The following is a 56,915-nucleotide window of genomic DNA, read 5'->3' on the forward strand; positions in this document are numbered from 1 at the left end:
ACATCCAGTTCGGTCCAGGCACGCTGAACCGGATGGCTGATATCGGCTGACAGCCCCTCGATAGTGGTGATTTTTTTACCGGCCAGGGCGCCGACCGGCGTGATGCAACTGCGCTGGGGCGAGCCGTCGATATGCACGGTGCAGGCGCCACATAGGCCCATACCGCAACCGAACTTGGTGCCGGTCATGTTCATGAGGTCTCGAATGACCCATAACAGCGGCATATCGGCGGGCGCATCCACCTCCAGTTCGCGTTCATTGACCTGTAGCTTCATCGTTGACTCCCAGTCTGCGAAGAGAAGATCCGTGGCGACATTGAAGACACCGATGGCGACGGATACCGGCGCGCTCAAACCGGATCGATGATCGGCAATCACTCACCGGCTTTGTCGCCAATGGGGATCGAGAGGGAGCTTACAAGGCAGTTGCTCCGGCTATAAAGCCAGCAGATTTGAATGGTCTGTGCAGGGCGCAATAACAATATCGGCCGATTCTGGAGGGGGCGGTGAGGCGCTCGACTATCGGCGCGGTAGCCTCGGCCCGAGGCTACCGGCTTGGTATCTATTGAGCTTTTGCATAGCGTCGGTCGGACTTGCCGGCCTTGAGGATTGCCCCTGGCACCGGGTGACCGACCAGCGTTGGCAGGGTGGCCGCCGCCGCCAGCAGTTTGTCCAGGTCGACACCGGTGTCCAGGCCCATGCGTTGGAACATGTGCACCAGATCCTCGCTGCAAATATTACCGCTGGCGCCAGGCGCATAGGGGCAGCCGCCCAGCCCTCCGAGCGAGGCATCGAAACGATCAATACCGGCGTCCAGTGCCGCCAGGGCATTGGCCAGTCCCATGCCTCGGGTGTTGTGAAAGTGTAGGGTAAACGGGGTCTGCGGCCAGCGCGCCAGGGCTTCACGGCAGATGCGCGCGACCTGCGCCGGATCGGCCATGCCAGTGGTGTCACACAAGGTCACGCCCTGCACGCCAATGTCCAGCAAGCGTTGGATCAGCCCGTGGACCCGCGCTTCGGCGACCTGGCCCTCGAACGGGCAGCCGAAGGCGGTCGACAACGAGGCATTGATGAACACGCCGCTACCCTGGCTGACGGCAATGATCTGGCGGAACTGCTCGAGCGATTGTTCGGCAGTCATGCGTAGGTTGGCCACGCCGTGGCTGTCGCTGGCCGACATCACCAGGTTGATCTCGTCAACCTCGCAGGCCAATGCCCGCTCACAGCCCTTCACATTGGGCACCAGCACGCTGTATTCCACCCCTGGCACGCGACGGATGCCGCGCATCACCGCTTCGGCATCGCGCAGGCTGGGAATCGCCTTGGGCGAGGTGAAGGAGGTGACTTCGATCTTCGCCAGGCCGGTTTGTGCCAGGCGATCGATCAGGGCGATCTTGTCTTCGCTGGGGATGAACTGGGCTTCGCTCTGGAAGCCGTCGCGGGTGACGACTTCCTGGATGTACAGGCGTTTGCTCATGGGGCGGTTCTCCGGGTAACGGTGAGGAGCGCAAGCTGTTTTGCAGGCGCGTCCTTGTTCAGATGATGCCGCGCTCGCGCAGGCCGCGGACCTGTTCGCCGCTCAGGCCCAGACCGGCCAGCAGGTCGTCGGTGTGCTCGCCCAATTGCGGGCCGCCAGCGCCGAGACGCCCTGGGGTGCGGCTGAGTTTGGGCAGTACACCCGGCACTTTCAGCGCGCCGGCGCTGGTCTGCACGGTCTCGATCATCTGGCGCGCGAGGTAGTGTGGGTCCTTGACGATATCGGCGGCGGTGTAGGGAAAGCCGGCCGGCACCAACGCCTGATTCAGTGCTTCCAGGACCTGGTCCCGGTCGCGTTGCCGGGTCCACTCGGCGATGGCCGCATCGATGCGCTCGGCGTGTTCGCCGCGTCCATCGTTATGCGCCAGGCGCGGGTCCTCGGCCAGATCCGGGCGGCCGATCAGGTGCATCAATCGTTTGTAGATACTGTCGCCATTGCCGGCAATCAGTACAAAATGCCCGTCGTTGCAGGGGTAGGAGTTGGACGGCGTGATACCCGGCAGGGCGCTGCCGGCGGGCTCGCGAATGTATCCGCAGGCGTCGTACTCCGGCACCAGGCTTTCCATCATCGCAAACACCGATTCGTACAGCGCCACGTCAATGAACTGGCCCATGCCGCTGTTCTGGCGCTCCTGCAAAGCGAGAAGCACGCCGATGACCCCATACAGGGAAGACAACGAATCGCCCAGGCTGATGCCGACCCGTACCGGTGCCTGACCCGGATAACCGGTGAGGTGACGCAGGCCGCCCATGGCCTCGCCGATGACACCGAAGCCGGGGCGGTCGCGATAGGGACCGGTCTGCCCGTAGCCGGAGATGCGCAGCATGATCAGGCGCGGGTTGATCTTCGACAGCGTGTCCCAGCCCAGTCCCCAACTTTCCAGGGTGCCGGGGCGAAAGTTCTCGACCAGTACATCGGCTTCGGCCACCAGCCGGCGAACAATCTCCTGACCTTCCGCTGCTTTCAGGTTGAGGGTCAACGACTGCTTGTTGCGTGACTGCACATGCCACCAGAGCGAGGTGCCGTCCTTGAGCTTGCGCCACTTGCGCAGCGGGTCACCAACACCCGGCGGCTCGATCTTGATCACCTGGGCACCAAACTCACCGAGCATCTTGCTGGCGAACGGGCCGGCGATCAGTTGGCCCATCTCCAGGACCTTCAGGCCTTGCAGCGCCATGCTGCTTGCGTGTTGTTCTGTCATGTCTGCACCTTTGGGTCGTGCGCTGTTCTTTGTCAGGCAGGATGGCTCAGGCCCATGGACTGAACAATTGATCAATGACCAAGCCAGGCTTCGTATCCTGCGAAGTACCACCTGTGAGAACCTTGAAACTGTTCTTCATCGTGCTGCACGTCGTGATACACGACTGACAGGAGGCCGCGCCTATGCGTCGTATCGATTTCGTCACCCTCAAGCTGTTTGTCGCCATCGCCGATGAGCGCAGCCTGACCAAGGCCGCCGAGCGCGAGCACCTGGCCCTGGCGGCGGTGAGCAAACGGGTCAGCGACCTGGAAAACCAGCTGGGAATCGCCTTGCTCTACCGCCAGCCCAAGGGCGTCGAACTGACGCCGGCCGGGCATGCGCTGCTGCATCACGCGCGCAATATGATGGACAACCTTGCGCAGATGAATGCCGACCTCAGCGAGTTCAGCGAGGGGGTCAAGGGGCATGTGCGCATTCATGCCAACACCTCGGCGGTGATCGAATTCTTGCCCGAGGACCTCAGTGCTTTTACCCGGTTGCACCCGCAGGTCAAAATCGATCTGGAAGAGCGGGTCAGCAGCGAAGCCATCCGTGCGGTGCACGAAGGGCTTACCGATATCGGCATCTTCGCCGGCCATGTGCCCGCCGACGAGCTGCAGGTGTTCAACTACCGCCACGATCGGTTGGTGCTGGTCACTCCACGCGCGCATCCGCTGGCCGAACGCAGCCGCATCAGCCTGCACGAAGCGGTCAGCTACGACTTCATCGGGTTGCAGCAGGACGCCTCGTTGCACGGCCTGTTGCAACAGGCAGCGCGTCATTTGGGCACGCCATTGCGCCTGCGTATCCAGGTGCGCAGCTTCGAAGCCATTTGCCGGATGATCCACACCGGCATGGGGATCGGCATCCTGCCGGAGCTTGCCGTGCGGACCTATCTGCCGGCGCTCGATGTGCAGGTCATTGCGCTGGACGATCCCTGGGCGCGTCGCGAGTTGAAGATTGCCGTGCGCAGCCTGGAAGCGCTGTCGATGACGGCACGCCAGATGCTCGAACACCTGATGAGCAGCGAACAACGGGAGGTTTCCATGGTCGAGCCTTCGTGAAAGCCGAAGGCAGCATTGTTCAAATATGAATTTCAGTGGCGTAGGGACGGGGGGTAGAGTCCAAACGGACTGAGGGGGATACGTCCCCAACGCTCGAACAAAAACAATAGGAGCTCACCATGAAGTATCCATCCGTGCGTCGTGGCCTGACCGGGGTGCTTGCCAGCTTTGCCCTGGTCGGTGCGTTGTCTGTCCAGGCCGCCGAGCCGATTCTGATCAAGTTCTCCCACATCACCGCCGACAGCACGCCCAAGGGGCAGGGCGCCCTGATGTTCAAGAAGTTGGTGGAGGAGCGCCTGCCGGGTAAAGTCGAAGTGCAGGTCTACTCCAATTCGTCGTTGTACGGCGATGGCAAGGAGATGGAAGCGTTGCTGCTGGGTGAGGTGCAGATGTTGGCGCCGGCACCCTCGAAACTGGAGCAGTACACCAAGCAATTGCAGTTGTTCGACTTGATGTTCCTGTTCGACGACGTGGCGGCAGCGCAGCGCTTTCAACAGTCGGACAAAGGCAAGGCGCTGCTCAGGTCAATGGAAGGCAAGGGCATCACCGGGCTGGCCTACTGGCTCAACGGTATGCGCCAGTTGACCGCGAACAAGCCGCTGGTCAAGCCAAGTGATGCCCGCGGGCAGAAGTTCCGCGTGCAGCCCTCTGACCTGCAGGCCGCGCAATACAGCGCATTGCGCGCAGTGCCGCGCAAGATGGCGTTCGCCGAGATCTATCAGGGCCTGCAGACGGGGGTGGTGAATGCTCAGGACAACCCCTGGTCGAACATCTATTCCCAGAAATACTATGAAGTGCAGAAGTACATGACCGAGTCCAACCATGCCATCGGCAACTACCTGCTGATCGCCAACACCAAATTCTGGAATGGTTTGCCGGCAGATGTACGCGATGAGCTGGAGCAGATCATCGATGAGGTCACTGTCGAAGTGAACAAGCAGGCCGAGGTGCTCAATCAGAAGGCCAAGCAGGGCATCATCGATTCGGGCAAGAGCGAGATCATCAGCCTGACCCCACAGCAACGTGATGCCTGGCGCAACGCCGTGCGTCCTGCCTGGAAAGCCTTCGAAACGCAGATCGGTACCGAACTGATCGAAGCGGCCCAGGCGGCCAACCAATCCAACTGAAGTTCCCCAGCCACGGTCGCCCGTTCGGGGTGGCCGAAGGCGTCTCTCGAAGTTTGCCTTGCTGCTGGTTCTGATGGTGATCACTGACATCCCGGCCATCTCCCTGGGGCTGCCGAACGGGTTGGGTATGAGCTGACGGGGGGCGGGTCAGTAGATGCTATTCTTCGCAAAAAAGTGGAGCAGGCCGGGCAGTCATGACACCAGAAAACACATTTCGTGTTCAAACGCCTCTGCCGGAGGACCTTCGGGTCTTCCTGACCGTCATTCGCAAATCCAGCTTTGCCGGTGCCGCGGATGAGCTTGGGCTCTCGCCGGCCTTCGTGAGCAAACGGATTCGCGTGCTCGAGCAGACATTGCGCACGCGGCTTTTGCATCGCACCACTCGACGCATTGCGCTGACTGAAGCGGGAGAAAAAACCCAGCGCTGGGCGATTCGCTTTCTCGACGACATGGATGATTTCGTTGGCGAGCTCACCGAGATTCGCCAAGCCCCTCGTGGCCTGCTGCACATTTGCAGCAGCTTCGGTTTTGGGCGCAATCATGTTGCCCCTGCGATTGCAGAGTTGTCATCGATCTACCCGGAACTGGAGGTGCGGCTGGATGTGTTCGATCGCGTGGTAGACATCGTTGCCGAAGGCTTTGATCTGGAGATCCGCGTGGGTGACGACTTGCCGGGCCATCACATCAGCCGCAAGCTGCTCAGTAACCACCGAGTGCTCTGTGCCACACCGGATTACCTGGAGCGGAGAGGGGTCCCGATCACTCTCAAGGATCTTGCTCATCATGATTGTCTGGTCCTGAAGGAGCGGAACAATCCATTCGGTGTGTGGCATTTGAATCAGGCCCACCGCGATGAGGTTGTACGGGTCAGCAGCAGATTGTCATCCAACAGCGGAGAAATCGTACTGCAATGGGCCTTGGCTGGGCGCGGGGTGCTTCTGCGGTCGTTGTGGGATGTTCAGCCACTGTTGGATCAAGGCAAGCTGGTCCGCGTGTTGCCCGATTACACCCAAAGCGCGAACGTCTGGGCGGTGTATCCGACCAGACTGGCGGATTCGGCCAAACTTCGCGTGTGCGTGGAGTTTCTGGAGAGCTATTTGAAAAGGCTGCGGCTACCGGAGACGGCCCGCGCCTGACGGCAGTTCTGTCCGACCCCGCAGGCCCGCAGGATGCAGGCCCTTGTTCGCTCGAGGCTCAGGCAAGCCAGGGGTTCAAACGATGGTGCAGTGCCTCGAAGTCGCGGATTCGTGACGTGTGCTCAAGCGTTGTACCAATCGCATCGAGACCTTCCAGCAGCGCTTTTTTACGCAAGGGGTCCATCTCGAACCCAATCATCTTTCCGCTCTGAAGGTGAATCTGCTGGGCATGCAGATCGATCGTGATCTGCGAGTTTTCAGGTGACCCAACGAGATGGCTGATCTCCTGCTGTTCCGACTCCTTCAACTGAATGAGCAGAACACCATTGCGCTGGCAGTTGTCGTAGAAAATACCAGCGAAACTCGTGCCGATCAGTGCGCGTATACCCAATTGCTTCAGCCCCCAGACCGCGTGCTCGCGGCTGGAACCACAACCGAAATTAGGTCCGGTGATCAGGAAACTGGCGTGATCCCAAGGGGCCTGATTGAGAATGAACGCCGGATTGGGGACGCCATCGGCCAGGAAACGCAAGTCAAAGAAGACCCCGCGGTCCAGCCCATTGCGATCGATGCCCTTGAGGAACTGCTTGGGCATGATGACGTCGGTGTCCACATTCGCGGCGGGCAGCGGTGCGGCGATACCGCGAACGATGGTGAATGGCTGCATTTCAGCTCTCCATGGACAGTTGACGAACGTCGGTGAGGTGTCCGCAAATCGCTGCGGCGGCGACCATCGCCGGGCTCATGAGGTGAGTTCTTGCTCCGGCGCCCTGACGGCCCTCGAAATTTCGGTTGGTACTGGAGGCACAGCGATCACCCGGCGACAGCACATCATCATTCATCGCCAGGCACATCGAGCAGCCGGACTGGCGCCATTCGAAGCCGGCATCCTTGAAGATCTGCGCCAGCCCCTCCGCTTGCGCCTGATCACGTACCCGTGTGGAGCCCGGTACGATCATCGCGCGCACGCTCGCCGCTACTTTGCGACCCCGAACGATGCGCGCGACATCGCGCAGATCCTCGATGCGTGCGTTGGTACAGGAGCCGATAAAGGCGTGACTGATCGGCACCCCGGCCAGTCGGGTTCCCGGCTCAAGGCCCATGTAGCGCAGTGCACGCTGCAGGTCCTGCCTGCGGATCAGGTCGCTCTCCAGGCGCGGATCCGGTACGCACTCACCAATCGGCGCGGCCTGGTCAGGGCTGGTTCCCCAAGTCACCATCGGCTCCAACGCGCTGGCATCGAGTTCGACTTCCTTGTCGAAATGCGCTCCAGGGTCGGAATAAAGCGTTTTCCATTTCTCGACAGCCTGCTCCCATAGCGCCCCTTTCGGGGCTCGCGGTTTGTCTTTGAGGTAGGCGTACACCTTTTCGTCCGGCGCCATGAAAGCCCCACGGGCACCGGCCTCTACGGCCATGTTGCAGATGGTCATGCGCGCTTCGACGCTGAGGGACTCAATGGTGGGGCCGGAGAATTCGATGGCGTAGCCCGTCGCACCGGATGCACCGATGTCGCGGATCAAGGCCATGATGATGTCTTTGGAGGTGACGCCTGCGCCCATCCGCCCGTGCACATTCACGCGCAGGGTCTTCAGACGTTTATAGACCAACGTCTGTGTGGCGAGCAGGTGTTCAATTTCCGAAGTGCCGATACCAAAACCAAAGGCGCCCAGCGCGCCATAGGTCGTTGTGTGGCTATCACCTGCGGCCACGACCATCCCGGGAAGAATGAAGCCTTGCTCAGGGGCAACCACGTGCTCAATGCCTTGTCGCTTGTCCAGGACATCGAACAACTCGATTCCGAAGTCTCGACAGTTCTGCTCGAAGTAAGAAACCTGAAGCGCGCCACCCGCATCCGGCATGGCCGCGACGCGATCAGGCGCGGTCGGGTTGACGTGATCGACCACGCACAACGTTGATGACGGGCGCCATACCGTTCTGTTCGCCTCTCTCAAGCCGCTGAAGGCCTGGGGGCTGGTGTATTCGTTGGCGACCTGGCGGTCGATGTAGAGCAACACATGGCCATGGTCGTCCAGCGTACAGACGGTGTGGGCATCTATATGCTTCTGGTAGAGCGTTCTGGGGCCTTTCATGACGGTTCTCGCGAGTGATCGGAAGGCGCGCCGGGAGGGCCTCACGATGCGCCGCGCTCAATGAGCAGTCATGCCAGCATAGGGAATGCGATTGCAGGTTCAATGGCTGAAAAGTCAATCATCGATTCACGATTCGTGTTTAATCCGCGCAGCGGTCAGCGATTCGGATAGCGCCCGGCCCACCGCGGTTGCTATCCGGTGCTGACAGGAAAAGACCGGCCCGGCCCCTTCAATCCAGATCCTCAGCCCGATGCCGCTCCGGCACTTGGCTCGCTTCATCACCCCACGTGCGGTTCACTCGTTGCCCCCGGATCACTGCCGGTCGATTGGCGATCTCCTCGGCCCAGCGTTGCACATGGGTATATTCGTGGGCAGCCAGGAACTCGGCAGCCGAGTACACGTTGTCGCGCACCAATTGACCATACCAGGGCCAGACCGCGATATCGGCGATGGTGTAGCTGTCTGCGGCCAGGTATTGGCTTTCGCCAAGACGGCGATTCAGGACGTCGAGCTGGCGTTTGGTTTCCATGGTGAAACGATTGATGGGGTATTCAAGTTTATCGGGCGCGTAAGCGTAGAAATGACCGAAGCCTCCACCCAGATAGGGGGCTGCGCCCATCTGCCAGAACAGCCAGTTCAGGGTTTCGGTGCGTCCGGCCGGGTCGGTGGGCAGGAAGGCGCCGAATTTTTCTGCCAGGTACAGCAGGATCGAACCGGACTCGAAAACCCGGATTGCAGGCTGTACGCTGCGATCAAGCAACGCCGGGATCTTCGAGTTCGGGTTGATCTGGACAAAGCCACTGGAGAACTGGTCGCCCTCGTTAATGCGAATCAGCCAGGCGTCATATTCGGCGCCGGTGTGCCCCAGCGCCAACAGCTCTTCCAGCAGGATGGTCACCTTCACGCCATTGGGCGTGGCCAGTGAATAGAGCTGCAGCGGATGTTCGCCCACTGGCAATACTTTTTCATGGGTCGGCCCGGCGATAGGGCGATTGATGTTGGCGAACTGGCCGCCAGACGGGGCGTTGTATTTCCAGACTCTGGGCGGTACATAGGGCGCTTTGCTCATGGGAGGGGCCTCATTGCCGACTTGCAGTGACCGCGTGAACCGCGGAAAAAAGCTCTGGCCCAAGCCTGCCATAGGAGGGTCAGCGTCAGCAAATCACCCCGCCTGCACGTACTGCATTAGGCTTACCCGCTAACGCTCTTCAGTCATGATCCGATCCACTTCGCCTGAAGCCTTGAGCTTCGCGAAAGCTTGTTGAGCCCGGGTGACGATTTCGTCTGGGGTGCTCAGGCTAAACGCCATGTGAACTCGGTGGGGTTGTTCATCCAGGGAAAAGACCTCCTCCAGAGTGGTGAAATCCACTTGGGCATCTTTGCTCATCAGGCGCGCAGTATTCTCGGGCATCGGCAGCAACTGAATCTGCTGATTCAACAGTTTCTGAAAGTTATCGTGGTTGTCCGCCGATACCACCAGCCGGGTAAAGCCTTTCTGCTGCAGGTAAACCTGCTTGGCGTCATTGCGCACCACGCCTATGGTGTACTGCTTGGCGTCTTCAAGGTTGTCAACGGCGATGCCGCCACGTCCACGCAGCTTGTAGAGCTTGGTCGTCGCCCGATGGATTTCACCCACCCACTTGAACATCTGCTCACGGGCCGGGGTGCGATCGAGCGGGAAGATCATCACATTGGGTTCATGCAGCGCTTTTTCGTAAGCGCGTGCCCATGGGTACAGCAACATGCGGTAATCGCTGATCCCTGCGCCTCTCAAGGTTTCGTCGGCTATTCGAGTGCCCGGGCCGACGAGCGCGCCTTCACGCAGGTAGGCGTATAACGAGTCTTCGGTCACGACTTCGATCGCCTCGGCGTGACTTTTCACGCTGATCAGGGCCAGGAGCAAGCAGGAGCAGAGCTTCAGACGGTAGTGCATACAGACCTCGCAGCACACGGTGGTTTTATAAAGCGACGCAATTGCGCCCCTGGCGTTTGGCCCGGTACAACGCCTGGTCGGCGCGTTGCAGCAGTTGATCGAAGTGATCCATGGTTTTGGTGTCCAGCTCGGCGACGCCGATGCTCAGGGTGACAAAAGGGGAAACCGCTGAGCCGCCATGGGGCAGTGCAAGTTCAGCCAGGCTTTCACGAAACCGCTGGGCTGCCTCGCATGCCTGGCTGGCGTTGATATTGGGCAATACCACGACAAACTCCTCACCCCCCAGGCGAGCAGTCAGTTCGCCGGAGCGGCCGAAGACACTGCGCAGGGTCCCGGCGATCTGTTTCAAGCACTCGTCCCCTTTGATATGGCCGTAGGTGTCGTTGTAGATCTTGAAGAAATCCACATCGCACATCAGCACGGCCAGCGGGGTGTTGTGGCGGATCGCACGGCGGAATTCGACATCCTTCAGTTCATCGAAGTAACGACGGTTGGCCAAGCCCGTCAAGGCATCGTGACGCGACAGCGCTTCGAGGGCCTGGTTGGCGGCCTTGAGTTCCGAAGTGCGCGCCTCGACCAGTTCGGCCAACTGGTCGCGACTGGCTGCAAGGGCCAGTTCGTCCGAGTGCTGGCGCTCCAGATGGGCGTGGAGGTTGTCTTGCAGTGCATTGACTTTGGATTCGAGCAGGCTCAACTCGTCCTGGCGCCGGACCGAACGTTGCAGCTTGAGGTGGGAGTTGAGTGTTTGTGGTGAGAGTTTCCCCAGATGCCGGGCGATATGGACAACGTGCACGGTCACCAGGCGGTTGAACATGGTCATGACCAGGCCGGCCAGCAGCAACGACTGGATCACCTGCGTGATGACGATGCTGCGGGCTTCGTCCCAGAGGCGTTCCCAAAGCAGGTTGTTATCGCCCTCGATGGTCAGTTCACCGACCTTTTCGTTGGCGCCGATGTAGGGCTGCGCGACGAGCTGGCGATGCAGCACCGGCGCCACGCTGGATGCATTGCTGGCATATCGATTGAACTCGATGATTTCTGGCGCCTGTCCGGGTCGCAGGATATTGAGTGCCACGCGTCCCACCGGCGCCGCATTCGCAACGCTGGTGATCTGCTTGTCCAACGATTCACGGTCCATTTCCCAAATGGCATGGGCCAGGGTGTTCTGGAACACCTGGTCGATCAGGACCAGCTCGGAATTCATCTGCGCCAGATTGTTTTCCCAGGCCTGCCAGGTACGCAGCGTGACCATCGCCAAGGTAAAGCACAGGCAGAACACCAGCGTGGCCAACACCAGACGCCGTCCCAGCGAGCTGAACGTCCTGGTTTTTGGCGGATGGATGGGGACAGTCCGAAAATCGTCGGCCATGTCATAACCACTTGCGCATGATGGCGTCGTAAACGCCATTACGGCGGATGGTCTCCAGGCCTGAGCGGAATTTCTCGACCGTCGCGGCCGGCGTCTTGCGACTGAACGCCATGCTCAAGCCATCCTGACTGCTCAATTCGGGAAGCGGCAGCGAGCGGATCAACACTTTATCCGGGTCTTCACCATTCTGGCGGGTCAGGTACAGCGCGTTGAGCTCGTTGGAAATCCATAGCTCCACGTGATCGACCTTGAGCTTGCGGTAGTTGTGTTCGTACTTGTTGCTCGACTGCAGGTCTTTACCAATGCGGAAACCCTTCGACACCAGGTATTGCTCACCCACGTCCTGATTGACGGTGGCAATCTGGTGACCGTGCGCATCGTCCAGCGAGTTGAGTTTTACCGGGCGCTCAGCCAGCGAATACATGTACCACTGGGTTGGGGCGATGGCCCCGACCCACTGGAAAAGTGATTCACGCGCAGGCGTTCGAACGATTGAATAAATCAACACGTTACTTTCATTGAGCGCCAGTTCGTAGGCCCGCGCCCAAGGCATGGGCTGGATGGACGCCTCTACGCCGACCTCCTTGAGCACCGCCTGGACCACCTCGGTGCTCATACCGGTCACTCGCCCGTTCTGCGTCATGTTATAGGGCGGCAGTTCTTCCGTAACGATGCGCAGCGCAGTCTCTGCGGCGGCGTTTGGCACGGCTGTGCTTGCAGCCAGGAACACCAGGACGCAGCTCATCAGCAGACGGTTAAACGGCAAAATCATCGAGAGTTACCCTATGCAACCAGCAGTGCCGGCGCGGCCTGGGGGCCGTTGACTTAATGTGTTATCGGCTGGGCCTATACGCGCTTGAGTGTCATCCGTCGAAACCGGGGGGCATTGAACCTGGGGCGGTCGGGCCAGACCCTGTGAAAAACTTGAGTGTGGCCTCTCTTGTTCCAGCTGTCGATTCGGCGACATTTAATGAACCCGGGTTTGTTCGGCCGTGTCAGTCGTTTGTCAGGAACGACAAATGATGGAGCCGCTGATGCGACCACTGTATTTCACCAGCCTGTCCTTCGCCGCGTTGCTGTGCGCGGCTTGCTCAAGCCAACCGCCCGCGACCTGGGGCTACATGGATGCCAAGGAACGGGCCAATCTGCCGCCCGACCAGGCATATCCCGAGTTGTTCGAAGCCGTGCAGAACAACCAACTGTTCACCGACCAGAAGCATTTCGTCGACGCACTGCCCACCCGCGACCCCTCGAAAATCCGTGCCGAATACCTGGCTCGTCGCGACAACAGCGACTTCGATCTCGAAACCTTCGTGAAGGACAACTTCATCGAGTCCGGCGCAGCGCAAAGCCCGGCACCGAAACCGGGCGCGCCCATTCAAGAGCACATCGACAGCCTTTGGCCCGTGTTAAGCCGTACCTATCGCCAAGTGCCGCCCTACAGCAGCCTGTTGCCCTTGCCACAACCCTATGTCGTTCCAGGCGGACGCTTTCGCGAGATGTACTATTGGGACTCCTACTTCACCATGCTCGGGCTTGAACAAAGCGGGGATCAGGCCCAGGTGCGCCAGATGACCGATAACTTTGCCTATATGATCGACACGTACGGGCACATTCCCAATGGCAATCGCACCTACTACCTGAGCCGCTCACAACCGCCATTCTTCGCTTACATGGTGCAGTTGCAGGCGCACATCGAAGGTGACCAGGCGTTTGGGCGTTACCTTCCACAACTGCAGAAGGAATACGCCTATTGGATGCAGGGCGCTGAGGGGCTCAAGCCGGGTGCCGCCGCGCAACATGTGGTCAAGCTCGCCGATGGCAGCGTGCTCAATCGCTATTGGGATGCCCGTTCGACGCCGCGACAGGAATCCTGGTTGCAAGATGTCAAAACCGCCGAACAGGCCTCGAACAGACCCAGGCAAGAGGTCTGGCGTGATCTGCGTGCCGGGGCGGAGAGTGGTTGGGACTTCAGTTCGCGCTGGCTTGGCGACGGCCAGAACCTGGCAACCATACGCACCACGTCCATTGTGCCCGTGGACCTGAACAGCCTGCTCTATCACCTGGAGCGCACCATCGCCAAGGCGTGTGAAGCCGTGCAAAACACGCCATGCGTCCAGGCCTATGGTCAGCGCGCGGACCGGCGGCAGCGTGCCATTGAGCAGCATTTGTGGAATGCCGATGCAGGGTTCTACGTGGACTACGACTGGCAGCAGCACCGTCAACGCCCGCAACTGACAGCCGCCACGCTGTTTCCTCTTTACACCGGCCTTGCCTCCGCGGACCACGCCAATCGCACGGCCGAGGCAGTCCGTGATGGTCTGCTGCGCCCTGGCGGCATTGCCACCACGCAGGTCAGCAATGGCCAGCAGTGGGACGAACCCAACGGTTGGGCACCGCTGCAGTGGGTGGCGGTTGAGGGGCTGGATCGCTATGGGCACACCGCGCTGGCGCAGCAGATTGGTACTCGCTTCCTGCAACAGGTACACAATCTTTACCGCAAGGAAGACAAGCTGGTAGAGAAGTACGACGTATCCGGGCGGGGAGATGGCGGGGGAGGTGGCGAATATGAGTTGCAGGACGGTTTCGGCTGGACGAATGGCGTGACGCTGAAACTGTTGAGCAAATATGGCGCACGTTCCTCCGCAACGACTGTGGGTGAATGAGCTGGCGTTAAGAGCAAGGGACAAACCTGGGCAGGACTTATCAGTTCCTGCCCAGGTGCCCGGCGTTGTTATCCGAGAATGGCGTTGAAGAGCAACAGGGTGAGCAGGGAGGTGAACCAGCCGATCGTGGTCGGAACCGACCAGGTCAGCATCTGGTGCTTGGCGTTGGTGACTCCGAGCATGCGGTTGACCACCCAGAAATAGCTGTCGTTGAAGTAGCCAAAGACCATCGAGCCAATGGCCGCCGCCTGGGCGGCGAAGACCATGTTCACGTCGGGAATCGAGGCCAGGATCGGCGCGGAAATCGAGGCGCCGGTGATCATTGCCACGGTGCCGCTGCCCTGGATCAGACGCACCAGGGACGCGATCACGAAGGGGATCAACACCGCCGGCAGCGGCAAGGTGGCGACCCATTCGCCCATGTACTGACCCGCACCGCTGTCGCGCAGCACGGCACCCAACGCGCCACCGGCGCCGGTGACCAGCAGGATGATGCCGGCGCTTTCCACGCCTTTCTCCATGTGCGCGATGACTTCCTCACGCGGACGCCGCGGCACCAGGCCATACAGTGCCGCCACCACCCCGAGGCCGACAGCGATCACCGGGTTGCCGACGAAAGCGATGGTCTGACCGAACAGGCTCTGCGTAAGGGTGCTGTCACCGTTGAGTTTGCTGAGGGCGACGACCAGGGTGTTGGCGAAGATCAGCAGGATGGGCAGCACGATCGGCAGCATTGACAGCCACAGCGGCGGCAGTTCGGCCTCGCGGGCATCGGCGCGTTCGAGCACTTCACGATAGGCGGTGGCGGGTTCGACCGGAGTCTGGCCGCTTTGCGCGATCATCGCCTCGATGCGTGGGCCCATGAAGCGGGCGTAGGCCACCAGCACGAAGGTGCCGGGAATGGTGAATACCACGCCCCAGAAAATCATCAACCCCACGTCGATATTGAAAATCCCGGCAATCCCCAGTGGCCCTGGCGTCGGTGGAACCGCATGGTGGGTCAGCATCAGGCCGCTGGCCAGGGCAATACCCAGGGTTAGCATCGATTTGCCGCTGTTGCGCGCCAGCGCCCGGACCAACGGGTTGAGGATGACGAACGCCGAGTCGCAGAAGATCGGCACCGAGACGATGTAGCCGGTCACCATCATCGCCCACTCTTCGCGTTTGTTGCCCAGCCAGCGCACGAAGGTATAGGCCATCCGCTCAGCGGCGCCGGAGACTTCCAGCAGGCGGCCCATCATCACACCGAAACCGATGACCAGGCCGATGGTCGACAGCGTGGCACCGAAGCCGGTGGTGATGGATTTGACCAGCGCGTCGGGCGCCATGCCGCCACCCAGGCCGGCGATCGAGGCGGCGATGATCAGCGCCAGCAGGGCGTGAATGCGGGTCTTGAGAACCAGCACGATGAGGATGACGATGGCCAGGACCAGGCTCACCATCAGCTGTGGGCCGGCGATAGAAGTTGCGTCCATTGGGTAATCACTCTTGTTGTTATTGGATGGAACGACGGCACCGCACGGCGCCGCCTGGGTCAGTGATTCATGCTGAGCTGGTGCGCCCTTACCACGCTGTCGAAGTCGGCATCACCGCGAAAGCCCAATTGCAGCGGCCGCTGGATGTCGAAGTTGCCGGGCCAGCTGCAGACGATGCGCTGGATCCGCTCGTCCGGCTCAAAGCTGACCCGCGCGCGCGCCGCCTCGCCACCGACACGGGCGAGACTGTCGAGCATTTCGCTGACCCGCACGCTGATGCCGGGCAGGTTGAGGGTCCGCCGCAGGCCAAGCGCCTGGCCGTCCAGGCGCGCGGCATGGACCAGATTGTCGACCACGGTCTGCGGCGAAGACAGCCACATGCGGGTATCCAGTGGTACCGGACAGTTGCTCATCTCGCCGGCCAGGGGCTCGCGCAAGATGCCGCTGGCAAATGACGAGGCCGCTGCGTTGGGTTTGCCGGGGCGAACGGAAATGGTTGGCAGGCGACACACCCGGCCATCGATGAAGCCCTTGCGCGAGTAGTCATTGATCAGCAGTTCGGCCATGGCCTTCTGCGCGCCATAAGACGATTGCGGCAGCGGTGCGAGTTCTTCGGGTACCTGCTCGGGCATCGGCCCACCAAATACCGCCAGTGAACTGGCGAACACGAAACGCGGCGCCTGGGCCTGTTGGCGGCAGGCTTCGAGCAGGGCGCGGGTCGCATCGAAATTGACCCGCATGCCCAGGTCGAAGTCGGCTTCGGCCTGGCCACTGACAATCGCGGCCAAGTGATAGACCAGGCAGGTCTCTGGGCCGATCAGCGATTTGATAAAGGCCGGGTCGCAGATGTCGCCTGTGTGCGACACCACCCGAGGGTCATTGATGGGGCAGGGCGCCAAGTCGACCGAGACGAGGCTGGCACCGGGGGGCAGCAAGTCACTCGCAGTGGGCGCCAGCAGCGCTTCGATCAGGCGGGCGCCGAGAAAGCCAGCGCCGCCAGTTACCAGGATCTTCATGTATTGCACTCCGCTTAAGGAGAATATTCGGGGCAGGGTGCCGAACGCCCCGTATTCTTGTTATTTGACGAACCAGGTGACAAGCAATTGTCATGTTGTATGATGAATTTAACGTGGACGCAACCGTTGCGTGTTTTCTTCTTGCCCACAGCGGGTGGCAAGGCAGCGCGACGATTGCCGGGAGAATTTGAGTGGACAGTCTGAACGACGTTACCCCCAAGCTGGCCGAACGGCTGGCCAAACGCCTGAGTGCAGCGGTCCATGACGGCCAGTTGGCCGCCGGGAACCGCCTGCCCACCGAGCAGGCATTGTGCGAGCAGTACGGTGTCAGCCGCACGGTGGTGCGCGAAGCGATTTCGATGCTCAAGCGCGAAGGCATGCTCACTTCGCGCCAGGGCAGCGGCACCTTCGTCGTGCCCAATCCCAGTGTCGCGCTGCGCCTGTCTCCACCCCAGGGCAACTTCGAGGCGGTGGTGGAGATCCTCGAATTGCGCAGCGCGCTGGAGATCAAGGCCGCCGAACTGGCTGCAGCGCGGCGCACCAATGCGCAATTGCGGGCGATGCAAAACGCCTTGGCCGAGCTTGACGAAGCGGTCGAGCGGGGTGAAGACGGCGTGCGCGAAGACCTCGCCTTCCACCGTTCGGTGGTGGCCGCCACCGGTAACCAGCACTTTCTCGAAACCATCGATTTTCTGCACCAGCTGCTGCAACAGGCGATCAGAGTGACCCGTCGCAACGAGGCGCGTAACGCCCAGTACATGTGTCAGGTCGATCAGGAGCACCACGCGCTGCTCGCCGCTATCGCCGCAGGTGACAGTGAGGCGGCACGTACCGCGGCCTCCTCGCATCTGCGCAACGCCGAAGTCCGCCTGCGCGAAGCGCGAAGCGAGGCCGACGCGTCCGGATAACAACCACAAGAGGATTCACCCGTGACAGCAATATCCAGTATTGGTGTGGTCGGCCTGGGCTCCATGGGCCTGGGCATGGCGCGCGCGCTTTTGCGCGCTGGTCTGCCCGTATGGGGCTACGACATCCGCGAGGATGTGCGCCAGGCCTTCATCGCCGAAGGTGGCCAGCCGGTCAGTGCCCTGAGTGACAGCGCCGCGCTCAGCGACCTGCTCTTCATCGTGGTGGTCAACGCCGCGCAAACCGAGCAACTGCTGTTCGGCGAGCAGGGTATTGCCGCGCGGTTGCGTCCGGGTTCCGTGGTCATTGCCTGTGCAACCATCTCGGCGGCGGCTGCGCGGCGCATCAGTGGGCGCTTGGCCGAGCATCAAGTGCTGATGCTCGATGCGCCGATTTCAGGCGGGGCGGTGCGCGCCGAAGCGGGCGAGTTGACCATCATGGCCTCGGGGCCGGAGGCCGCCTTCGAACGGGCGCAAACGGCACTTGCCGCCGTCGCCGCCAAGGTCTACCGGCTGGGTGAAGAGGCCGGGCAAGGTTCGCAGATCAAGCTGGTCAACCAGTTGCTCGCCGGGGTCCACATTGCCGCGGCGGCCGAAGCCATGGCCTATGGCATTCGTCAGGGCTGCGATCCCGAGGCGCTCTACGAGGTGATCAGTCACAGCGCCGGTAATTCCTGGATGTTCGAAAACCGCGTGCCGCATCTGCTGGCGGGTGATTATCGACCGCGCTCGGCGGTGGATATTTTCGTCAAGGATCTGGGCCTGGTGCTCGACAGCGCCCAGGAGGCGGTCTTCCCGCTGCCGCTGACCGCTAGCGCCCACCAGATGTTCAAGCAAGCGTCGGCTTCCGGGCTGGGGCGCGAGGATGATATCGCCGTGGTGAAGATATTCCCCGGCATCAACTTGCCTGCCGCCGCCAACGAGGAGATTTGACCATGCCCCTGATCGGATGCATCGCCGATGACTTCACCGGAGCGACCGACCTTGCCAGCATGCTCGTGCGCGGCGGTGCTCGCACTGTGCAGACCATTGGTGTCCCACACGGGCCCTTGGCGGTGGGCGACGCCGACGCCCTGGTGGTGGCGCTCAAGTCGCGCAACCTGGCGCCCGATGAAGCCGTCGCTCAGTCGCTGCAGGCGCTGGAGTGGTTGCGCCAGCAGGGCTGCCGACAGTTCTACTTCAAGTATTGCTCGACGTTCGACTCCACCGCTGAGGGCAACATCGGCCCGGTCAGCGATGCGTTGCTTCAAGCCCTGGGCAGCGACTTCACCGTGGCCTGTCCGGCCTTTCCGGAAAACCGCCGCAGCGTGTTCAACGGCTACCTGTTCGCCAATGACGTGCTGCTCAACGAAAGCGGGATGCAGGACCATCCACTCACGCCTATGCGCGACGCCAACCTGCTGCGCGTGTTGCAGCCGCAGACACGCCACCCGGTCGGCCTGATCGACTACCGGACCCTGCGCGCTGGCGTCGAGGCGACCCGTCAGCGGATCGCCGCGTTGCGCGCCGAGGGCGTGGGCATCGCCATCAGCGACGCCATTGATAATGAAGATTTGCAGGTGCTCGGCGCGGCCTGTGCCGATCTGCCGTTGGTCACGGCCGGGTCGGGGCTGGCGCTGGGCATGGCCCAGGATTGGCAGGCCAGAGGGCTGTTGCAGGCCAACGGCGAAGCCAGTCGGCTGGAGGCGGGGTGGGGGCGCCAGGCGATTCTCAGCGGTAGCTGTTCGCGAGCGACCCTCGGCCAGATCGAGCAGGCGGCAGCGGTCTATCCTGCTTTCCGTCTTGAGGCCGCCGAGCTGATGGCCCGCGGTGACGCACTGGTGGCCGAGGCCCTGGCCTGGGCTGCCGGCCACCCGGGGCCGGTGCTGATCTATGCCAGCAGTCCAGCCGACGAGGTACGCCGGGTGCAACAACAGTTCGGCGCGCAGCAGGTCGGTGAACGCATTGAATCGGCCCTGGCGGCGATTGCCCGTGCGCTGGTCGAACAGCAGGGCGTGGGCCAATTGCTGGTGGCCGGTGGCGAAACTTCCGGCGCAGTGGTCGGCGCGCTGGGCATCGAAGGTTTGCGCATCGGGCCGAGCATCGACCCCGGCGTGCCCTGGACCCAGACGCTCGGCCAATCCGGTCGGCCGCTGACGCTGGCGCTCAAGTCCGGTAACTTCGGTAGCGCCGATTTCATGATCAAGGCCTGGGAGATGCTGGCATGACAGAAAGCCAATTGCGCGAAGAGATCGTCGAGATCGGCCGTTCCCTCTACCTGCGTGGGCTCAGCCCTGGCTCCTCCGGGAATATCAGCGTGCGTCTGGACGATGGCTGGCTGCTGACACCGACCAACGCCTGTCTCGGTCGTCTGGACCCGGCCGACATCGCCAAGCTCGACTGGCAAGGTAACCACCTGGCCGGCAAACCCGCCTCCAAGGAAGCATTCCTGCACCGTGCCGTCTATGAAGGCCGTGAAGATTCCGGTGCCATCGTGCACTTGCATTGCACGCACTCGGCGGCGGTCTCGTGCCTGGATTGCCTGGACGCGACGTCTTGCCTGCCACCGCTGACACCCTATTTCGTCATGCGTGTGGGGCGCTTGCCGCTGATTCCGTACCACCGGCCCGGTGATCCGCGGCTGGGTGAGGCGATTCGCGGGCTGGTCGGACAGCACAGTTCGGTGTTGCTGGCCAATCACGGGCCGGTCGTTTCGGGCAAGAGCCTGGAGGCGGCCACTTATGCCATCGAAGAACTCGAAGAAACCGCCAAGCTCTACCTGTTGCTGCGCCAGCAGCCGGTACGGGCGCTGGACGACGAACAAATCGAAGAACTGCGCCAGACCTTCGGCGCCCAATGGTGACTGCAATGCCACGTTTCGCTGCCAACCTCAGCATGATGTTCAACGACGCACCTTTCCTGGATCGCTTCGGCCGAGCCGCCAAGGCCGGCTTCAAGGGCGTGGAATACCTGTTCCCTTATGAGTTCGCACCGGCCGAACTGGCCGGACGTTTGGCCGAGCACGGGCTTAGCCAAGTGCTGTTCAACCTGCCACCGGGGGATTTTGCCGCAGGCGAGCGCGGCATCGCGGCGTTGCCGGGGCGCGAGGCGGAATTTCGTGAAAGTGTCGACCGGGCCATCGAATACGCCCACGCCCTGGGCTGCCCCAAACTGCACGCAATGGCCGGACTGGTGAGTGACGAGAGCCAGCGCCCGCGCATGCGCGAGGTCTATCTGGAAAACCTGCGTTACGCCGCACGACGTTTGGCCGAGCACAAACTGACACTGTTGATCGAGCCGATCAACAGCCGCTCGATTCCGGGTTACTTCATCAATCGCCAGGCCGAGGGCCATGCGATCCTGGCCGAACTGGGCGAGCCGAATCTGCGTGTGCAACTGGACCTGTTCCATGCACAAATCATGGAAGGCGATCTGATTGCCGGTTTCCAGCGCTTCCAGGCCGGTGTCGGGCATATCCAGATTGCCGGCGTGCCGGATCGGCACGAACCGGACCTGGGAGAAGTGAACTACCCATACCTGTTCAAACTGCTCGACGAGGCCGGCTACGATGGCTGGATCGGCTGCGAGTACAACCCCCGCGGCCTGACCGAGGATGGCCTGGGCTGGTTTGCGCCTTGGCGCTGAGCTGAGAGGGGTAGGGCGTCCAGGCAGGGCGTGAGGGCATGCGATGAATACACCCTCTCGCCCCAGACGCCGGATAAGTCCCCTACGTACTCAGCAGAACGGCCTGGTCGTCATCTACCGGCAAGACAATATCGGGCTCGCCGGGTGTCAGGATGACCTTGCGGCAATCTTCCTGTTTTTTGTCGAATAGCTTGTAGCCCTCGGCGGCCTGTTCCAGGGACAAGCGATGGCTGATGATGACTTCAGGGCTAAGGCGACCGGTCTCGATATGGCCAAGCAGCTCGGGAAGGTATCGCTGCACGTGGGTCTGGCCCATTTTGAAGGTCAGGCCTTTGTCGAATGCGTCGCCGAACAGAAAGCCGTGGATGAAACCGGCATACACGCCCGGTACGCTTACGACCCCACCGCGCCTGACCGCCGCAATGCATTGGCGTAACGCCTTGCCGCTGCTGCCTTCGAGTTTAAGCGTAGCCAGCACTGTTTCGGTGGTGCTGCCTTTGGCTTCAAAACCCACGGCATCCACCACACCGTCCACGCCCCGCATGCCCTTGGTCTGGCGAATGATCGTGTCCGCCGGGTCGTCGTCTTCATCAAAATTGATGGGAATAACGCCATAGGTTTTCTGTGCATAGGCCAGACGGTAGGGGTGATGATCGACCATGAAGATCTGGTCGGCGCCCAACATCCGCGCGCAGGCGGCGCTCAGTAAACCGACCGGCCCGGCGCCATAGATGGCAATACTCGAGCCGTTGCCGATCCCGGCGTTGGTCACCGCTTGAAAGGCGGTTGGCAAGATGTCCGAGAGGAACAGCACCTTCTCGTCCGAGAGGGTTCCCGGCACTTTGAAAGGCCCGGTGTTGGCCTTTGGTACCCTTACATACTCAGCTTGTCCGCCAGGGATACCGCCGTACAAATGACTGAAACCGAACAGAGCTGCCCCGGGCGGGATTGCCTTCTTGTTCAGAATCGCGCCACGACCCGTGTTGGTCGTTTCGCAAGCGGCGAACAAATCCATCTGACAGAAGAAACAGCTGCCGCAGGCGATAACGAAAGGCACAACCACTCGATCGCCGGGTTGAACGGCGGTCACCGCTGAACCGGCTTCTTCAACGATTCCCATGAACTCATGGCCGAAGATGTCGCCATGTTCGACAGCGGGAATTTTTCCGCGATAAAGGTGCAGATCGGAACCACAAATCGCCGTTGCCGTGACACGCAGAATGATGTCGTCACTGTCCTCCAGGACCGGGTCGGGGACCGTGTCGACTTTCACACTGTGTGCACCGTGGTAAGTGAGTGCTCTCATGACTTCCTGCCTCTGGGTCGCGTGGTGATATAGGGCAGAGGCGGGAGGCTGGATGGAAGTTCAGAGCATTAGCGCGGGCACGTGACTGGCGGTCATCATCTACTCATGCACCGTCACCCGATTGCGCCCGGTTTTTTTGGACGTATACAACGCCTGGTCGGCCCGGGCGATCAGTTCGGCGTGGCCGGTCGAGGGCTGGCTCAGGTCTGCCACTCCAAGGCTGATGGTGAAACGGATGCTCTGGTCGTTGTACAGCACCTGCAGTTCTTCGACGGCCTTGCGCAGGCGCTCGGCGAACATCCGGGCACCGGTCTGGTCGGTGTCCGACAGCACCACGCCAAACTCCTCGCCGCCATAACGCCCGGCCACGTCGGAGTCGCGTACGTGTTCGTGCAGAAGCCTGGCGACCTGCTCGATGACCTTGTCCCCGGCCTGGTGGCCATAGGTGTCGTTGACCCGTTTGAAGTGGTCGATATCGAGCATCACCAGGCTCAAGGCATTGCCATAGCGCTGATGCCGCGCATAGGCAGCTTTCAGGTTCGCCTCCCAATGACCGCGGTTGTACAGCCCGGTCAGTCGATCGGTACTGGAGAGCTGCTGCAATTGCGCATTGGCGGCCTGTAGTTGATGCCGGTTGGTGGCGACGTCGGTGACGTCATAGATCACCAGGCAGATGTGACTGATCGTGTTGTCGGGCGAGCGCAGCGGTAACAGCGTGGTGTTCTGGTACATGAACTCTTCCTGGCCGGTGATCGGCTGGTAGCTCTTGAACCGCACCAGATAGGGACGCTGCTCCCAGACAGTGAACGCTGGGGTGCCCAGGGCAGCGACGCTTTCTACCTTGCGGCTGAACCACTGGCGATCGATTTCCGGGAACAGGCTGAAAAAATGCTGGTCGTGGGCGTCCTTTGGCTGCACCCCGGAGCGGTTCTCCATGAACGTGTTCCAGACCTGCACGCGGTAGTCGCGGTCCAGCACCACCACACCGACATCGATGCTCTGAACAATGGCCAGCAACCAGTGAAACTCGTTCAGATCAATGGAATCAGGCATGGCTCAGGTCATCAGGTAGGTGAGTTTTTGGGTCAGCCGCTCGATCGAGTCTTCCGTGAACAGTAACAATAGATCGAAACGAATATCGTGCCCTTCCAGGCTGTAGCTGATTTCCACCGCCAGGGTCTTTTTCCAGTGCTTGCGGTTGACTTGAATCAGCTCCTCGATGGCCGCGTGCTGGCCGAGAATCTGCGGATGCCCCTGAGAAAACACCACGTCGATCTGTTCGGCAATGCTGCTCAGGCAAGCGCCGATCAGAACACTGGAGAGGTCCAGCAGCATTTCCAGGTCCGAATAGTCGCTGCTTTGGCGTTGCATCAGTTGCGCTATGTCAGCAATTTCCGACTCGTGAAATATCAGCAGGGCTTCGCCGGCAATACCGCTGCCAATAAAGCCCTGGCAGATGGCGGTGAGTTGTTCAGAGCTACCGGCATCGTTCAGCGCCATGTGCAGCTCACCCACCTCAAGGATGTTCACGTTCGGTACCGGTAACTGCACAAACACACCCAGCACCTTGGCGATCAGGGCGGCGGCCTGGCCGATGGCAACGTTGACCGTCTCGCGAAACGCATCGTGAAAACTGATGGCCGTGTTCGTTGCCGGACGATTTTGCGGCGGCGTCTGGCCGGGTTTCGTCAGAAGGCCCAACTGGCTGAGCGTCTGGCGCAGTTCGTTTTCGTCGAAAGGTTTTTTCAGGAATGCCAATGCGCCCAGCTCAAGCACGCGGCGTACCGCCTGTTCCTGTACGTCACCGGAGATCACGATGACTTGCGTCTTCAAGCCTTCGGTGCGCAAGGCGCTCAACACCTGGTAACCATCCATCTCCGGCATGGTCAGGTCCAGCAGCACCACCTGGCCCAGCCCCTGGCGTATGGCGTCCATGGCCTGGCGACCATTGCTGGCCTCGGTGACCGAGACCGGCCAGTCCGCCGGCAGCGCCCGTAGCACCTGCTTACGGGCCATGTTGGAGTCGTCACATACCACTAAGGGAATCACTGACACTGGGGCGCCCATTTGAATTGAACGGCAGCCGAGGCCTTCAGGCAGGCCACGCATTGCATTGAACAAAAAACTGGACCAATAAGTCAGGCTAGTCAAATGCACTTCATCCATTTCGGGAGTCTGTCCAATGCGCAACTACACGGTGAATTACCTGTTCAACGACGCGCCTCGCACTCACGCGTTCGAGCTCAAGCAGCTTCAACTGCCCGTCCATGAAGCCGCGATGCACCTGCTCCAGCTGCATTTTGGAGATGCAGAGAACGGCCTGATCATGCCCACCGCGGATGCGACGCCTGCGCAGATCCTGGAGCAGGCCGAGCGGGTAGGGCTGACGCAAATCAGGGTTGTCGATCAACACATAATTGATTAATCAAAATAATCAGTTCTTTTAGTTTTTTGCTCGTGATCTGTGTTGCACCGTCCATGAAAAACATCCGCGCCGGGGTTCCGCCTTTGGTGGTCCGAACCGGATATTATCGGTATTTCCGGCTGTTTATGGGCTCTTAGCCTCGCGTCGGGATGTTTGTAAATTAAGAAACCTAGTGGTTTCCTTTCTGTTGTTTTTTGGCATACTCACCCAGCGAGTCGACACCAGATGTCTGCTTGAAATGGTATTTAGTGCTGTCTAATAACAATATAACCAGCAGGAACCCACGCCATGCACAGTCCCGATCACCACGCTACGCCAGTCGGCGCCGAACAACTCACTGCCACCCTCGCACGGATGAAACAGGCCCACTTGGTTGACGGACCGGCCAGCCTGGAGCTGCGCCGCGACCGCCTCGATCGGGCCATTGCGCTACTGCTGGACAATCGTGACGCCATCGTCGCAGCGGTGTCGGCGGACTTCGGCAATCGTAGCCGCGAGCAGACGCTGCTTTCCGATATCGGCGGTTCGGTGGCAAGCCTCAAGCATTGCCGTGAGCATCTGGCCGAGTGGATGCAAGCGCAATCGCATCCGTCACCCTTCCCCGGCAGCGAGGCGCGGGTCGAGTACCAGCCGTTGGGCGTGGTGGGCGTGATCAGCCCCTGGAATTTTCCCATCGTACTGGCGTTCGGGCCTCTGGCGAGCATCTTCGCCGCCGGTAACCGGGCCATGCTCAAACCCTCGGAACTGACCCCACGCACCTCGGCATTGATGGGCGAATTGATCGCCCGATATTTTGACGAGAATGAACTCACCACGGTGCTGGGCGATGCCGAAGTCGGCGCGCTGTTCAGTGCCCAGCCGTTCGATCACCTGATCTTTACCGGTGGTACGGCGGTGGCTCGGCACATCATGCGTGCAGCCTCGGACAATCTGGTGCCGGTGACCCTGGAGCTGGGGGGCAAGTCGCCCGTGCTGGTGTCCCGTAGCGCCGATCTGGCGACGGTGGTGCAGCGGGTCATGACCGTGAAGACCTTCAACGCCGGGCAAATCTGCCTGGCCCCGGATTACGTGCTGCTGCCGAAAGAATGCCTGGAAGACTTCGTCGCCGAGGCGGTGCGCTTCGTCGGTGCCATGTATCCCTCCTTGCACAGCAACCCGGACTACACCTCCATCATCAACCCACGCAATTTCGACCGCCTGCAGGGTTATCTGGCCGATGCTCGCGCCAAAGGGGCGCGGCTGATCGAGATCAACCCGGCGCAGGAAGACCTGGGCGATCGCCAGACCCGCAAGATCGCTCCGACGCTAGTGCTGGATGCCACTGAACAGATGCAGGTGCTGCGCGAGGAAATCTTCGGCCCGCTGTTGCCGATCAAGACCTATCGCGATTTCGCCACGGCGATTGACTACGTCAACGGTCAACCTCGGCCCCTTGCCGCTTATTACTTCGGCGAGGACGCCGGTGAGCGCCAGCAGGTGCTGGAGCGCACGACTTCGGGCGGTGTGGTGATCAATGATGTCATGAGCCATGTGGTGTTCGAGGCGCTGCCGTTTGGCGGGGTCGGTCACTCGGGGATGGGGGCGTATCACGGTGTCTACGGTTTCCGTACGTTCAGCCATGCCAAGGCGGTGGTGGTGCAGAGCCCGCTCGGTGAGTCCAACCTGGCAATGCGCGCGCCTTACGGCGCAATGATCCACGGTCTGCTGGATCAATTGCTGACTGCCCACTGAGTCTTCAGGAGTTTGATCATGAACGTGTTGTCGACTCTCAAGGCCAAGCTGCTGCGTGCCTTTGCCAAGCGCATGAAAGCCAAGTTCACCTATGACGCGGCGCAGTATCCGTTGCGCCTGTTCGAGGAGAAGCTCATCCCCACGGCGTGGGGCCCGGCACGGGCCTTGTTCTATTGGCCCCAGGCGCCGTCCAGCGAACCTTTGCCCGTGTACCTGAACCTGCATGGCGGCGGTTTTGTGGCCGGGGTGCCGGAGCATGACGACAGCTATTGCCGGCGGTTGGCCCACAACCTGGGTTGCCTGGTGGTCAATCTGGATTATGTCCTGGCCCCCGAGTTTCCCTTTCCCGCCGGCTTGCGACAGAGCTTCGCGGTGCTTGAGTGGCTGGCCGAACAGGCCGCGGCCCTGGGTATCGACCCACAACGCATCGCAGTCGGTGGGCACAGCGCCGGCGGTAACCTGGCCACCGGCGTGGCCAATCTGGCGCGGGAGCACCAACGGCTGCGGGTGGTGCATCAGGTCATCGACTATGCGGCCGTGGACTTAGCCGCGGATCCGGAACTCAAGCGCTCGACCTCTGACAAACCCTTGCTCGGCCCGGGCCTGATGCGCTTCTTCAATCGCTGTTACCTGAGCGATCCGGCGCATGCCCGCGACCCTCTGGCATCGCCGTTACTGGCGACGGTCGAGCAATTGCAGGGCATGCCCCCCGCGACGGTGATCACTGCCGAGTACGATATCCTGCTCGCCGAGGGGCAGGCCTACGCGCAGAAACTGCGTCAGGCCGGTGTGGCGGTGACCGAGAGAATGTTCACCGGGTGCGATCATATGTTCACTCACCTGGGACCGGATGCTTCGGCACAGCAGGCGTGGCAGCTTATCGAAGACTCCCTGCGCAAGGCGTTTGCGAGCAGGCTGCGTTAAGCTGGGCACCTTTGTGAAACCACCATCAGGACATGCGCACCATGCCGTTCAACAGGACCCGTAATGCCTGAAACCGTAATGCCTGAAACCACTGCGCTGCCCACCCGGCGCGGTCGTCCGCCGGTGCGCAGCCGTCAGGAGCAGATGACCTCGCTGTTGGATGCGGCGGCGCAGGCGCTTGGCAGCGGCAATTTTGCCAACGTCACCATGGATGCTATCGCCCGCGCCGCCGGGATCTCCAAGAAGACCCTGTACCTGTTGGTGCCGAGCAAGGAAGCGTTGCTCTCGCAACTGGTGGCCAGGGACTTGTCCACCCTTGAACTGCTGTTGGAAAGCGGTATTGATTGCGCCGAGGACCTGCTCAGCGAGTTGCGCATGTACCTGACGTTATGGGCGCGCCTGACCCTGTCGCCGTTGGCGCTGGGGCTCTACCTGTTGGCTGCCCAGGGACGCGAAACGGCGTCGGGCCTTGCCAGGATCTGGTATCAGGAAGGTGCCGGGCGCTGCCTGAGCTTGTTGCGCGGCTGGCTGGGCAAGGCCGCCGGCAAGGGATTGTTGGCACACGAAGATGTCGAGTCAGCGGTGGAGCTGATCGACTCGCTGTTGATTTCCCAGCCGCTCAAGCTGTTCACCCTGGGGGTCCAACAGGCCTGGTCCGACGAGCAGATCGAGCAGCGGGTCGAGGTGACCTTGGGCCTGTTCGGCCGCTGCTTTATCCATCGATCATCTACGCCATAAGGCGCGCCTATTCGCTGGCCGAGCGTCGCGACAGGCGATAGGACAACTGAGCACGGGTCAGACCCAGACGGCGGGCCGCTTCAGAGACGTTGCCTTTCACTTCGCCCAGGCAGTGGTCAATGATGGTGTCCTCGATCTCTTGCAACGACAGCCGGCTCGGGTCCTTGCCGCCGAACAGCTCCAGACTCGCACCACTGCCGGTACTGGCTGCGGCGCTCGTTGCATGGCGGGCCGGCGGCGGGTCGTTGGGGCTCGCAGCCAGTTGGCCACGGGTGCCGATGGAGAACATGGGCTGGGCCAGGCGTTCACCGCTGGTAAACAAGTGCGCCAGGTCGATTGCGCCGCCGTCCGGGGCGCTGATCACGCCGCGCTCCACCAGGTTCTGTAGCTCGCGGATATTGCCCGGGAAGTCATAGGCCAGCAGCGTATCGGCCGTGCGCGGCGTGAAGCCGCTGATCTGCCGACCATGGCGCTGGGTGAAGCGATGCAGGAAGTGGGTCATCAGCAGCGGGATGTCTTCCTTGCGTTCGCGCAGCGGCGGCAGATGGATCGGAAATACATTCAAGCGAAAGAACAGATCTTCACGAAACTCGCCACGTTGCGCGGCGGCGCGGAGGTCGACGTTGGTCGCAGCGACCACCCGTACATCGACTTTCAACGTGCGGCTGCCACCGACTCGCTCGACTTCGCCCTCCTGCAAGGCGCGCAGCAGCTTGCCCTGGGCCACCAGGCTGAGGGTGGCGATCTCGTCAAGGAACAGGGTGCCGCCATCGGCACGCTCGAAGCGCCCGGCGCGCGATTGAGTGGCTCCGGTGTAGGCACCGCGCTCGACGCCGAACAGCTCCGACTCCATCAGGTTTTCCGGGATGGCAGCGCAGTTTATGGCGACGAAGGGTTCATCGTGGCGCGGGCTGATGCGGTGCAGCATCCGCGCAAACATTTCCTTGCCGACGCCGGACTCGCCAGTGAACAGCACCGTTGCCTGGGTCGGCGCGACCCGTCGCAACATGTGGCAGGCGGCGTTGAAGGCCGAGGAAATCCCCACCATGTCGCTGTCTTGTGCGGGAGTCGGATCAACCAGCAAACTGGTCGGCAGGGCGCCTTTATCGCTGCGGCTATGGGCTGTCACGCTGCGTCCGCCGGTGCTGACGAAAGGTTCGGCGTTCAGGTCGGCCAGGTCCGCTTCGGCGTCGTCCCATTCCTCCGCGGGTTTTCCAATCAGCCGGCAAATGCTGGAACCGGTGGAACGGCATTCGACCTCGCGGTAGAGAATCAGCCGGCCGACCATCGCCGAGGTGTACCCGGTGGCATAGCCGGTCTGCATCCAGCAGGCCGGTTCGGTGCCGATGCCGTATTGGGCGATGTGCTCGTCGTCCTCGCTGGAGTGATGCCAGAGGAATTCGCCGTAATAGGTGCCCAGGTTCATGTCGAATTCGAAATGCACCGGCTCGACCTTCACCGCGCCTTCGATCGCATGAATGATCGGACCGGCGGCGAACAGCGCCAGGATGTCGGCCTCGGGGAAGCGCTCCTTGATCAGGGCGGCGTCCCGGGCGCCGCAATGGTAGCCGGTGCGCAACATGATGCCTCGGGCGCGGGCCAGGCCCATGCTTTCAATCAGTTCTCGGCGTAGCGCGCCGATGCCGCTGTTGTGGATCAGCAGCATGCGCGCGCCGTTCAACCAGATGCGGCCGTCGCCCGGACTGAACATCAGGCATTCAGTCAGGTCCTGCAGGGTAGGCGGCGCCCCTGGTGGCAACTGCTCGCTGGCACCCCGCACGGGTTTGTTTGGCGTTGCGCGAGAGAGTTCGGCCAGGGAAATCAGCTTGTTCGCCATCACAAATCCTTAAACGGGATAATCATAATCCGCATAGTGCAGCATGAAATTGCTGAAATCATCACTTTTTTCACACGCCTGAATCCCCCCTCAAGATACCCACATGCCTCTGTTTGCGCTGGATGCCGCGTGCTTGAGCGGTTGCCTTGCGATTACTCAGAGATGGCATATCGCTTGCTACAACTAGTTACCGAGATTAACTAATTCGGCAATAACAATATGGCTTGGCTGTCGCCGCCTTCGAGCAGGCAGTACAAGCAAGAATCGGGAAGCCCGTATGAAGTTGACCAACAAGAGGATAGTCGTGACCGGGGTTTCCTCGGGCATCGGCGCCGAAACCGCGAGGATCCTGCGTGCCCACGGGGCCATCGTCATCGGCATGGATCGCAATGAGCCCAACCTGAGCCTGGACGATTTCATCCAGGCTGATCTCAGCCACCCGGATGTCATCGATGCGGCCGTGCAGCAGTTGCCGCAGGCGCTCGACGGCCTGTGCAACATTGCAGGAGTCCCCGGTACCGCCGATCCGCAAGCGGTTGCCCAGGTCAATTACCTAGGGGTGCGCCATCTCTGTGGGGCAGTGCTACCGCGCATTGTTGCCGGAGGCAGCATCGTCAACGTCGCCTCGATTCTGGGTGCGCAATGGCCGCAGCGCCTGGACCTGCACAAGGCCCTGGCCGATACCCAAAGCTTTGCCCATGGCCAGGCCTGGCTGGCCGAGCATCCGGTGCCTCGGCAGAGCTGCTACCAGTATTTCAAAGAGGCCTTGATCGTCTGGAATTACCAGCAGTCCCAACCCTGGTTCCTGCAGACCTCTGTGCGCATGAACTGCGTGGCGCCGGGCCCGGTGTTCACGCCCATCCTGGGTGATTTCGTCAGCATGCTCGGTCAAGAGCGCGTCGAGGCTGACGCTCATCGTATGAAGCGCCCGGCCTACGCCGATGAAGTGGCGGCTGCCATCGCCTTTCTGTGTGCCGACGAATCGCGCTGGATCAATGGCGTCAATCTGCCGGTCGATGGTGGCCTGGCGTCCACCTACATCTGAACGAGGAGCCCTGGGCGAGTGACCACCGGCCGACTACGAGCGAACGGCCAGTTCAAAAAACATGCTTCCAACAACAAGAACAATGAGGAACACCATGCACAACTCTCGATGCTATCCAGGCTTCAAGCGTTCAGCCCTGGCACTCTCGGTCTGCCTGGCCGGCTGGGCCTCCCAGCCCCAGGCTGCGCAAATAGACTTGGGCGACAGTCAATGGCGCCTGCGCTGGGATAACACCCTCAAATACAGCCAGGCGTGGCGTCTGCAAGGGGCCGACGACAATCTGGTCAACGCGCCGACGGCGGGGGGCCTGTACCCCTCGATCCAGAGTCAGGGCGACAAGAATTTCAGCAGCGGCCTGGTCTCCAACCGCCTGGACCTGTTCAGTGAGATGGACCTGAGCCGGGAAAACTATGGCCTGCGCCTCAGCGGCGCGGCCTGGTACGACGATATCTACAACAAGAACACCGACAGCAGCGAGCAACGGCACTTTCTCGACGATACCCGCGAACTGCACGGGCGCGACGCCGAATTGCTTGATGCCTTCGTGTTTGTGCGGGGTGATGTCGGCGAGTCGAGCCAGGGCACCGTGCGGCTGGGCCGGCATAGCCTGATTTATGGCGAAAGCCTGTTCTACGGGGGCAACGGCATTGCCAATGCCCAGGGGCCGAGCGATATCGTCAAGCTGCTCAGCGTACCCGGCACCCAGTTCAAGGAAATCCTGCGTCCGGTCAATCAGGTGTCCGGGCAGTTGCAGATCAACCCGCAGTTGTCTGTGGGTGCCTACTATCAGTTCGAATGGGAGCGTTCCAACTTGCCGGGGGCGGGCAGCTACCTGAGTGACAACGATGGTATCGGCGAAGGTTCCGGCGACTGGACCCAGGTGTTTGGCAACACCACCGTGCATGCCTCCGATATCGAGGCCAGGAACTCCGGCCAAGGCGGCATGCAACTGCGCTACAAGCCCGAAGGCACCGAACTGGAACTGGGCTTCTACGCTGCCAAGTATCACGACAAGGCGCCGAGTGCGCTCTATGCCTATCTGGACGGTGCAGCGGCCGCGGCCACCGGGCTGCCGATCCTGGGGTCCTATCGCCAGGTTTACGCCGAAGACATCAAAACCCTCGGCGCCAGCTTCTCCACGGCTTATGGCCCGTTCAATTTCGCCGGCGAAACCTCGGTGCGCTGGGACGCACCGCTGGTGAGCAACCTGCAGGTGGTGACACCTGTCATGGCGGCGGACAACAACGGCGACGCGCTCTACGCCAAGGGCAAGACCGCCCACGTCAACCTCTCGACCATCTATCTGCTGTCGCCCGGCCCGTTGTGGGATGGGGGTTCGGTGCTCGCCGAACTGGCCTGGAACCGCACCCTCAGCGTCACCGACAACCGCGCGGCATTGGACGCCAACACCACCCGGGACGCCACGGCGCTGCGCGTGCTGGCCGAACCGGCTTATTTCCAGGTGGCCGACGGTCTCGACCTGAGCGTACCGATGGGTTTTGGCGTGGTCCTCGATGGGCGCTCCTCAGCGGTCAGCAAGGCCGGGTTCGGCAATACCCACGCCGGCGACTGGAGTGTCGGCGTCAAAGCCACTTACCTGCAACGCTGGGACTTCGGCATCAACTACGTGAACTTCTTCGGCAAGAAGGAGGCAGGGCTGCGCGAGGACGGCAACTTCAGCTACGGGCAATCGCTGGCCGACCGTGACTTTGTCTCCATGTACGTGAAAACCACATTCTAATAAGAGGTTTCATTCGTTATGCACAGTAACCTTTCCTTGCGTATTTCGGCCTTGGCCATTGCCTTGCTCAGTGCCGGCCTGGTGCACGCGGCCGTTTCCCCGGAGCAGGCCGCACGCCTGAACTCGGACCTCACCCCCCTTGGCGCCGAGCGCGCCGGCAACAAAGACGGCAGCATTCCGGAATGGACAGGTGGCTACACCACAGCACCGGCCGGCTACAAGAATGGCGATAAACGCGCTGATCCGTTCGCCGCCGACAAGCCGCTGTACTCGGTCAGCGCGTCCAACATGGCGCAGTACGCCGACCAATTGGCCGAAGGCACCAAAGCCCTGTTGCAGAAGTATCCCGCTTACCGTCTGGACGTCTATCCCACCCGGCGCAGTGCCGCAGCGCCTCAGTGGGTGTATGACAACACCCTGAAAAACGCTACCCGCGCGAACCTTGAGGTGGCCACCGAAAAGGTCAGCGGCGCCTATGGCGGGATCCCATTTCCATTGCCGCAAAACGGCGCCGAGGTGCTGTGGAACTACCGCCTGTCCTGGCAGGGGGGAGACACCTTCTATTCGCCTTTTGATACCTGGCTGATGACCGCAGGCGGCAAGAAAATCCAGGCCACCCGCGCGCGCTTCTGGTACCAGCAACCCTACTACTTCAAAGACGGCAGCCTGGAAACCTTCGCGGGCAAGTTTCTGATCGGCAAACTGGCCACGGAACAACCGTCCTCCAAGGCCGGCGAGGGCCTGATGACCCACTGGGACATGGACCCCGGCAAACGTGCCGCCTGGCAGTACCTGGTCGGCCAGCGCCGGGTGCGTCGTGCGCCGAACGTTGCCTACGATACGCCGGACTTCGTCACCTCGGGCGTCGGTTTCTTCGACGAGGCTTTCATGATCTTCGGTCCGACCGACCGCCACGACCTCAAGTTGGTTGGCAAGAAAGAGTTGCTGGTGCCCTACAACAACAACCGCGCGGCAGCAGCGAGCAGCGACGAGTTGCTCAAGCCAGGCTTCCTCAACCCGGATCTGGTGCGGTGGGAGAAGCATCGGGTGTGGGTCGTGAGCGCGACACTCAAGGATGGCAAACGTCATGTGGTGCCCAAGCGCACCTATTACGTGGACGAGGACTCCTGGCAAGTGCTGCTGCTCGACGGCTATGACGCCCAAGGCAAGTTGGGGCGGCATAACTATTCGCTGACGTTGTTGGCGCCTGAAATGCCCGCGCTGACCGCTCAGATGATGTGGGGCAGCTACAACCTGGAGACCGGCGCCTACTTCCTGAACTCCTCGGCCAACGACCTGGATGTGCAGTACCAGAGCTATCCGCGTCCGCCGTCCGCGTTCTTCACCCCTGACGCCATGGCCAGCGACAGTATGCGCTAAGCGATTGTGCAAGGCGCCGGAGCCCAGGCATCGGCGCGTTGTGCGATCAGCGGTTGGATAATTCTTATGCGGCGGTTGGAGCGGACATGATCGGTAATTTTTCACTCATGCGGGCGCTACCGGTGGCCTTGCTGCTGGCTGCGTTATCAGTGTCAGGCTGGGCGACGGCCAGCCCGGGCATAGCACTACTCAACCAGCCGGCCTTGCAAAGTGCCAAGGCACCCCGTGCGGTGCTGCTGGCGGTAACCCGGGCGGGCGATCGGCTGGTGGCGGTCGGCGAACGCGGCATCGTGCTGCTCTCTGATGACTCCGGCCAGAGCTGGCGCCAGGCCCGTGTGCCGGTCAGCGTCAGCCTGACGGCGGTGCAGTTCGTGGATGCCGAACGGGGCTGGGCTGTCGGTCATCTGGGCGTGATTCTTCACAGCACCGACGGTGGCGAAACCTGGGTCAAGCAACTCGATGGTGTCGCAGCGGCGCACCTGGCGCTGGTTTCGGCTCAACAAGGCAGCGACGCCAAGCGGCTCAAGGATGCCGAGTGGCTGGTCGCCGATGGCCCGGACAAGCCGTTTCTCGACCTGTATTTCAGCGACCGTCGCAACGGTTATGTGGTCGGCGCCTATGGCCTGATTCTGCGTACCGCTGACGGTGGCGACAGTTGGCAGCCGTGGATGCAGCAGGTGGATAACCCCGAGGGCCTCAACCTGTACGGCATTCGCCCGGCGGGCGGTGCGCTGTTCATCGTCGGCGAACGCGGTCTGCTGCTGCGTTCGACTGACAACGGGAGCCGCTTCGAGGCCCTCGATTCACCCTATGACGGCAGTTTTTTCGGTGTGCAGGGCAGCTCGGCCGGAGAGTTGTTGGCCTTCGGTCTGCGCGGCAATGCTTATTGGTCGGGCGACCAGGGTGTGAGTTGGCGGCGGATCGAGACGGGGCTGGAAGTGGCTTTGTCGGCTGGCACTCGCTCGCCTGATGGCGCGTTGATCCTGGCCAGCCAGGCCGGCGATCTGCTGCTCAGCCTCGATCGAGGCCGCAGCTTGCGGCACTTGAAAGGACCGACCGGCACCTCGATCGCCGGCCTGGTGGCCGCCCCGGACGGCAGCTTGATTGGTGTCGGCCTCAGTGGCGTGACCCGCCTCAAGCATGACCTTTACTCGGCGCAACGTTGAAACACTTGCCAGAGCCCTATGCGGCCGTATTCGGAGTCCGATGTGAACGACCATAATCCCGCCCTCGAACAGCAAGTGGTAATCGCCCGTCTGGAGGATTTCGATCCGCGTTCCGGAAACATGGGCGAGCGGGCGATCTTCAATCATCGCCCCTGGGTGATTCTGCTCTGCCTGCTGGCCACCCTGGTGCTGGGTTACCAGGCCAGCAAGATCGGTCTCAATGCCAGTTTCGAAAAAACCATTCCGACGTCGCACCCTTACGTCGCCAATTTCCTTGAGCGACGCAGCGAATTGAGCGGCCTGGGTAACTCTGTGCGCATTGCCGTGGCGGTCAAGGACGGCAACATCTTCGACAAGGATTACCTCGACGTTCTCGCCAGGCTCAACGACGAGATCTATTTGCTGCCGGGTGTCGACAAGCCTTATATGAAGTCGCTCTGGACGCCGACCACGCGCTGGACGGCCGTGACAGAGGAGGGGCTTGACGGCGGCACGGTGATCCCGGACACCTATGACGGTTCCGCCGCCAGCCTGGAGCAGGTGCGCACCAACGTTGCCCGCTCCGGCGAGATCGGCCAACTGGTGGCGGGCAACTTCCAGTCCAGCGTGATATTCGTACCGCTGCTGGAAATCAATCCCGTGACCGGCAAGGCGCTGGATGCCGGTGAGTTCTCCCGGCAACTGGAAGCGTTGCGCGACAAATACCAGAGCGATCGAATCCAGATTCACATCACCGGGTTCACCAAGATCATCGGCGACCTGATTGCCGGACTGGTCCAGGTCATGCTGTTTTTCGTGGTTGCCGTGCTGGTGACGGTTGTGGTGCTCTACTGGTACACCCGTTGTGCCCGCAGCACCGCGCTGGTGGTGCTCTGCTCCCTGGTGGCGGTGCTCTGGCAGGTCGGGCTGCTCGCCAGCCTTGGTTACGACCTGGACCCCTATTCGGCGCTGGTGCCTTTTCTGGTGTTCGCCATCGGCATGAGCCACGGCGCGCAGAAGATGAACGGCATCATGCAGGACATCGGTCGTGGCACGCACCGGGTGGTCGCCGCGCGTTATACCTTCCGCCGCTTGTTTGCCGCCGGCATGACCGCGTTGCTTTGTGATGCGGTGGGGTTCGCGGTGCTGATGGTGATCAAGATCCGCGTGATCCAGGACCTGGCGATTACCGCCAGCATCGGAGTGGCGGTGCTGATCTTCACCAACCTGATCCTGCTGCCGATTCTGCTCAGCTATATCGGTGTCGGCGCCAAGGCGGCCGAGCGCAGCTTGCGGGCCGAAACCGCTGAGTTGAAAGCAAACGTCAAGCATCCGCTCTGGAGTTTCCTCGACCTGTTCACCCGGCGCTCCTGGGCTTACGGCGCTTGCCTGGTGGGCCTGGCGCTGGCGGTCGGCGGTTTCGCCGTCAGCCTGCACCTGAAAATCGGCGATCTGGACCCGGGCGCTCCGGAGCTGCGTCCAGACTCGCGTTACAACCGCGATGCGGCTTTCATGACGCAGAACTACGCGGCCAGTTCAGACATTTTCGTGGTCATGGTCAAAACCCCGGAAGACCAGTGCACCCGCTATCCGACCCTGGCGGCGGTGGATGCTTTGGCCTGGCAACTGGAGCAATTGCCGGGCGTCGAGTCGACCAACTCCATGGCCGCCCTGAGCAAGATCGCCGCCGCCGGGTATAACGAGGGCAACTTCAAATGGTACGAGTTGATTCCCAATGACGGGGCCCTCGGCGCGGTACAGACCCGTGCGCCGCGTGAACTGTTCAACCAGGGCTGTTCGCTGCTCTCGCTTTACGTCTACCTGGCCGACCACAAGGCTGACACTCTGGAGCGGGTGGTGCAGACCAGCGAAGCCTTTATCGCCCAGCAGCAACTGCCGGACGTGAAGTTTATGCTCGCTGCGGGGAGCGCCGGCATCGAGGCGGCGACTAACATTGTGGTGAAGAAGGCCATGCGCGAGATGCTGTTCTGGGTCTACGGTGCCGTGATCCTGCTTTGCTGGGTGACCTTCCGTTCCTGGCGCGCGGTACTCGCCGCGGTGCTGCCGCTGATGCTCACCTCGATCCTCTGCGAGGCGCTGATGGTGGGTCTGGGCATGGGCGTGAAGGTGGCGACTTTGCCGGTGATCGCCCTCGGGGTGGGCATTGGGGTCGACTACGCGCTGTATGTGCTGAGCGTGATCCTGACCCACATGCGCGCCGGCGCCACGCTGTCCGAGGCCTATTACCGCGCGCTGCTGTTCACCGGCAAGGTGGTTCTGCTGACCGGCGTCACCCTGGCTATCGCCGTGGCGACCTGGGCTTTCTCGCCGATCAAGTTCCAGGCCGACATGGGCATCCTGCTGGCCTTCATGTTCCTGGTGAACATGCTCGGCGCGCTGATCCTGTTGCCTGCACTGGCGTACTTCCTGTTGCCACAAAGGCTGTTCGCAAAAAAGCCTGAGGCCGCCGGCGTGTTGCAGCCGGTCGGGGAGGGCTGACTGACGGTCCGCTGGCAACCGAAGGGCCAGACCAGGCAGGCCAATGCGGCTTGCCTGGTCTGGCCATTTCCACGATCCGATGGAGACAAGTCAAAACGGTTTTTCTGCCGTTTATCTGGCGTCAAAACATAATCTTTCACGCCGTATTTAGCCTTCAGCCAACTCGCCGATACCCTCAATAAGGTCCGATCGATTTGTGGGTTCGCCGAGGGTACGTCATGTTTAATTCAACGCTGAAAAGTGAATTGATGGCTAGGACAGCCGAATTGGCAACGTACAAAGGATTGGTGGGTGCTCTGGAGCGGTCGATGGCCGTTGTGGAGTTCAGCCCAGATGGCAAGGTACTGCGCACCAATGAGAATTTCTTGCATACGATGGGGCATCGGGCAGATCAACTGGCCGGTATGTCTCATCGGGATTTCTGCACGCCCGCGCTGGTCAGCAGCGCCGAGTATCGTCAGTTCTGGGACCGCCTGCGGTCCGGTCAATTCGTGTCCGGCACTTTTCAGCGAGTCAATGGCAAGGGTGGGAATGTCTGGCTGGAGGCCAGCTATAACCCGGTAGTGGACGAACAAGGCCGCGTTGTAAAAGTGGTCAAATATGCACTCGACGTCACCGCGCGGGTAGCAAACGAGGCGCAAACCCAAGGCAAGCTGGCCGCACTCGATCGCGCTATGGCGGTGATCGAATTCGATCTGAACGGCAACATCCTGACCGCTAACGACAACTTCCTCAGTGTCATGAATTACTCGCTGGCGGAACTCAAAGGCAAGCACCACCGGCTGTTCTGCGAGCAGGAGCTGGTGAGCAGCTCCGAATACAGCGATTTCTGGCGTCGCCTCAATAGCGGTGAATTTTTCAGTGGTCAATTCAAACGTCTGGGCAAGCACGGCAAGGTTGTCTGGTTGGAGGCCAGTTACAACCCGGTCTACGATGCCGAAGGCAAGCTGAGCAAAATCATCAAGTTCGCCAGTGACATCAGCGAACGAGTCGAGAAATTCGAAGAGGATTCGCGCGGCGCTTCCCGTGCCTACCACATCTCTGCCGAGACCGAGAAAGTCGCTGAACAGGGCTCGCAAGTGATTCAGCAGACGGCCAAGGAAATGCGCCAGATCGCTGACAATATCGGGGCCTCTGCACGATTGGTCGGCCAGTTGGGCGCGCGTTCTGAAGAGATCACGGCCATCGTCAATACCATTCGCGGCATCGCCGACCAGACCAACCTGCTTGCCCTTAACGCGGCCATCGAAGCGGCGCGGGCCGGCGATCAAGGGAGAGGGTTTGCGGTGGTCGCCGATGAAGTCCGGCAACTGGCCGGGCGCACCAGCCGTTCGACGGCCGAGATTGCCGAGATGATCGGCCTGATTCTGTCTGAAACCCGTGACGCCGTCGCCAGCATGACGGTGACCCAGGAGGGCGCCCTGCGTGGCGTAACCCTGGCCGATCAGGCCGGATCGGTTATTCTGCAGATCAGAACCGGTACCAGTGACGCACTCGAAGCGGTGAGCATGTTTGCCTCCAAACTCGATGAGTCCGAGGTCATCCCGAAAACGGCCATCGGCTGGGTAGGTTGATGCGTATGGGCGGCCCGAACCTCCTCACCAGCCTTTGACGCCGCTCATATCAGGCAACTTGTGAGCGATGCCCTTGTGGCAATCGATGCAGGTTGCCTCGCCATTGGCCAGTGAGGTCGAGTGCATGCTCGAGGCGCGCTTGCTTTGCCGGGTGAAGTCCATGAATTCGAAGTTGTGACAATTGCGGCATTCTCGCGAGTCGTTGGCCTTGAGTCGGGCCCATTCGTGCTCGGCCAGTTCACGTCGCAGGGCGAGGAATTTGTCGCGGGTGTCGATGGTACCGAAAATCTTGCCCCAGACCTCCTTGGAGGCCTGCATCTTGCGCGCGATCTTATGGGTCCACTCGTGTGGCACGTGACAGTCCGGACAACTGGCGCGTACGCCGGAGCGGTTGGTGTAGTGGATCGTGTCCTTGAGCTCGACAAACACGTTGTCACGCATTTCATGGCAGGACACGCAGAACGTCTCGGTATTGGTCGCCTCCAGTGCAGTGTTGAAGCCGCCCCAGAAAACGATACCGGCGATAAAGCCCCCAAGCGTCAGGAAACCCAGGCTGTAATACAGGCTCGGACGACGCAGGACGCCCCAGTAGTCCTTGAGCAAGGCGAACAGTGCTTTCATGTTGCCTCCTCAAGGTTTCTTCGTGGCGTTGGCGTTGTCTTGCAGCAGTTTGTCGATTGTCTCGAAATTGTTTCCCACCAAAGGCTTCACGTCCGCCTGCGGTACATGGCACTGGTTGCAGAAGTACCGACGTGGTGAGACGGCCGCCAGCGCTTGGCCATCGCGGTCCATGTAGTGGGTGATGCTGATCATCGTTGCCTGGGTCCGTGCGCTGTTGGCACGGCTGTGACAGGACAGGCACTTGTTGCCGTTCGCGTCGACCTGATAGCCACGGATGGTGTGGGGAATGGTCGGCGGCTGATCCGGGTAATTACGCTCGCGTTTGAGGTCTTTGTTTTCTTCATCGGTAATGGGCGGGGCGGGCATGTTCTGGGATAGAGTGCCGCCGGGGCGACGCCCATCCGGAGCTGGCGCGTCGAGCGGGTAGTTGATTTCAGCCGCGATCACCACGCCAATCGCGGCAAGCAGAAACAAGGGCAGCATTCGAAAAAGCATCAGGGTTCTCCTCAGGCCACGCTGACCAACTCGATGCGTATCGCGCACTTTTTGTAGTCGGTTTGCTTGGAGATCGGGTCGGTGGCATCGAGCGTGACCTTGTTGATCAGCTTGTTGGCGTCGAAAAACGGCACGAATACCAATCCTTGAGGCGGCTTGTTGCGCCCGCGGGTTTCGATGCGCGCACGGATCTCACCGCGTCGGCTGATCAGCTTCACTTCACTGCCGCGCCGTGCTTTCAAGGCCTTGGCATCCTCGGGATGCATGTACACCAGCGCATCCGGCACGGCTTTGTAGAGTTCTTCGACTCGCTGGGTCATGCTGCCCGTGTGCCAGTGTTCAAGAACGCGCCCGGTGCTCAGCCAGAACGGGTAGTCCGCATCCGGTGCCTCGGCCGGCGGTTCGTAGGGGAGGGCGAAAATGATCGCCTTCTTGTCCGGATAGCCATAGAACTGCACCTCGCTGCCTTTCTCCACATAGGGGTCCAGCCCCTCGCGATAACGCCAGCGGGTTTCCTTGCCATCCACCACCGGCCAGCGCAGGCCCCGTTCACTGTGGTAACGGTCAAATGCGGCAAGGTCATGTCCATGGCCGCGACCGAATTGGGCGTACTCCTCGAACAGCCCCTTCTGCGGGTAAAACCCAAAGGCCTTGGCTTCATCGTTTTTGTAGCCGGCTTCCAACTGCTCGACGGGGAACTGGTCCACCTGGCCATTTTTGAACAGCACCTCGAAGAGGGTCTTGCCCTTGAGCTCAGGTGCCTTGGCGAGCAATTCGGCGGGCCAGGTTTCATCGGTGGTGAAGCGCTTGGAAAATTCCATCAACTGCCACAGGTCCGACCGGGCGTCTCCCGGTGCCGTCACCAACTGATGCCAGAATTGCGTGCGTCGTTCAGCGTTACCGAAGGCGCCTTCCTTCTCCACCCACATGGCGCTGGGCAGAATCAGGTCGGCGGCCTGGGCGGAAACGGTGGGGTAGACGTCGGAGACAATCATGAAATTGTCCGGGTTGCGCCAACCCGGCAGGACTTCCTGCATGATGTTCGGTCCGGCCTGCATGTTGTTGCTGGCCTGGGTCCAGCACACGTTGAGCACACCGTCCTTGAGCATGCGGCTCTGTTCCACCGCGTGGAAGCCGGGCTTTTCCTGGATGGTGCCGGCGGGCAGCTTCCAGATTTTCTCGGCGGTGACGCGATGCTTGGGATTGGTGACCACCAGGTCGGCCGGTAGTCGGTGGGAAAAAGTCCCCACTTCACGTGCCGTGCCACAGGCCGACGGTTGACCGGTCAACGAGAACGGGCTATTGCCCGGCTCACTGATCTTGCCGGTAAGCAGGTGGATGTTGTAGATCAGGTTGTTGGCCCAGACGCCACGCGTGTGCTGGTTGAACCCCATGGTCCAGAACGACACGACCTTACGCTTGGGGTCGGCATACAACTGTGCCAGGCTTTTCAGTCGCTCAGGGGCAACCCCCGTCTCCCTGGCGGTTCGCTCCAGCGTGTAAGGCTTGACGAAGGCGGCGTACGCCTCGAAGTCAATATCCGTCCAGGTGTTGGCCTTGCCGGCATTCTTCGCGCTGGTTTCCCGTGGGTCGTCAGGACGCAGGCCGTAGCCGATGTCGTCGGCACCCCGGGCAAAGCGAGTGTGCTTGCTGATGAAATCCTGGTTCACCGCGCCGCTTTCAATGATGTGGTTGGCGATGTAGTTAAGAATCAGCAGGTCGGTTTGCGGCTTGAACACCATGGGGATGTCGGCCAACTCGAAACTGCGATGTTCGAAGGTGGACAGCACCGCCACTTTCACATGGGGCTGGCTCAGGCGGCGATCGGTGACCCGGCTCCAGAGCACCGGGTGCATCTCGGCCATGTTCGAGCCCCAGAGCACGAAGGCATCGGTGGCTTCGATGTCGTCATAACAACCCATGGGTTCATCGGCGCCAAAGGTGCGCATGAAACCCATCACCGCCGAGGCCATGCAATGGCGGGCGTTGGGGTCGATGTTGTTGGTGCGAAAGCCGGCCTTCATCAGTTTGTTGGCGGCGTAGCCTTCCCAGACCGTCCACTGTCCGGAGCCGAACATACCGACCGATTCCGGCCCCTTGCTTTTCAGGGCCTGCTTGAACTTCAGCTCCATGATGTCGAAGGCTTGCTCCCAACTGACCGGCTGGAATTCGCCCTGCTTGTCGTACTGACCGTTCTTCATGCGCAACAGCGGCTGGGTCAGGCGATCGACGCCATACATGATCTTTGAAAGAAAATAGCCTTTCACGCAGTTGAGCCCACGATTGACTTCGGCCTTCACGTCGCCATGGGTGGCGACCACCCGGTTATCCCGGGTCGCGACCATCACGCTGCACCCGGTGCCACAGAACCGGCAAGGCGCCTTGTTCCAGTCCAGGATGACCATGTCCGCTTCGGTCACCAGGTTGCTGGCAGAGGTTACGATCGGCAGGCCCGCAGCGGCGGCTGCAATGGCGGCGGCCTGGGTCTTGACGAATGCACGGCGGGTCATGCTCATTCGATGTCTCCTTCGGGCTCGAGGAGTTCGTGATAGATCAACGCCGCGTTGAGTACGCCGGGCAGGTTGTTGATCTGGTCGATGCGTTGCAGGATCTGGTCTTCATGCACGGCTTCAAGCACTACCACCAGTTTTCCGGCGGCACTTTCCTGATGCAGCTCCAGGCCATCGAGCAGGCGCAGGTTGGCCTTGACCGTGTCGAACATCTCCGGTCGGGCAAGTACGACAAGACTGGCGATATGCAGGGTTTCGTCCATGAACGGGCTCCAATAGCCTCAAGAAAAAGCCACCGGTCAGTGGGGTGGGCCAGGAGGGCCATACAGCATCTGGAAAAACCAGACGAGGAAACCGTAGCCGCCGACGATGGCGACCGACAGCAGCGGAAAGAGGAACACGACAAGGAAGAGGAACAGCCGGGTTTCCTTGCGGCGTTCAGGTTTGCGTTCTTCAACCAACGACATTGGGGCTTCTCCAGCCGAACCTGCGTTGATACTAGATCACGATTGCTGGACTGGCCTGTGTGCCCGATTTGCTTTCGACCAACGGTCCCACCAAGGGCCAGTAAATGACTCTGACGATTGACCCGGACGGCGCGATGATGGGGAACATTTCTGAACTTTCACTGGGCAAATACTTCCACTACTCAGAGAGTCATACCACTGCCTGGCGCAACGCGAGGTACCCAACACGTGCATGTTTGAAGCAGAGCCAGAATATGAAAGTAACGCCCCCTAAATCCCGGACCTCCTTGCGCCGGGCGGTGACAGGACCGATGCTGTTTCTTTTCATTCTTGGCGATGTACTCGGCGCCGGTGTTTATGCGCTCGCCGGCACGATCGCGGGGGAGGTGGGCGGCGCGATCTGGATGCCGTTGCTGGTAGCATTATTCTTCGCAATGCTGACGGCCGGTTCGTATGCGGAGCTGGTCACCAAATACCCCCATGCGGGAGCGGCGTCGGTGTATGCCGAGAAGGCATTCAAGTCACCGCTTATTTCGTTTTTGGTCGGGTTCTGCATGCTGGCTGCGGCTGTCACAAGCGCTGCCGGTCTTTCGCTGGCTTTCGCGGGTGATTATCTGGGCGCATTTGTTCAGGTCTCACCGCACGTCGCGGCCCTGGTGTTTCTGGTGGTCATAGCGCTCTTGAATGCCAGGGGAATAAAAGAGTCTCTGGGGGCGAATCTGGTGATGACGCTCATAGAACTGTCAGGCCTGATTCTGGTCGTTGTGGCTGCCGCCTGGTTTTTCCGTTCCGGTGATGCTCACCTGGAAGCCGCGTTGCAATTCAAGCCGGGGGTCAGTCCGATGCTGGCGGTGTTGGGGGCGGCATTGCTGGCCTTCTATTCGTTTGTCGGCTTTGAAACATCCGCCAATCTGGCTGAGGAAATACGTGATGTTCGAAAGGTCTATCCGCGCGCCTTATTTGCGGCATTGTTGACCGCCGGGGTCGTCTACATGGCCGTTGGTGTCGCAGCCTCTTCAGTGCTGCCGATGGAGCAACTGGTCGCAACGTCGGCCCCGTTGCTGGAAGTCGTCCGGGCATCGGGATTGAACATTCCACCTCGCGTGTTTGCCTTTATCGCGCTCATCGCCGTGGCCAACGGAGCGTTGCTGACTCTGATCATGGCCAGTCGACTCGCCTATGGAATGGCGTGTCTGGGGCTGTTGCCGGAGGCCTTGGCGCAGGTACTGCCCAACAGACGTACGCCTTGGGTCGCTATCATCGCCACGACCCTTGTATCTATTGCGTTGACACTGACCGGCACCCTTGCTGCATTGGCCCAGACAGTTGTTCTGCTGTTGCTTTTCGTATTCCTCAGCACAAATCTGGCGGTATTGGTGTTAAGGCGTGACACGGTTGAGGAAGCGCATTTTCGGGTGCCAACCTGGGTGCCCGTTCTGGCTATCGTTTCGTGTTTGATATTGCTCAGTCAGCAAAGCCTGGAAACCTGGCTTCGCGGTGCAGCCTTGATGGTTGTCGGAATATTGCTTTACGCCTGCACGCGTATCGCGATGCCCGTGGCGATAAAGCCTGGCTAGCGGGCTGGAGGAGTCCCGTCGGTAATCATGGACTCAAACGTCCTCCAGAAAGCTCGGACTGTGCCGATTCAAACGGTGTCGACTACAGTTCCTTGCATGTGCAGGGGATGCCCCGTTAAGCAACGGAATACTGATCATGACCCAAGACTCCTCCGACCCAGCCTTCAAATCCCTCGGTTGCGCCGAATGCCGCAACCATGAGGCGCTGGGGTTCGACTTCACAATGGCCTTTCAACCCATCTTCAATGTACGAACGCGCACCGCGTTCGCTTATGAGGCGTTGGTGCGGGGCGTCAATGGCGAATCGGCAGGCTACATTCTTGGACTGGTCAATGACGGTAACCGCTACCGGTTCGACCAGGCGTGTCGCGTGAAGGCGATCGAGGAAGCCGCCCGGCTGGGCATTCTGGACATTGCCGATTGCCTGCTCAGCATCAATTTCCTGCCCAATGCCGTGTACAGGCCCGAGACCTGTATCCGGGCAACCCTGGAAGCCGCACGTAATACAAACTTCCCGCCAAACCGACTCATGTTCGAAGTGACGGAAGGCGAGAAAGTGGTAGATCCTGAGCACCTCAAGTCGATTTTCGTGGAGTACGAGCGCCAGGGTTTCACCACCGCCATTGACGATTTCGGCTCCGGTTACTCAGGACTCAATCTGCTGGCCATGTTTCAGCCGCAAGTGCTGAAGATTGATATGGCGTTGACCCGCACGATTGATCAAGACACCGTCAAGCAAGCGATTGTCGAGGGTATCGTCCTGGTCGCCAAACGCCTGGGCATTACCGTCATAGCCGAGGGCATTGAGACGCGAGGGGAAAGCGCCGCGCTTCTGGAGCTGGGTATCGATCTGATGCAGGGATACCTGTTCGCAAGACCTGAGGTCGGTCGCCTCCCGCCTGGCAGTTTTGACTGAGGCGTACGGGCCGTTCAAGGCGTTTTCCAAAGACAGCTTTTTTGTTCGCTGGGTGAGATGGCAGAGGCTTTTCACGGTTTTTGTCGGCCGTGGTTGATCCAGCGGGAAGCACCCAATATATAAAAAGCTCCTCCCGCGATAATAAAGAGCGCGAGCATGTAGAAAATGCTGTGGGGCGGTTGCGTGGCCAGGACCACGCCGCAGAGCAACGGCCCGGCCGCGGCCCCCAGGTTGCCGAGGTTCTGCGCGGCGTAGTACATGCCGCGCAGATGGTTGGGCGCGATGTTGTCGATGAACATGTATTCCGCGGGGAATACGATTATTTCCCCGACAGTGAATACAGCCATGGACATCACCCAGAACATCACCGAGTTGGACAGGGCGAAACCGGCCAGGCCCATGAGGAACATTCCCAGCCCGGCCACTAGCCAAAGATTCAGATGCCGATGGGATATTTTCTTGCCGATGGAATATTGCAAGCTGATCACCATCAGCGCATTGGTCGTGACGATAGCGCTGATGATTCGGTAGGTGTTCTCCGGCGTGGTTGTAACCACCAGATACTGCGAGAGATAGGCGGTGAACTGGCCGAAGACCACGGCGCTGAGCAGGCCGCCTAGTGTGAAACATACCAGCCGGTAATCCTGGAGCAGAACCTTGCCCACCGCCAGGAAAGGCGCAGGCGTCTGGCCTGCGTCGACGGGGGCGGAATGTCTGTCGCCCCAAACGAAGTAAATGAGAAAGAAGCCGGCACCGAGCCCGGCAGACAATAGAAAGGGCAAGCTGATCCCTAGCTTGGCAATTCCCGCCCCGAGAAACGGTCCGACGGCATAGCCGATGTTGGTCAACGTGTATTTGATCGAGAACACTTCGCTGCGTTCGGCGGCGGGGAGCAAGCTGCCAAATCCCGCTTTGACCGCTATATCGATGACGGCATATGCCAGATTGATCAGCACCAGGCAGATGAAAAAAAGCCAGAGTTCGCGCGTCACGACTGCCCCAAGGAACCCCAGGCTGAACAACCCACTGAACCCCAGAATGAGTCGGTAGCTGGATAGCCTGTCAACCAGGAAACCGCCATAGAGGCTCAATAGCGATCCAATGATCAGTGTGCTGCCGATGACCACTCCGATATCCGCCACACCCATGGCGAAGTTTTCGGACAGATAGATAACCAGATAGGGCAGCGTGATCGCTCGGCTCAACGTCAGTATCGAAGACGCGCAAAGCAGCAGGTTGACGGTCGTGGGGTAGTTTCTAAGGGTAGCGAGCATCCTTGCCTCTTTGTTCAATCGATCATTGCCAGGGGCGCAGCGTGGCGCAATACGCTCGCGGCAAGTTTACTGAGGAATCCAGTTCTGATTTATGATGGATTTTCCATTGCAGGTTGAACTCAATTCATCAATAACAGGACGCCTAATGTTTTCCTCCGAGCGATTGAAGGGGATCGATGTCTTTGTCTGCGTCGCCGAATCCGGCAGCTTCAAGGTCGCCGCAGAGCGGATGAGCCTCACGGGCTCGGCCATCAGCAAAAGCGTCGCCCGTCTGGAGAGCCGCCTTGGCGCTCGATTGTTCGATCGCACCACCCGGCGGGTATCGCTGACGGACGCTGGGACGGCGTTCTATCGCACCTGCACGGGGGTGCTTGCAGACCTTGAAGAGGCCGAGCTGTCTCTGCGTGCTGAAGACGCCGAGCCACAGGGCAGGGTCCGGCTTGACCTTCCGGCAGCCTTTGGTCGTTCGCAAGTGATGCCCATCATCTTGCGGTGTATCCAGGACTATCCGCGGCTGGTGCCGCACATCTCGTTCACGGATCGTTTCATCGACCCTCTCCAGGAAGGCGTGGATATCGTCGTCACCATTGGCGGCTCACAGGTTTGGCCTGACGCGCTGGGGCATCGTTACCTGGGTCGTGAATGGCATGTCTTCTGTGCTTCACCCATGTACTTGGCCAAGCATGGCATCCCCATGACCGATCGCGATCTGGAACATCACCAGTGCATCGCCTATGGCTGGCCGGACGGCAAGCTCAGTCCGTGGAATTTTGCCGGTGAGCGTCCCGGCGAGACGGTAAGAAAGCAGGTGTCGCCAGCGTTGGTCGTGGGGGACGGTGAAGGGCTGGTTGCTGCGGTATCGGCCGGGTGCGGGATTGCACAGTTACCTTCATGGTTGATCCAGCGGCAGCTTGAGGAGGGCACGTTGATTGAGGTGCTTGCCCATCTGGCAACCGACGGAATGGTGATCAACCTTGCCTGGCAGAAAAGCCGTGAGAAGCTTCCCAAGGTCAGTGCCTTGCTGGAAGCACTTGCGGCCAATTTGTGTCAGCCGGTAGAAGGCAATCCTCGCAAAGCCGTGGACGTCTAACCCAGCGGATCATGGCAGCAGACACACAGCTTGTTGCCGTCGAGGTCTCGAAAATAGGCGCCGTAATAGTCGGGGTGGTAATGGGGCCTCAATCCAGGCGCTCCCTCACACGTTCCTCCCAGGGCCAGCGCCATTGCGTGGCTGCGTGCGACAAGCTCCCGGCTGGGTGCCAGCAGCGCCACCATCTGACCGTTACCGGGCGCGCTTGGGTTGCCGTCAAATGGTTTTCCAATCACGAAGATCGGCCGAGGCGAGCCCTCGCAAACCCAACCGGCCCAGCCTTTAGTGGCGTCGCAGAACTTCAACGTAAGGCCCAGCCCGGCCATTATCTTTGAATGGAAAGCGAACGCGCGGTCGAAATCGCCTATGCCTAGGAAAACGTGAGAGATCATGCTGGCTATCCTTGCGGTCAGGGAATCGAATGAGTCTGGCGCGAAACGATGATCAGTGAAAGATGCATCACCGGGTGCGCCTGGCGATGTTCTCCTCGTGTCGGGCGCGGTCGGTCGATTCACTGGATGTCAGGATGATACGAACGGCCACAACCACGCCGACAAGAACACCGGCTAGCCCTGAGGTTTCCCAAAGTGTGGGCAGCCGCTGATGAAACATCAGGCCCAGTATCGTCGCGAAGAGCGACTCCAGGGATATCAGTTGCCCGCTAAGCACCATGGGCAGGCGACGGGACGCGGCATTCCACGCCCAGGCCCCGACGACCGATGACATCAGCGCGATAAGAGCCCCCAGGCATACAACGGCCCAGCCACGGAAACACTGAAGCCCAGACTTGGCAGTTTCAGAAGATCAAGCACCAGTACGGCGGGTAAGGCGATCAAGGTGCCCAGCCCGGCGCCTGCCATCATCAAGCCGGTCCAGGCCCCTGATGCGTTGACGGCAAGTTTTTCCAGGCCCCTTTGATTCAACGCGGCGAATACGAGCCAGAGGATCACTGCGCTGATTGAAAAGAACAGCCCCTTGCGCCAGGCACTGTCGCCAGTTGGGAGGTGATTGAGACTGCCGACGTTCAACAGCAACAGCCCGCCTGTCATCAACGCCAGTGGTATCACGAGCTTGCGCCATTCGAGGGTTCTGCTCGTGGCGTTGCCGAGCACGGCCTGCAGAAGCGGCACCATGCCAATAAGTGCAGGGGTCAGTACCGGCCCTCCGTAAATCACTCCGGCGGCAATGCAAGTGCTATAGCCGAGGTACCCGATAATTCCCAGGCTTGCGCCAAGAAGCTGCTGTTCGCGGCTCAGGCGTCGAAGTCGAGCTCGATAGAACACCATGACGCCCATACCCAGCGTCCCGGCGATCAGAAACCGAACGATCATCAAGTCGTAGATCGAATAGGCACCGGTGACGTAGGGCGCTACGAAATTCAAGGCCCAACTCAGAGTGGCGACGACGGCGAGGGCCACGCCTGCGGTGGTGTTTGAGTCATTCCTGAGCATCGGTCTATCCATGAGATATTCAGCTCATGTTGCGCAGCGTCAGGGCTATGCTACAAACGAGTTCTCGGCCACGGATGCATTACCGGTGATTATGAATACGCTTGGAAAGTCTTTACCGCCGCTCGCCAGTTTATTGCCTTTTGAAGCGGCGGCGCGGCTGGAGAGTTTTTCGAAGGCCGCCGAGGAGCTGCACATTACCCAAGCGGCGATCAGTCGGCAGATACGGGGACTTGAAGAGAATCTTGGGCTAAAGCTCTTCAGTCGGCGCAACCGCGCAGTGTTTCTCACCCAGGAAGGACGCGAGCTAGGGCGTGTGGTGAGCAGCGCCTTGCGCAGTATCAGCGATGTCGCCGAGACCCTTCGCCAGGCGCCTGGCAAGAACCGTGTCGTTCTGCTGTGCCAATTGTGCGAGGCGTTCTACTGGCTGATGCCGCGCCTTTCGTCATTCCACCAGCAATACCCGGAGATCGAAATCCAGGTGGCCACTTCAACCCGGCCGCTGACTGAATTCAATGAGCATTTTGACGTGGCCTTGCAAAGCACCGGGCGCCCCAGTGGTGCGCATGTTCTGGTCTTTACCGCTAGCGATGAGGTGTTTCCGGTGTGCAGTCCGCAATACCTCAATGTCCAAGCGCCCATGCAGGTCAGTGAGCTTGCTCGCCACACGCTTTTGCACTATCGCACTACGCCGCCTCACTGGATGCAGTGGGAGGGTTGGCTAAAAGCGTTTGGACAGATACCGGCTGTTGATCTTCAAGGCACTGTATTTGACAGCTACCCCTTGATGCTTCAGGCGGCGGTGGAGGGGCACGGAATTGCACTGGGATGGCGCCGCACCGCCGCAAGGCTGATTGAGCGTGGGGCTTTGGTGAGGCCTTGCGCGCAAAGTGTTCCCTTGCCTGAAGCGATATCGGTTTTCAGAAATTCGCACGCAGCAGATCGCGCTGAAGTGAGCGCACTGATCGAGTGGCTTGAGGGGGAGTTGGCAAGTGAGGGCTGACGGCTGTCACCCTGGCGGATTTGCGTGAATCCACTAGAACCTGGCTTGCTTGCACAGGTCATCTGAAAGAAATCAGGTGTGGATTAGTATTTATGCAAAGTGTCTGTGTTTACACAGTGGGTCATTCGACCCGAACCCTCGAACAGTTCGTGGAGATCGTCAGCGGTTTTGGTGTCGATACCATTGTCGATATCAGGACCGTCCCGCGATCACGGACAAATCCTCAATACAATCTGGATACGCTTGCACACCGACTGGCCGAATTCGATATCGGGCATCAACAGATTCCGGAGCTTGGCGGATTACGAAAAAAATCAAAGACCGTTGCCGATGAGGTCAACGCATTCTGGGTCAATCGAAGTTTCCATAACTACGCGGACTACGCCCTTTCGCAAGAATTTGAGGTCGGTCTGAATCGCCTCCTCGCGCTCAGCAAGACTCACCACTGCGCCATCATGTGTGCGGAGGCTGTTTGGTGGCGTTGCCATCGCAGGATCGTCGCCGACTATCTGTTGCTTCGCGGTGTAGAAGTCATCCATATCATGGACAAAGATAAAGCCAATACAGCGGTGTTGAGTCCGGCTGCGAAGGTTCACGGGCTGAAATTGACTTATCCCGCTGGAGAGTGAACAGGGCTACTGAGCTGTGTCGGCCACTGGCTGCCGAGCTTCGGTGCGCACCACCATCCAGATGCCGATCCCGGACACCGCCATGCCCGACACCATTTGCCAGGAAAGAGGTTCGTTGAACATCGCCCAGGCCCACAGCATCGTAACGGGGGGGCTGAGGTACAGGACGCTGGCGACCCGGGTGGCTGACGCGCGGCGCAGGCACAGCCAGTAGAGCCCATATCCGCCAATCGTAGACAAGCCCGCGGTCCACAGGACACTCAAGATAAAACCTGTGCTGGGTATCGGTGCGAGGCTGCCCTGTAAGCCCTCGACCAAAGCGAAGGCAAAGCCCGAAACACAGCATTGCAGCCATAGGTTGGGGAGTAGGCCCAAGGACTGCGATGGCGGGAGGTGCTTTTGCCACAATGTCGCGACGGCGAGTGAAAGCATGCCAAGCAGCGGCAGCGCATAAGCCCATAAGGGCGCATCGCCCCAGGCCAGCGCGCCATGTGTCACCAGCGCGGCCCCGATCAGGCCGATGACCAGGCCGGCCCAAACCGGCCAGGCCAGTCGCTGTCCCAGGACGCCCGCGGCCAATAAAGCCAGGCCCATGGGCAGAAGGTCGGCGAACAGGGCAGCGAGCCCGGCCGGTACGCCCAAGGCAATGCCTTGGGTAATACCCGCCAGATACCCCGCCATGGCCAGCAAACCGATGCCGGCGTTTTTCAGCAGCACGGCAGCCGAGGTTCGCCTCAAGTTCCTGGCGACAAACGGGAACAGAACGAGCGTGACCAGCACGCAGCGCCAGAACACGACCAGTAACGGCGGCGCGTAATCAAGCGAGAAGCGCGCGCCGATGAAGCCTGAACTCCAGCTCAACACCAGCGCCGCCTCGAGTAAGAACAGAGGTATCGCCTGGTGCCATTGAGGTTTGGAGAGAGCAGGGCATGAGATCGATCGGTATGCATTCATGCCCACAGGCTACGAAAGCAGGCTAATCTAATAAATCAAAATATAGTGCAGCAGTCATTCACAAAGGTTGAATTATGCCGGCCATACTCGATATCGAACTGATACGGACTTTTCATGCGGTGGCGCGCATCGGCAAATTCAGTGCGGCGGCGGAGCAACTGCACAAAAGCCCGGCAGCGGTGAGCGTGCACATCCAGCGGCTGGAAGCGGTCGCCGGTGGACGATTGCTCAACCGTGACAATCAGGCGGTTTCCCTGACCGCACTGGGCAAGCGTTTGCTCCTGTCTACCACCGAGTTGCTCAGTACCCACGACCGGGTCTTGGCCGATCTGCATGGCACCCGTCTGGCGGGGCGTATCACCTTGGGCGTGCCGGATGAATATGCGGACCATGTCATCCGCGACATCCTTCCGACATTCGCAGCCGCCTGGCCGAACGTGGTACTGGAGCTCAGGACGGCGCCAAGCTACGCGCTACGTGATCAGGTTCAACGTGAAAAACTCCAGGCTGCGATGATTGCCCGGCCGAAGGAGCTGCCGGACACAGAGTCGCTGCGGTTAACCTCCACGACACCTGTTTGGGTCGGCCCGATCAATAGCGTGATTGCCTCGACGCAGCCGCTGCCACTGGCCGTGCATGCGGCGCAGTGCCCTTATCGACAAGCCATGGTGGAAGCGCTGAAGCAATGCGCTCGCAAGTCGCGCATTGTCCTGGAAAGCCCCTCCACCCAGGCCGTCAAGGCGTGTGTGGAGGCCGGCTTGGCGATCAGTCTGATAGACCGGGCCCGGGTGACGGACAAGATGCAGATCCTCGATGATCTGCCCCGGGTGCCGGAGCACGAGGTGGTGTTCATTCGAGCGCAGGCGTCCCATGCCGATGAGGCGGTGAACCTGCTCTCCCGGGCCATGCAGCAATATTTTCGGCTTTGATGAAAGGGGCGGGGGCAACCCCGCCCACCAGGTTTATTTTTTACTGCCCGACAACGGCGGCGTCCGCGGCGGGATCACCCGTTTGGAGCCCAGCGACTCAAACGCCGAAGCCAGGCGCAACAGGGTCGAATCGTCATAGGCACGTCCGGCAAACGTCAGCCCTACAGGCATGCCAATGTCCGCCATCACGCCCATCGGCACAGTAACGGTGGGCACGCCCAGGTGCCGGATGGCCAGGTTGCCATTGGCGACCCAGACCCCGTTGCTCCAGGCGATATCGGCGGACGCCGGGTTGATATCTGCATCTGCGGGGCCAACGTCGGCGACTGTCGGGAATATCACCGCATCGAGCCCAAGCCGGTCCATCCAGTCTTCAAGATCGATTCGACGTGTCTGTTCAAGGCCCCGCAGTCCGTCCGCCAGGGTGGGGATCTGGTCCCACGGCGTAATGCCGCGCTCGGCCATCCTGACGTATTCATCCATGCCAGCGGCCAGGTCGTCCTCACGGTTGGGCAGGGTGCCCGGGTCATGGGGGAATATCAGCGGTCCGTCAACATCGGCCAGGCGATTGAGTTTCGGATCACCGTTGGCCCGCAGAAAGTCATCGAACGCCCAGGCCGACATGTCCCACAACTCATGGTGCAGGAACTCCTTGGACACCAGGCCCCGAGTGAATACGGTCGGCGCGCCCGGACGATCACCTTCGCAGTTGGACACCAGCGGGAAATCGACCTCAATCACTTGCGCGCCACAGGCTTGGAGCGCCTTGCGGGCGTCTTCCCACAGGGCCATGACCGAGGCACGGGTGTTGATTCGCTGCCCCGTCGGCCCGCCAATGCCGGGAGCCTCAGCCGTGCCCGCTTCGGGATCGGCGTTGATGTACATGCGCGGAACCCCGAAGCGGACCCCAGCGAGTGCTTCCTTATGGGCGGCAAGGCCCGGGTATGAGGCGGGGCGAACCGAGTCGACAGGCGGGAGGGGCACCCAGGGTTGCATGCGCCACAGATCGCCCCGGGTATCAGGATCGTCCGCCACCACGACGTCGAGCACTTCGAGAAGATCCGCCATCGTCCTGGCATAGGGCACGACGACGTCCATTGTTGGCGTCAACGGCCAGTTCCCGCGTACCGAAATCACCCCGCGCGAAGGTGTATAGGCACACAATCCGTTGTTCGAGGCCGGGCCCCGGCCGCTCGACCAGGTTTCTTCGGCAAGGCCGAATGCGGCGAAACTGGCTGCCGTTGCAGTGCCTGCACCGTTCGAGGAGCCCGATGCGAAAGGGGCGGTGAGGTAGTCCGCGTTATAGGGGCTTTCAGCCCGGCCATAGACACCGCGCTGCATGCCGCCATTGGCCATGGGCGGCATGTTGGTCTTGCCCAGGCAGATCGCCCCGGCGGCGCGAAGCCGTTCGATGGTGAACGCATCGCGATAAGCGATCAGGTTCGCGAACGCCGGACTGCCAGAAGCCGCCGTGAGCCCCTTCACCAGATAACTGTCCTTGGCGGTATAGGGAATGCCATCGAGCGGACCGAGGGTTTGTCCCTTGGCCCGACGGGCATCGGACGCCTGTGCTTCTTCCAGGGCATCGGGGTTTCGCACGACCACAGCGTTGAGGGCGGTGGACGTGTCGGCGCCGTCATAGGCATCGATCCTGGCAAGGTAGGCCTGGACGAGTTCGACCGCGGTCGTCTGACCGGACTGGAGCGCTGCGCGCAGTTGTGCGATGGAGACTTCGGTAATTTCGATCATGCTGTTACCGTTGCGGCTGACTGGGGGTGTGACGCGCGGGGCCATTCAAACTGGGTCTTGGGCACTTCAGACATCTCAAAGTGGGTTCTCATGTTGGTTGCATGCACTTTACTACGGGATAACCGCCAGAGGGCCTAATTAGAAAACCGCCCACACTCGGGCAGTACCTTTTGTATAGAATACGGCCCAAGGGTGTCACCGCAAAACGCGGCAGGGCAGGTTTAATCAAGCGCAGGTCGGGCCGCCAGCGCGGAGTCGCTGTGCCTATGAGCCCGGAACCGTTGCGCCTGAATAATAAAAGTGAGTCACCTTCCGCCATGGCTTTCCTCTCCCGTTTTTTCGCCGCTGAATCCGCTGGCGGCCTGATCCTGATGGCTTCCGCCCTGGCCGCGCTGATCGTAGCCAATTCGCCCTGGTCAGAAGTGTACTTCTCCACGCTGCACATCAAAGCCCTGGGGCTTTCGGTGGGGCACTGGATCAATGATGGCCTGATGGCTCTGTTCTTTTTACTGGTCGGCCTTGAGATCAAGCGTGAAATGCTTGAAGGCCAGTTGTCGAGTTGGGGCCAACGAGCCCTTCCGGGATTTGCGGCGCTGGGCGGTATGCTGCTGCCGGGCTTGATCTACGTGGCGATCAACTGGGGTAATGCACAGACTTTGAGCGGCTGGGCGATTCCCACCGCAACTGACATCGCGTTTGCTTTGGGGGTGTTGTCGCTGCTGGGCAAGCGTGTGCCCATTTCCTTGAAAATCTTTCTCTCCGCGCTGGCGATTCTGGATGACCTTGGGGCCGTCCTCATCATCGCGATCTTCTACACCAGCGACTTGTCGACGAACATGCTGCTGGCGTCCCTGGGCGTTACGGCACTGCTGGTGGTACTCAACCGTTGCGGCGTCAAGCGGCTGTTTCCCTATGTGATAGCCGGTGCACTGCTCTGGTACTTCATGCTGCAATCGGGCATCCATGCGACCTTGGCCGGGGTCATTCTTGCCCTCTGTATCCCCCTTGGAGATTCCAACGAAGGCGGGTGGTCGCCGCTGCTCTACCTCGAAGAAAAGATGCATCCATGGGTGGCTTTTGCGGTCGTGCCCATCTTCGGCTTCGCCAATGCCGGCGTGTCCCTGGCCGGTATTTCGCCGAATAATCTGCTTGATCCGGTACCGATGGGCGTGGCGATGGGGCTGTTGCTGGGCAAACAGCTTGGGGTGTTCGGGTTGGCGGCGCTGGCCATTCGTTTCGGCTTGGCCAAACTGCCTGAGGGGGCCAGATGGTCGCAGATGTACGGCGTGGCGCTGTTGTGCGGGATCGGATTCACCATGAGCCTGTTCATCGGTGCGCTGGCATTTCCCAATGCGCCGCATCTGGTCGATGAGGTCAAAGTCGGTGTGCTGCTGGGCTCGACCCTGTCGGCCATCATCGGCGTCATGTTGCTGATGAAAGTAGGTCCCAAGAAAAACTGATGTGAGACGCGGCAGGGGCATTGTCCATGCCGCGTTATCCAGTTCATCTCGCCTGGGTTAACCGCAGTATTTCTCGTTCGCAGCGATGCTGTGGTCATGGCGAGGCGGTTGGCGTCATTTCTACGCTTTCTTTCGGGAACCAGGCCTGGGTCCGGTTGGCAAAAGCCACCAGCGACAGCATCACCGGCACTTCCACCAGCACCCCGACCACGGTGACCAGGGCCGCCCCGGAGTTAAGGCCGAACAAACCAATTGCCACCGCCACCG

At 60.7% G+C, this 56,915-nt stretch carries 50 protein-coding genes and 3 pseudogenes (2 of these 53 cut by a window edge); 27 read left to right on the forward strand and 26 right to left on the reverse strand.

The window, feature by feature from the left end; all coding sequences use genetic code 11:
• The 3 genes from T3A99_RS02820 to T3A99_RS02830 form a co-directional block, all read right to left on the reverse strand.
• A protein-coding gene (locus T3A99_RS02820; RefSeq protein WP_047225603.1) for a (2Fe-2S)-binding protein crosses the window boundary here: on the reverse strand, positions 1-275 show its 5' portion. Its footprint begins 181 nt before the window's first position; the window shows 275 of its 456 coding nt (coding positions 1-275); the start codon lies at positions 273-275; the stop codon falls past the left edge of the window.
• Positions 276-561: 286 nt separating this feature from the next.
• Positions 562-1,476: a hydroxymethylglutaryl-CoA lyase gene (locus T3A99_RS02825; protein ID WP_076384231.1), complete on the reverse strand. Its 915-nt coding sequence runs from the start codon at positions 1,474-1,476 to the stop codon at positions 562-564.
• 58 nt (positions 1,477-1,534) lie between these two features.
• A complete protein-coding gene (locus T3A99_RS02830) occupies positions 1,535-2,737 on the reverse strand; it encodes a CaiB/BaiF CoA transferase family protein (protein ID WP_139049846.1) in 1,203 nt (400 codons plus the stop codon).
• A gap of 182 nt (positions 2,738-2,919) precedes the next feature.
• Here T3A99_RS02830 and T3A99_RS02835 point away from each other — a divergent pair, with 182 nt between their 5' ends.
• The 3 genes from T3A99_RS02835 to T3A99_RS02845 all read left to right on the forward strand — a co-directional run bounded on the left by T3A99_RS02835 (position 2,920) and on the right by T3A99_RS02845 (position 6,103).
• Entirely contained in the window at positions 2,920-3,840 is a 921-nt protein-coding gene (locus T3A99_RS02835; RefSeq protein ID WP_274090166.1) for a LysR family transcriptional regulator, read from the forward strand.
• 119 nt (positions 3,841-3,959) lie between these two features.
• Entirely contained in the window at positions 3,960-4,967 is a 1,008-nt protein-coding gene (locus T3A99_RS02840; RefSeq protein WP_047225607.1) for a TRAP transporter substrate-binding protein, read from the forward strand.
• 194 nt (positions 4,968-5,161) lie between these two features.
• Positions 5,162-6,103, forward strand: coding sequence for a LysR substrate-binding domain-containing protein (locus T3A99_RS02845; RefSeq protein WP_257220733.1), 942 nt, complete (start codon positions 5,162-5,164; stop codon positions 6,101-6,103).
• A gap of 58 nt (positions 6,104-6,161) precedes the next feature.
• On the opposite strand, the gene leuD is transcribed toward T3A99_RS02845, so the two are convergent.
• From leuD to T3A99_RS02875, 6 genes are all read right to left on the reverse strand, one after another.
• On the reverse strand, positions 6,162-6,770 hold the full coding sequence (gene leuD / locus T3A99_RS02850; RefSeq protein WP_173406871.1) for a 3-isopropylmalate dehydratase small subunit: 609 nt from the start codon (positions 6,768-6,770) through the stop codon (positions 6,162-6,164).
• 1 nt (position 6,771) lies between these two features.
• Positions 6,772-8,193, reverse strand: a complete 1,422-nt coding sequence (gene leuC / locus T3A99_RS02855) for a 3-isopropylmalate dehydratase large subunit (RefSeq protein ID WP_047225610.1) — start codon at positions 8,191-8,193, stop codon at positions 6,772-6,774.
• Positions 8,194-8,422: 229 nt separating this feature from the next.
• Positions 8,423-9,262, reverse strand: coding sequence for a glutathione-dependent disulfide-bond oxidoreductase (gene yghU, locus T3A99_RS02860; protein ID WP_047225611.1), 840 nt, complete (start codon positions 9,260-9,262; stop codon positions 8,423-8,425).
• Positions 9,263-9,391: 129 nt separating this feature from the next.
• The gene (locus T3A99_RS02865) at positions 9,392-10,126 is read right to left on the reverse strand and encodes a substrate-binding periplasmic protein (RefSeq protein WP_047225612.1); all 735 of its coding nucleotides are present in this window, start codon (positions 10,124-10,126) and stop codon (positions 9,392-9,394) included.
• Between the two features lie 25 nt (positions 10,127-10,151).
• Entirely contained in the window at positions 10,152-11,495 is a 1,344-nt protein-coding gene (locus T3A99_RS02870) for a diguanylate cyclase (RefSeq protein ID WP_047225613.1), read from the reverse strand.
• Position 11,496: 1 nt separating this feature from the next.
• A complete protein-coding gene (locus tag T3A99_RS02875) occupies positions 11,497-12,267 on the reverse strand; it encodes a substrate-binding periplasmic protein (RefSeq protein ID WP_047225614.1) in 771 nt (256 codons plus the stop codon).
• 262 nt (positions 12,268-12,529) lie between these two features.
• Between T3A99_RS02875 and treA the strand changes: the two genes are divergently transcribed.
• Positions 12,530-14,161: an alpha,alpha-trehalase TreA gene (gene treA / locus T3A99_RS02880; RefSeq protein ID WP_322833920.1), complete on the forward strand. Its 1,632-nt coding sequence runs from the start codon at positions 12,530-12,532 to the stop codon at positions 14,159-14,161.
• Positions 14,162-14,229: 68 nt separating this feature from the next.
• Here treA and T3A99_RS02885 read toward each other — a convergent pair whose 3' ends face one another.
• Positions 14,230-15,636 (reverse strand): gluconate:H+ symporter, encoded by a 1,407-nt coding sequence (locus T3A99_RS02885; protein ID WP_322833921.1) that lies wholly within the window; start codon positions 15,634-15,636, stop codon positions 14,230-14,232.
• A gap of 59 nt (positions 15,637-15,695) precedes the next feature.
• Positions 15,696-16,652, reverse strand: coding sequence for a D-erythronate dehydrogenase (gene denD, locus T3A99_RS02890; RefSeq protein WP_305466063.1), 957 nt, complete (start codon positions 16,650-16,652; stop codon positions 15,696-15,698).
• A 191-nt stretch (positions 16,653-16,843) separates the two neighbouring features.
• Between denD and T3A99_RS02895 the strand changes: the two genes are divergently transcribed.
• The 5 genes from T3A99_RS02895 to otnI are packed head-to-tail and all read left to right on the forward strand — an operon-like array spanning position 16,844 to position 21,181.
• Positions 16,844-17,560, forward strand: coding sequence for a FadR/GntR family transcriptional regulator (locus T3A99_RS02895; RefSeq protein ID WP_230682588.1), 717 nt, complete (start codon positions 16,844-16,846; stop codon positions 17,558-17,560).
• 21 nt (positions 17,561-17,581) lie between these two features.
• Complete coding sequence (gene ltnD / locus T3A99_RS02900; protein ID WP_076384245.1) at positions 17,582-18,490, forward strand: L-threonate dehydrogenase; 909 nt, start codon at positions 17,582-17,584, stop codon at positions 18,488-18,490.
• Positions 18,491-18,492: 2 nt separating this feature from the next.
• Complete coding sequence (otnK, locus tag T3A99_RS02905; protein WP_188250766.1) at positions 18,493-19,764, forward strand: 3-oxo-tetronate kinase; 1,272 nt, start codon at positions 18,493-18,495, stop codon at positions 19,762-19,764.
• The gene (gene otnC / locus T3A99_RS02910) at positions 19,761-20,399 is read left to right on the forward strand and encodes a 3-oxo-tetronate 4-phosphate decarboxylase (RefSeq protein WP_047225618.1); all 639 of its coding nucleotides are present in this window, start codon (positions 19,761-19,763) and stop codon (positions 20,397-20,399) included. Before otnK ends, otnC begins: the two co-directional genes overlap by 4 nt.
• Positions 20,400-20,404: 5 nt before the next feature.
• Complete coding sequence (gene otnI / locus T3A99_RS02915; protein WP_047225619.1) at positions 20,405-21,181, forward strand: 2-oxo-tetronate isomerase; 777 nt, start codon at positions 20,405-20,407, stop codon at positions 21,179-21,181.
• A gap of 82 nt (positions 21,182-21,263) precedes the next feature.
• Here otnI and T3A99_RS02920 read toward each other — a convergent pair whose 3' ends face one another.
• The 3 genes from T3A99_RS02920 to T3A99_RS02930 all read right to left on the reverse strand — a co-directional run bounded on the left by T3A99_RS02920 (position 21,264) and on the right by T3A99_RS02930 (position 24,554).
• Positions 21,264-22,487 (reverse strand): zinc-dependent alcohol dehydrogenase, encoded by a 1,224-nt coding sequence (locus T3A99_RS02920; protein WP_173406875.1) that lies wholly within the window; start codon positions 22,485-22,487, stop codon positions 21,264-21,266.
• Positions 22,488-22,586: 99 nt separating this feature from the next.
• Positions 22,587-23,540, reverse strand: coding sequence for a sensor domain-containing diguanylate cyclase (locus T3A99_RS02925; RefSeq protein ID WP_107322807.1), 954 nt, complete (start codon positions 23,538-23,540; stop codon positions 22,587-22,589).
• Positions 23,541-23,543: 3 nt separating this feature from the next.
• Positions 23,544-24,554: a response regulator gene (locus T3A99_RS02930; protein ID WP_107323296.1), complete on the reverse strand. Its 1,011-nt coding sequence runs from the start codon at positions 24,552-24,554 to the stop codon at positions 23,544-23,546.
• Between the two features lie 115 nt (positions 24,555-24,669).
• Between T3A99_RS02930 and T3A99_RS02935 the strand changes: the two genes are divergently transcribed.
• The 4 genes from T3A99_RS02935 to T3A99_RS02950 all read left to right on the forward strand — a co-directional run bounded on the left by T3A99_RS02935 (position 24,670) and on the right by T3A99_RS02950 (position 28,305).
• Positions 24,670-24,912 carry a hypothetical protein gene (locus tag T3A99_RS02935; RefSeq protein WP_107322806.1) on the forward strand — a complete coding sequence of 81 codons (243 nt, stop codon included), beginning with the start codon at positions 24,670-24,672 and terminating at the stop codon, positions 24,910-24,912.
• Positions 24,913-25,200: 288 nt separating this feature from the next.
• Positions 25,201-26,643 carry a coniferyl aldehyde dehydrogenase gene (locus tag T3A99_RS02940; protein ID WP_173406876.1) on the forward strand — a complete coding sequence of 481 codons (1,443 nt, stop codon included), beginning with the start codon at positions 25,201-25,203 and terminating at the stop codon, positions 26,641-26,643.
• Positions 26,644-26,661: 18 nt separating this feature from the next.
• Positions 26,662-27,567 (forward strand): alpha/beta hydrolase, encoded by a 906-nt coding sequence (locus T3A99_RS02945; RefSeq protein WP_173406877.1) that lies wholly within the window; start codon positions 26,662-26,664, stop codon positions 27,565-27,567.
• A 63-nt stretch (positions 27,568-27,630) separates the two neighbouring features.
• Positions 27,631-28,305: a TetR/AcrR family transcriptional regulator gene (locus tag T3A99_RS02950; protein ID WP_322833922.1), complete on the forward strand. Its 675-nt coding sequence runs from the start codon at positions 27,631-27,633 to the stop codon at positions 28,303-28,305.
• Between the two features lie 7 nt (positions 28,306-28,312).
• Here T3A99_RS02950 and T3A99_RS02955 read toward each other — a convergent pair whose 3' ends face one another.
• Positions 28,313-30,142 carry a sigma-54-dependent Fis family transcriptional regulator gene (locus T3A99_RS02955; protein WP_047225625.1) on the reverse strand — a complete coding sequence of 610 codons (1,830 nt, stop codon included), beginning with the start codon at positions 30,140-30,142 and terminating at the stop codon, positions 28,313-28,315.
• 277 nt (positions 30,143-30,419) lie between these two features.
• On the opposite strand from T3A99_RS02955, the gene T3A99_RS02960 reads away from it, so the two are divergent.
• The 7 genes and pseudogenes from T3A99_RS02960 to T3A99_RS27810 all read left to right on the forward strand — a co-directional run.
• On the forward strand, positions 30,420-31,187 hold the full coding sequence (locus tag T3A99_RS02960; protein ID WP_107322803.1) for a coniferyl-alcohol dehydrogenase: 768 nt from the start codon (positions 30,420-30,422) through the stop codon (positions 31,185-31,187).
• Positions 31,188-31,281: 94 nt separating this feature from the next.
• Positions 31,282-32,928: a DUF1302 domain-containing protein gene (locus T3A99_RS02965; protein WP_274090154.1), complete on the forward strand. Its 1,647-nt coding sequence runs from the start codon at positions 31,282-31,284 to the stop codon at positions 32,926-32,928.
• An 18-nt stretch (positions 32,929-32,946) separates the two neighbouring features.
• Complete coding sequence (locus T3A99_RS02970; protein WP_107322802.1) at positions 32,947-34,308, forward strand: DUF1329 domain-containing protein; 1,362 nt, start codon at positions 32,947-32,949, stop codon at positions 34,306-34,308.
• Positions 34,309-34,394: 86 nt separating this feature from the next.
• The gene (locus T3A99_RS02975; protein WP_188250771.1) at positions 34,395-35,474 is read left to right on the forward strand and encodes a WD40/YVTN/BNR-like repeat-containing protein; all 1,080 of its coding nucleotides are present in this window, start codon (positions 34,395-34,397) and stop codon (positions 35,472-35,474) included.
• A 120-nt stretch (positions 35,475-35,594) separates the two neighbouring features.
• The gene (locus tag T3A99_RS02980) at positions 35,595-37,952 is read left to right on the forward strand and encodes an efflux RND transporter permease subunit (RefSeq protein ID WP_223194332.1); all 2,358 of its coding nucleotides are present in this window, start codon (positions 35,595-35,597) and stop codon (positions 37,950-37,952) included.
• Between the two features lie 308 nt (positions 37,953-38,260).
• A pseudogene (locus T3A99_RS27805) lies at positions 38,261-38,938 on the forward strand (PAS domain-containing protein); the annotation flags it as partial.
• Positions 38,939-39,049: 111 nt separating this feature from the next.
• Positions 39,050-39,526: pseudogene (locus tag T3A99_RS27810) on the forward strand (methyl-accepting chemotaxis protein); the annotation flags it as partial.
• 24 nt (positions 39,527-39,550) lie between these two features.
• Here T3A99_RS27810 and T3A99_RS02990 read toward each other — a convergent pair.
• The 5 genes from T3A99_RS02990 to napE are packed head-to-tail and all read right to left on the reverse strand — an operon-like array spanning position 39,551 to position 43,619.
• Positions 39,551-40,147 carry a cytochrome c3 family protein gene (locus T3A99_RS02990; RefSeq protein ID WP_013692861.1) on the reverse strand — a complete coding sequence of 199 codons (597 nt, stop codon included), beginning with the start codon at positions 40,145-40,147 and terminating at the stop codon, positions 39,551-39,553.
• Positions 40,148-40,156: 9 nt separating this feature from the next.
• Positions 40,157-40,642, reverse strand: coding sequence for a nitrate reductase cytochrome c-type subunit (locus T3A99_RS02995; protein ID WP_047225631.1), 486 nt, complete (start codon positions 40,640-40,642; stop codon positions 40,157-40,159).
• A gap of 11 nt (positions 40,643-40,653) precedes the next feature.
• Positions 40,654-43,158, reverse strand: a complete 2,505-nt coding sequence (napA, locus tag T3A99_RS03000; RefSeq protein WP_188250774.1) for a nitrate reductase catalytic subunit NapA — start codon at positions 43,156-43,158, stop codon at positions 40,654-40,656.
• Complete coding sequence (locus T3A99_RS03005) at positions 43,155-43,415, reverse strand: chaperone NapD (protein WP_076384282.1); 261 nt, start codon at positions 43,413-43,415, stop codon at positions 43,155-43,157. The genes napA and T3A99_RS03005 overlap by 4 nt, the downstream gene beginning before the upstream one ends.
• A 36-nt stretch (positions 43,416-43,451) precedes the next feature.
• Positions 43,452-43,619, reverse strand: coding sequence for a periplasmic nitrate reductase, NapE protein (gene napE / locus T3A99_RS03010; RefSeq protein ID WP_076384284.1), 168 nt, complete (start codon positions 43,617-43,619; stop codon positions 43,452-43,454).
• A 254-nt stretch (positions 43,620-43,873) separates the two neighbouring features.
• Here napE and T3A99_RS03015 point away from each other — a divergent pair, with 254 nt between their 5' ends.
• Both T3A99_RS03015 and T3A99_RS03020 read left to right on the forward strand, forming a co-directional pair.
• Positions 43,874-45,196, forward strand: a complete 1,323-nt coding sequence (locus T3A99_RS03015; RefSeq protein ID WP_047225867.1) for an APC family permease — start codon at positions 43,874-43,876, stop codon at positions 45,194-45,196.
• A 136-nt stretch (positions 45,197-45,332) separates the two neighbouring features.
• On the forward strand, positions 45,333-46,112 hold the full coding sequence (locus T3A99_RS03020; RefSeq protein ID WP_047225635.1) for an EAL domain-containing protein: 780 nt from the start codon (positions 45,333-45,335) through the stop codon (positions 46,110-46,112).
• A gap of 71 nt (positions 46,113-46,183) precedes the next feature.
• Here the strand turns inward: T3A99_RS03020 and T3A99_RS03025 are convergent, their stop codons facing one another.
• Positions 46,184-47,386 carry an MFS transporter gene (locus T3A99_RS03025; protein ID WP_188250888.1) on the reverse strand — a complete coding sequence of 401 codons (1,203 nt, stop codon included), beginning with the start codon at positions 47,384-47,386 and terminating at the stop codon, positions 46,184-46,186.
• Positions 47,387-47,531: 145 nt separating this feature from the next.
• Here T3A99_RS03025 and T3A99_RS03030 point away from each other — a divergent pair, with 145 nt between their 5' ends.
• A complete protein-coding gene (locus T3A99_RS03030) occupies positions 47,532-48,476 on the forward strand; it encodes a LysR family transcriptional regulator (protein ID WP_188250889.1) in 945 nt (314 codons plus the stop codon).
• On the opposite strand, the gene T3A99_RS03035 is transcribed toward T3A99_RS03030, so the two are convergent.
• Positions 48,473-48,868 carry a VOC family protein gene (locus T3A99_RS03035; RefSeq protein WP_076384292.1) on the reverse strand — a complete coding sequence of 132 codons (396 nt, stop codon included), beginning with the start codon at positions 48,866-48,868 and terminating at the stop codon, positions 48,473-48,475. The genes T3A99_RS03030 and T3A99_RS03035 overlap by 4 nt on opposite strands.
• 67 nt (positions 48,869-48,935) lie before the next feature.
• Positions 48,936-49,927: pseudogene (locus tag T3A99_RS03040) on the reverse strand (DMT family transporter).
• A gap of 91 nt (positions 49,928-50,018) precedes the next feature.
• On the opposite strand from T3A99_RS03040, the gene T3A99_RS03045 reads away from it, so the two are divergent.
• Both T3A99_RS03045 and T3A99_RS03050 read left to right on the forward strand, forming a co-directional pair.
• Entirely contained in the window at positions 50,019-50,927 is a 909-nt protein-coding gene (locus tag T3A99_RS03045) for a LysR substrate-binding domain-containing protein (RefSeq protein ID WP_076386626.1), read from the forward strand.
• A 149-nt stretch (positions 50,928-51,076) separates the two neighbouring features.
• Positions 51,077-51,556: a DUF488 family protein gene (locus T3A99_RS03050; protein ID WP_230682590.1), complete on the forward strand. Its 480-nt coding sequence runs from the start codon at positions 51,077-51,079 to the stop codon at positions 51,554-51,556.
• Between the two features lie 6 nt (positions 51,557-51,562).
• On the opposite strand, the gene T3A99_RS03055 is transcribed toward T3A99_RS03050, so the two are convergent.
• Complete coding sequence (locus T3A99_RS03055; RefSeq protein ID WP_076384298.1) at positions 51,563-52,510, reverse strand: DMT family transporter; 948 nt, start codon at positions 52,508-52,510, stop codon at positions 51,563-51,565.
• Positions 52,511-52,584: 74 nt separating this feature from the next.
• Between T3A99_RS03055 and T3A99_RS03060 the strand changes: the two genes are divergently transcribed.
• Positions 52,585-53,439 (forward strand): LysR family transcriptional regulator, encoded by an 855-nt coding sequence (locus tag T3A99_RS03060; RefSeq protein WP_047225642.1) that lies wholly within the window; start codon positions 52,585-52,587, stop codon positions 53,437-53,439.
• A gap of 33 nt (positions 53,440-53,472) precedes the next feature.
• Here the strand turns inward: T3A99_RS03060 and T3A99_RS03065 are convergent, their stop codons facing one another.
• Complete coding sequence (locus T3A99_RS03065; protein WP_322833923.1) at positions 53,473-55,188, reverse strand: amidase; 1,716 nt, start codon at positions 55,186-55,188, stop codon at positions 53,473-53,475.
• A gap of 266 nt (positions 55,189-55,454) precedes the next feature.
• On the opposite strand from T3A99_RS03065, the gene nhaA reads away from it, so the two are divergent.
• Entirely contained in the window at positions 55,455-56,648 is a 1,194-nt protein-coding gene (gene nhaA / locus T3A99_RS03070) for a Na+/H+ antiporter NhaA (protein WP_047225643.1), read from the forward strand.
• A 94-nt stretch (positions 56,649-56,742) separates the two neighbouring features.
• Here nhaA and arsB read toward each other — a convergent pair whose 3' ends face one another.
• A protein-coding gene (gene arsB, locus T3A99_RS03075; protein WP_322833924.1) for an ACR3 family arsenite efflux transporter crosses the window boundary here: on the reverse strand, positions 56,743-56,915 show its 3' end. The gene runs 913 nt beyond the window's last position; only the last 173 of its 1,086 coding nucleotides appear in the window; the start codon falls outside the window, past its right edge; it ends in the stop codon at positions 56,743-56,745.

Origin of the sequence: Pseudomonas sp. N-137 (genome assembly GCF_034555295.1) — a bacterium.
In the GTDB taxonomy this organism is placed as follows: domain Bacteria; phylum Pseudomonadota; class Gammaproteobacteria; order Pseudomonadales; family Pseudomonadaceae; genus Aquipseudomonas; species Aquipseudomonas rhizophila.

Excerpts from the sequence above, each read along its gene's own strand:
- T3A99_RS02945 (WP_173406877.1), top strand. The coding sequence starts at position 26,662 with ATGAACGTGTTGTCGACTCTCAAGGCCAAGCTGCTGCGTGCCTTTGCC.
- leuC (WP_047225610.1), bottom strand. The coding sequence starts at position 8,193 with ATGAAAGGCCCCAGAACGCTCTACCAGAAGCATATAGATGCCCACACC.
- T3A99_RS02990 (WP_013692861.1), bottom strand. The coding sequence starts at position 40,147 with ATGAAAGCACTGTTCGCCTTGCTCAAGGACTACTGGGGCGTCCTGCGT.
- T3A99_RS03055 (WP_076384298.1), bottom strand. The coding sequence starts at position 52,510 with ATGAATGCATACCGATCGATCTCATGCCCTGCTCTCTCCAAACCTCAA.
- otnI (WP_047225619.1), top strand. The coding sequence starts at position 20,405 with ATGCCACGTTTCGCTGCCAACCTCAGCATGATGTTCAACGACGCACCT.
- otnC (WP_047225618.1), top strand. The coding sequence starts at position 19,761 with ATGACAGAAAGCCAATTGCGCGAAGAGATCGTCGAGATCGGCCGTTCC.
- T3A99_RS02955 (WP_047225625.1), bottom strand. The coding sequence starts at position 30,142 with ATGGCGAACAAGCTGATTTCCCTGGCCGAACTCTCTCGCGCAACGCCA.
- T3A99_RS03065 (WP_322833923.1), bottom strand. The coding sequence starts at position 55,188 with ATGATCGAAATTACCGAAGTCTCCATCGCACAACTGCGCGCAGCGCTC.
- T3A99_RS02970 (WP_107322802.1), top strand. The coding sequence starts at position 32,947 with ATGCACAGTAACCTTTCCTTGCGTATTTCGGCCTTGGCCATTGCCTTG.
- T3A99_RS02940 (WP_173406876.1), top strand. The coding sequence starts at position 25,201 with ATGCACAGTCCCGATCACCACGCTACGCCAGTCGGCGCCGAACAACTC.
- T3A99_RS03060 (WP_047225642.1), top strand. The coding sequence starts at position 52,585 with ATGCCGGCCATACTCGATATCGAACTGATACGGACTTTTCATGCGGTG.
- T3A99_RS02825 (WP_076384231.1), bottom strand. The coding sequence starts at position 1,476 with ATGAGCAAACGCCTGTACATCCAGGAAGTCGTCACCCGCGACGGCTTC.
- T3A99_RS02840 (WP_047225607.1), top strand. The coding sequence starts at position 3,960 with ATGAAGTATCCATCCGTGCGTCGTGGCCTGACCGGGGTGCTTGCCAGC.
- T3A99_RS02835 (WP_274090166.1), top strand. The coding sequence starts at position 2,920 with ATGCGTCGTATCGATTTCGTCACCCTCAAGCTGTTTGTCGCCATCGCC.
- T3A99_RS02865 (WP_047225612.1), bottom strand. The coding sequence starts at position 10,126 with ATGCACTACCGTCTGAAGCTCTGCTCCTGCTTGCTCCTGGCCCTGATC.
- napA (WP_188250774.1), bottom strand. The coding sequence starts at position 43,158 with ATGAGCATGACCCGCCGTGCATTCGTCAAGACCCAGGCCGCCGCCATT.
- T3A99_RS03005 (WP_076384282.1), bottom strand. The coding sequence starts at position 43,415 with ATGGACGAAACCCTGCATATCGCCAGTCTTGTCGTACTTGCCCGACCG.
- T3A99_RS03015 (WP_047225867.1), top strand. The coding sequence starts at position 43,874 with ATGAAAGTAACGCCCCCTAAATCCCGGACCTCCTTGCGCCGGGCGGTG.
- T3A99_RS02930 (WP_107323296.1), bottom strand. The coding sequence starts at position 24,554 with ATGGGCGCCCCAGTGTCAGTGATTCCCTTAGTGGTATGTGACGACTCC.
- T3A99_RS03030 (WP_188250889.1), top strand. The coding sequence starts at position 47,532 with ATGTTTTCCTCCGAGCGATTGAAGGGGATCGATGTCTTTGTCTGCGTC.
- denD (WP_305466063.1), bottom strand. The coding sequence starts at position 16,652 with ATGAAGATCCTGGTAACTGGCGGCGCTGGCTTTCTCGGCGCCCGCCTG.
- T3A99_RS03035 (WP_076384292.1), bottom strand. The coding sequence starts at position 48,868 with ATGATCTCTCACGTTTTCCTAGGCATAGGCGATTTCGACCGCGCGTTC.
- T3A99_RS02920 (WP_173406875.1), bottom strand. The coding sequence starts at position 22,487 with ATGAGAGCACTCACTTACCACGGTGCACACAGTGTGAAAGTCGACACG.
- T3A99_RS02885 (WP_322833921.1), bottom strand. The coding sequence starts at position 15,636 with ATGGACGCAACTTCTATCGCCGGCCCACAGCTGATGGTGAGCCTGGTC.
- T3A99_RS02950 (WP_322833922.1), top strand. The coding sequence starts at position 27,631 with ATGCCTGAAACCGTAATGCCTGAAACCACTGCGCTGCCCACCCGGCGC.
- T3A99_RS02995 (WP_047225631.1), bottom strand. The coding sequence starts at position 40,642 with ATGCTTTTTCGAATGCTGCCCTTGTTTCTGCTTGCCGCGATTGGCGTG.
- T3A99_RS02975 (WP_188250771.1), top strand. The coding sequence starts at position 34,395 with ATGATCGGTAATTTTTCACTCATGCGGGCGCTACCGGTGGCCTTGCTG.
- T3A99_RS03045 (WP_076386626.1), top strand. The coding sequence starts at position 50,019 with ATGAATACGCTTGGAAAGTCTTTACCGCCGCTCGCCAGTTTATTGCCT.
- T3A99_RS03020 (WP_047225635.1), top strand. The coding sequence starts at position 45,333 with ATGACCCAAGACTCCTCCGACCCAGCCTTCAAATCCCTCGGTTGCGCC.
- T3A99_RS02935 (WP_107322806.1), top strand. The coding sequence starts at position 24,670 with ATGCGCAACTACACGGTGAATTACCTGTTCAACGACGCGCCTCGCACT.
- yghU (WP_047225611.1), bottom strand. The coding sequence starts at position 9,262 with ATGAGCAAAGCGCCCTATGTACCGCCCAGAGTCTGGAAATACAACGCC.
- T3A99_RS02870 (WP_047225613.1), bottom strand. The coding sequence starts at position 11,495 with ATGGCCGACGATTTTCGGACTGTCCCCATCCATCCGCCAAAAACCAGG.
- T3A99_RS03025 (WP_188250888.1), bottom strand. The coding sequence starts at position 47,386 with ATGCTCGCTACCCTTAGAAACTACCCCACGACCGTCAACCTGCTGCTT.
- T3A99_RS02925 (WP_107322807.1), bottom strand. The coding sequence starts at position 23,540 with ATGCCTGATTCCATTGATCTGAACGAGTTTCACTGGTTGCTGGCCATT.
- T3A99_RS02960 (WP_107322803.1), top strand. The coding sequence starts at position 30,420 with ATGAAGTTGACCAACAAGAGGATAGTCGTGACCGGGGTTTCCTCGGGC.
- otnK (WP_188250766.1), top strand. The coding sequence starts at position 18,493 with ATGCCCCTGATCGGATGCATCGCCGATGACTTCACCGGAGCGACCGAC.
- T3A99_RS02830 (WP_139049846.1), bottom strand. The coding sequence starts at position 2,737 with ATGACAGAACAACACGCAAGCAGCATGGCGCTGCAAGGCCTGAAGGTC.
- T3A99_RS02845 (WP_257220733.1), top strand. The coding sequence starts at position 5,162 with ATGACACCAGAAAACACATTTCGTGTTCAAACGCCTCTGCCGGAGGAC.
- napE (WP_076384284.1), bottom strand. The coding sequence starts at position 43,619 with ATGTCGTTGGTTGAAGAACGCAAACCTGAACGCCGCAAGGAAACCCGG.
- leuD (WP_173406871.1), bottom strand. The coding sequence starts at position 6,770 with ATGCAGCCATTCACCATCGTTCGCGGTATCGCCGCACCGCTGCCCGCC.
- T3A99_RS02980 (WP_223194332.1), top strand. The coding sequence starts at position 35,595 with ATGGGCGAGCGGGCGATCTTCAATCATCGCCCCTGGGTGATTCTGCTC.
- treA (WP_322833920.1), top strand. The coding sequence starts at position 12,530 with ATGCGACCACTGTATTTCACCAGCCTGTCCTTCGCCGCGTTGCTGTGC.
- T3A99_RS02965 (WP_274090154.1), top strand. The coding sequence starts at position 31,282 with ATGCACAACTCTCGATGCTATCCAGGCTTCAAGCGTTCAGCCCTGGCA.
- nhaA (WP_047225643.1), top strand. The coding sequence starts at position 55,455 with ATGAGCCCGGAACCGTTGCGCCTGAATAATAAAAGTGAGTCACCTTCC.
- T3A99_RS02875 (WP_047225614.1), bottom strand. The coding sequence starts at position 12,267 with ATGATTTTGCCGTTTAACCGTCTGCTGATGAGCTGCGTCCTGGTGTTC.